The organism is Brachybacterium sp. 107 (assembly GCF_052379725.1).
Lineage (GTDB): Bacteria > Actinomycetota > Actinomycetes > Actinomycetales > Dermabacteraceae > Brachybacterium.
Window position 1 is genome coordinate 115343 of record NZ_JBQSYW010000001.1, and the last position, 57301, is coordinate 172643.

Here is a 57301-nt window from a genome sequence, read left to right on the forward strand (position 1 = left end):
GCGCTTCGTGACTCTGTGCTCCGGCCCCGTGCTCCGGCTCCGGCTCCGGCTCAGGGAAGCGAGATGTCGGGCTTGTTGAGCTCTTCGATGTTGACGTCCTTGAACGTCACCACGCGCACGGACCGCACGAAGCGGTTGGAGCGATAGATGTCCCAGACCCACACGTCGGCCAGGCGGAGCTCGTAGAAGACCTCGCCGCCGCCCGAGCGGACCTGCAGATCGACCTGGTTGGCGAGATAGAAGCGTCGCTCCGTCTCGACCACGTAGGTGAACAGGCTGACCACGTCGCGGTACTCGCGGAACAGCTGGAGTTCGAGGTCGGACTCGTAATTCTCGAGGTCCTGCGCGCTCACCGACGCTCCTCCTTCTGCTGGTCCTGCTGGGGGTGCCACTGGTCGCTCCACAGTACGCCAGCGGGGCTGGGAACCGGAGCCGGTGCCGGGATCGCAGGCGACTCCACGGCCGGCACAGCGGCTGCGGCCGGGCGGGATCCCAACCGCCACGTGCGCCGGTGATGCTCATGGGTTCCGACCCGGTCGATCGCCTCGCGATGCACCGCCGCCCCGTAGCCCTTGTTCGACGCCCACCCGTACTCGGGGGCCGATGCGTCCAGCTCCACCATGACGGCGTCGCGGGCCACCTTCGCGACGATGCTCGCCGCCGAGACGCTCGCACAGTCCCTGTCGGCCGAGACTCGCAGCTCGACCAGCGGGGCCGGCCCGTCGGCGGTGGCCAGATGCGCCGAGAGGACATCGACGTTGCCGTCCAGGAGGATGGCGTCGGCCTCGAGCTGGAGGGCGTCGAGAGCTCGCAGAGCAGCCCTGGTGAGGGCTTCCATGATGCCGACCTCGTCGATCTCCGCTGCGCTCGCCCATCCCACCGCCGTGGCGTGGGCCGCTTCCTGGATGGGAGCGACGAGGGCTTCACGGCGTGCGGCGGAGAGCTTCTTGGAGTCCCGCACTCCGGCGGGCAGCTCGCGGATGCGGCCGTCGACGACCTCGATCGCGCAGGCACCGATCGCGACCGGACCGGCGAGAGCTCCTCTGCCCACTTCGTCCAGGCCGACGATCACACGACGCCCGGGGCCGCAGCGTGCCGCGAGGGCGTGCTCGACGTCGAGCGTGGGTACTGCGCCGGTCACGGCTGGGCGGGGACGTCGGAGAAGGCGTCGCGACCGTCGCCGAGGCCGTCCCAGCGACCGACGGGCCAGAAGATGACCTCGGCCTTGCCGGTGATGTCCGCCTCGGGCACGAAGGCGCTCTCGCCCTGGGACTGGTGCCAGGCGGAGTCCGCGGAGGCGTACCGGTTGTCGCCCATCACCCACACGTTGTCCTGGGGCACGGTCACATCGAAGGCGACCTGGCAGGCCGCGGTGTTCTGGTTGATGTAGGGCTCGTCGATCTCGACCCCGTTGACCTGGAGCGCCCCACCCTCCTCCGTGCACACGACATGGTCGCCGGGCATGCCGATCAGTCGCTTGACCAGGTGGTCCTGGGACGGGTCCGGGGCCAGGCCCACCATGCTGAGCACCTTCATGAGCTGCACCCGGGGAGTGGGATCCACGGTCGCGTCACCCTCGATCCAGTTGTCGGGGTCCTCGAAGACGATCACGTCCCCCCGGTGCAGATCGAACACTCCCGGGGTGAGCTTGGAGACCAGGATCTTGTCGTTCTCCACGAGAGTCGGGTTCATGGACGCCGACGGGATGTAGAACGGCTGGATGAGGAAGGTCTTGACCAGCACGGCGATCACGAGGGCGACGGCCATGGTGACGATGGTGTCCAGCCACAGCGGCATCCGCGCGCGGCGGTGGCTGCGTCCCTGTCCGGGCTGCTTGTCCGAGGGGTCCTCGCCGGGCGCGGCGTCCTCGGGCTCGGACACTGCACTGGGGGAATCTTCGGACGCGTTCATCGCCGTGATCCTATCCGGAGAACCTGGTTGTCACAGCGCACCGGCACGAGGCAGTGGCCACACGAGTCGGTCGACCTCCCCCACCACCCGGTCCACCGGGATCATCCCTCCGCCCGGCGCGCCGAGCAGATGTCGCGAATCCGTGGAGTCCGAGCGGTTGTCGCCGAGCACGAACATGCGCCCTTCCGGGACGACGAGGTCGAAGTCGATCTCGCTGGGTGCCACGCCGTCGGCCAGATAGGGCTCCGCGAGCGGGGCGCCGTTGACAGCGAGGCTGCCGTCGGTGCCGCAGCAGGAGACGTGGTCGCCGCCGACGGCGATGACCCGCTTGACCCAGTACCGGTCGCCGTCCTCCGCCGAGGGCGCGAAGTATCCGGTGCCGTCGAAGACCACGATGTCGCCACGGTCGGCCCGCCCTCGCTCGGAGCGGTCGGCCAGGAGCACGTCCCCCGGGAGCAGCGTGGGCTCCATGGAGGCCGAGGGGACCCGGAACGGCTGGACGACGAAGTACCGGACCACGCCGGCCGCGAGGAGCACCAGCACGACGCAGACGGCGGCGGCCACCACAGGGTGGGGCCGCCGCCGTCCGCGCACTCGAACTCGGGTCATCCCCGGATCAGGAGTGGTCGCGCTTCTCCTTGATGCGGGCCTTCTTGCCCGTGAGGTTGCGCAGGTAGTACAGCTTCGCGCGGCGCACGTCGCCGCGGGTGACGACCTCGATCTTGTCGACGGTCGGGGCGTGCACGGGGAACACGCGCTCCACGCCGACACCGAAGGAGATCTTGCGGACGCGGAAGGTCTCGCCCACGCCGTGGCCCTGGCGGCCGATGACGTAACCCTGGAAGATCTGGATACGGGAGCGGTTGCCCTCGATGACCTTCACGTGGACCTTGACGTTGTCTCCGGCGCGGAACGTGGGGACGTCCTCGCGCAGGTATGCCTTGTCGAGCTCGTCGAGCTTCTGCATGATGTTTCTCCAGCCTCCGCCTCAGGTCGGACAGCTTCGTTCGCGGGGTCCTCCGGCAGAACCGGGATGCCCTTCATGAACTGTCGATCCGGCGAGGAGCGGACTCCTCGTGCCGGTGTGCTGGGCCTCTGGCGGCGACTCCCATCGCCACGGAACTGCCCGACCGCTGATCGCATCCCTCCCCTGAGGCAGAGGAACGCGCGGTGCGCACAAGGGGACATTCTGCCAGGGCAGGATGGGCACGGCAAGCCCTGGGCTCAGCAACTGCGCCGGTCAGCGGGCGAACGGGATGTCGGATCCGTCACGCCATCCCGTTCAGGACGGCGATCCGGCCTCGTAGGACTCCCCGAGCAGGTCGGGTCGCCGCTGCCGGGTGCGCTGCACGGACTGCTCACGGCGCCACGCGGCGATCTTCCCGTGGTCCCCCGAGAGCAGGATCTGCGGTGCCTCGCGCAGCACTCCCGCCGGGTCTCTCCAGCTCGCAGGGCGTGTGTAGAGCGGGTACTCCAGCAGCCCGTCGGAATGCGATTCCTCGACCAGGGACTCGGCGTTGCCGACCACTCCCGGGACCAGCCGCACGACGGCCTCGGTAATGGCCAGGACGGCCACCTCTCCGCCGTTGAGCACGTAGTCGCCGAGGGAGGCGAGGGCAACTTCGTAGCCGGTATCGGCGAGGTGCTCGTAGACCCGCTCGTCGATGCCCTCGTAGCGCCCGCAGGCGAAGATGATCCACTCGCACTGGGACCACTCCTGGGCGGTCGCCTGCGCGAACGGTGCACCTGCCGGGTTGGGGAACACGATCAGGGGTTCGACGTCGGCCCCGAGGGTCTCCTGGCCGGCAGCGCGCACGGCGGCGAAGGCCTCCGCCCAGGGTTCGGGCTTCATCACCATCCCGGCACCGCCGCCGAGCGGGGTGTCGTCCACGGTGCGATGGCGATCATGGGTCCAGGTGCGCAGGTCATGGACCTGCAGATCGACGATCCCGTCACGTCGGGCTTTGCCGATCAGGGACAGCTCGAGCGGGGCGAGATAGTCGGGGAAGAGGGTGAGGACGTCGATGCGCATCCCCGCGTCAGCCCTTGGTGCGCTTCGACGACGCAGGGCTCTTCGCCGGAGCGGAGGTCTCGGGCTCGGGGCCCTGCTCGTCCTCCGGCAGCTCGTCGAAGAGACCTCCGGGCGGGTTCGCGGTGACGACCCCGGCCGCGACGTCGACCTCGGGCACCAGCTGCTCGACCAGCGGCAGCTGCACGCGGCGCTTGTCGAGGGTGCGCACGACCAGGAGATCCTGCGCCGGGTAATGATCCACCCCGAGGACGGTGCCCAGCTCATGACCGTCGACGTGCCGCACGGTGAGGCCCTTCAGCTGAGAGGGGTACCAGGCGTCGGGGTCCTCGTCGGCCTCCTCCTCGGAGTCGACCGCGGCGCTGAGCTCCACGCCCCGCAGCGATTCCGCATCGGTGCGGTCCGCGACCTCGTCGAACGTCGCGTACCAGCGGTCCTGCTGCCGTCGGGTGCCGAGCAGGGTGAGGGTGCGGGTGCCTGCCGCGGTGTCCACCTCGAAGGCGACGCCGGGCGCGAATCGTTCCTGGGGCTGGTCCGTGCGGAGGACCAGGGCGACCTCTCCGCGCAGGCCGTGGGCCTTGCCGATGGTGGCGACGATGACGTCCAGGGTGCTCATACCAATCCTTCGTCTTCTGTGGCGGGATCGCCGTGATCATTCTCCCCGGAGTCGGGCGAGGAGTACCCGACGGCGTCGCACGCCGAGCTGAGCTCTTCCAGGGGCTTCTGCAGGCCGTCGGAGGAGGTGTCGCCGTCCAGGGCGTCCTGGAACGGGGCTCGGACCTCGGTCAGGGCGTCGCGCACGTCGTCGTCGTCGACCGCGGCGATCTCGGCGGCGAGCAGCTCATCGGTGGCCTGCACGTCCTCCATCCGATCCGCCGGGACGGTCTGCGGGCTGCGGCCGACGAGCTTGAACATGTTCGAGGTCAGCACGTTCGCATTGGCGAACCGGGTCAGGGTGCCCGGGGTGTCGAACACGTCGGCGCAGACCAGCGTCGCCGGCTTCGTGCCGTCGTCTCCGGATTCGAGCGTCCAGGCCGCGGCGGCGGAGGTGTCGGCGCAGACGCCGGCAAAACCGTGCCAGACCTCCCCGAAGGAGTCGACATCGGCCGCCTCGCCCTTCTCGGGCTGGGTGCGGAACCAGTCGCTCAGCGCGGCGACGGCATCCTGCGCGTCCACGGGGGCCTGCTCGAAGGCCGCGTCGATGTCGTCGCCGGTGGTGGCATAGAAGAAGGGGTCCGACGGCCCCGCCTGCGGGGCGGTGGCCGCCCGGTCCAGGACGACGCGCGACAGCGGCGACCGGTAGTCGGGATCGCCCCAGAACTCTGCACAGGCGTCCGCCAGCGCGGGGTCGGCCGACGGCTGCTCCGCGACCGGGGGCTCCTCGGCCGGAGTGCTGGGCTCCGTGGTCGGACGCTCCGCGGTGCACCCCGCGAGCAGCAGGGTCGCCGCGACCAGGGCGAGGCTGCTGCGCGCCCGCACGCCCGGCGTCGCCCGCACGCCCGGCGTCGCCGTCGTGCCGGGCAACGCCCTGGAATGCCAGGAGCGGCACTGCGGGGACGTCTCCGTCCTACCAGCAGTGCCGCTCCGAGAGGTCGTTCGGGGCACCTCAGCGCCGGTCGACGTCGACGATGTCGACGCGCACATCATCATCCGAGAGGGCCGCGGTGACCGTGCGCAGGGCACGGGCGGTGCGGCCCGATCGGCCGATGACGCGACCGAGGTCGGCAGCGCCGACCCGGACCTCGAGCAGAGGACCGCGACGCGTGGACTTCTCCGTCACGTTCACGGCCTCAGGATCGTCGACGATGCCGCGGACGAGATGATCGAGGGCTTCCGCGCGGGTGCTCATCTCAGGCCTCGTCGGTCGATGCGGCCTCGGCGTCCGCAGGCTTCTCGCCCTCGGCAGGTGCCTCCTCGGAACCTGCCTCGACCTCGGCGGTCTCGGCAGACTCGGCGGCCTTGGCGTCCTTGGCCTTCTTCGCGCCGTCGCGGGACTCCGCAGCAGCCTTGTCGGCCTCGGCGATGAGCTCCTCGGCGGTCTTCTTGACCTCAGCGGTCTTCAGGGCGCCCTCGGCGGCGGTGCCGCCCTTGACGTTCTGCCAGTCACCGGTGATCTTGAGCAGAGCAGCGACCTGCTCGGTCGGCTGCGCACCGACGCTGAGCCAGTACTGCGCACGCTCGGACTGGACCTCGATGACCGAGGGGTGCTCGGTCGGGTGGTACTTGCCGATCTCCTCGATCACGGCGCCATCGCGCTTCTTGCGCGAATCGGCGACGACGATGCGGTAGTACGGTGCACGGATCTTGCCCATGCGCTTCAGTCGGATCTTGACAGCCACGTGGGTGGACTCTCCTTCAGGGATGTTCGGGTGAGTCCCGCCGCAGCCTGTGGGGTCATGCGGGCGCTGACGGTCCTCGGGGTGTCGTGCTCGGGCGGGTAGAGGGCCGACCCGAGCGCATACAGGGTCGATTATGCCAGGGATCCCCACCTTCGCACCACCCGGGCCCATGTGCACCGGGGCACATGCGGCCGCAGCGGGTCCCTGCGCACTCAGCGCCCGGCGACGATCTCGCCGGCGAGCACGACATGGCTGCGCTCCCGGAGTGCGCGGTGATCCGCCCGGGGGTCCGACGGGACGACGAGGAGGTCCGCCGGGGCACCGTCCTCGAGCCCGGCGACCCCGAGGAACGTCCGGGGAGCCCAGGCCGCCGCCTGCAGGATCTCGGTTCCGTCGAGACCTGCCCGTGAGAGCTCATCCAGCTCGTCGTGGATGATCCCGTGGCCGAGCACTCCCCCGGCATCGGTGCCCACCAGGAGTGGGATGCCCGCGTCATGAGCATCATGAGTGCGCTCGTAGCGCCCGGCGCGCAGACGCCGCATGTGGGCGGCATAGGCGGGGAACTTGGCTTCGCCCTGGGAGGCGTAGGCCTCGAACTCGTCGACGTTGACCAGTGTGCTGACCACCGGGACCCCTGCCGCGGCGGCGCGCTCGATCGTCTCGTTGGTCAGCCCGGTGGCGTGCTCGAGGCAGTCGAACCCGGCGTCGAGCGCGAGCGGGAGGGTTGCCTCGTCGAAGGTGTGCGTCGTGATCCGGGCACCGGCCGCATGGGCGGCGTCGGCCGCGGCGGCGAGATCCTCACCGCTCCAGCAGGGCGTCAGATCGCCGACCTCCCGGTCGATCCAGTCCCCCACCAGCTTCACCCACCCGTCCCCGCGCTCCGCCTCCTGGAGGATCGCGGCCGGGAGATCCTCCGGCTCCAGCTCGTGGGCGTATCCGCGCAGGTAGCGACGGGTGCGGGCGAGGTGGCGCCCGCAGCGGATCAGCCGCGGCAGATCAGCCTGCTGCTGCAGCGGGGAGTTGTCGATGATCGAGCCGGCGTCACGGATCAGGAGCACGCCGGTGTCGCGATCCGTGAGCGCCTGTTCCCGTGCGGCGGCGAGGCTGGTGCCGGCACCGTCATCCCCGATCCCGAGGTGGCAGTGCAGGTCGGCGAGACCGGGGACGACGAACCCGTCGAGCTCCCGGATCTCGGCGCCCGCGGGAAGCTCGGGCTTCTGGTGGTGGATCCTGCCTCCGACGACCCATGCCCCGCTGATCTCCTGCTCCGGGCCGACGAGGATCGGGCCGGTCAGGTGCAGGACGGTCGAGGACTCCGTGGCGATGGTGCTCATGCTCCGAGCCTACCGAGACTGTGCATCGGCGGCGGGACCGGGGCGTGCCCGGTCCCGCCCGCGGTCACTTGCCGCCGAGGAGCTTCTGCATCTCCGGGGGGAGCTGGCTGGGGTCGAAGGAGCTGAGGTCCGGTGCGGACTGCTCGGGGGCGCCGCCGAAGGCGGATCCGCCCGACCCCGCGCCCGCGCTCTCTCCGGCTGCGGCCTTCCTCGCCGCCTCGGCCTGCTCACGGGCGGCCTTGGCGGGGTTCTTCGAGGACTTCGACTTCTTGCCCTGCTTCGGCGACACCTGCTTGCCACGAGACTTCTTGCCCATGCCCATGCCGGGACCGCCCGGCATGGCCGGCGTGCCGCCACCGGCCATCCCGCGGCCCATGGACTTCATCATCGTCTGGGCCTGTTTGAACCGCTCGAGCAGCTGGTTGATCTGCTGCACGGTGGTGCCGGAGCCGCGGGCGATGCGGTTGCGGCGCGACCCGTTGATGACCTTGGGGTTGTTGCGCTCCTCCGGGGTCATCGAGCGGATGATCGCCTCGATGCGGCCGATCTCGCTCTCGTCGAAGTTCTCGAGCGCCTCCCGGTGCTGACCCATGCCGGGCAGCATCCCGAGCATCTTCTTGATGTTGCCCATGTTCTTGAGCTGCTGCATCTGGGACAGGAAGTCGTCGAGGGTGAAGTCCTCGCCGGAGGCGAGCTTCTTCGCCGCCTTCTCGGCCTCGTCCTGGTCGAACGACTTCTCGGCCTGCTCGATGAGGCTGAGCACGTCACCCATGTCGAGGATGCGGTTGGCCATGCGGTCCGGGTGGAACCGCTCGAAGTCGTCGAGGCTCTCGCCGGTGGAGGCGAACAGGATCGGACGTTCGGTCACGCCGGTGATCGACAGGGCGGCACCGCCGCGGGCATCGCCGTCGAGCTTGGAGAGCACGACGCCGGTGAAGCCGACGCCGTCACGGAAGGACTCGGCGACGCGCGCCGCATCCTGGCCGATCATCGCGTCGACGACGAAGAGGGTCTCGTGAGGGTTGACGGCGTCGCGGATGTCCCGCGCCTGCTGCATCATCTCCTCGTCGATGCCGAGACGGCCGGCGGTGTCGACGATGACCACGTCGTGCTGCTGGAACTGCGCGGTGGAGACACCGTTCATCGCGACCAGCACCGGGTCGCCGACGCCGTTGCCCGGCTCGGGCGCGAACACGGGCACGCCGGCTCGCTCGCCGACGATCTGCAGCTGGTTCACGGCGTTGGGGCGCTGGAGGTCGGAGGCGACGAGCAGCGGGGTGTGCCCCTCGGACTTCATCCACTTCGCGAGCTTGCCGGCCAGCGTCGTCTTGCCGGCGCCCTGGAGGCCGGCCAGCATGATCACGGTGGGCGGATTCTTCGCCCAGTGCAGCTCGCCGGTGGCGCCGCCGAGGACCTCGACGAGCTCGTCGTTGACGATCTTGACGACCTGCTGGGCGGGGTTGAGGGCCTTGGAGACCTCTTCGCCCAGGGCGCGCTCGCGCACGCGGCCGGTGAAGGTGCGCACCACCGAGACGGCGACGTCGGCGTCGAGCAGGGCTCGACGGATCTCGCGGATCGTCTTGTCGACGTCCGCTTCGGTCAGGCGGCCATGGCCGCGCAGACCCTTGAGCGACGCTGTGATGCGATCGGAGAGGTTGTTGAACACGAAGCGCTTCCCCTTGGTCGAATGGACCGCCTCAGTGTAGTGGCCACCTCCGGCTCGAGCACGCCCAGGCATCACCTCCGAGGCGAAGGGCACGCACAGCGCCCGGGCCAGCTCATCGGGCCAGCTCATCGGGCCAGCTCATCGGGCCGGCTCAGCGGGTCAGGTCGCGGCGGCGTCCATGAGGGCGGTGACGACCCGTCCGACGGTCGGCGGATCCAGGGAGCGTCCGTGCTGATCGGTCAGGTACAGCACATCGACGGCGCGTTGCCCGAGGGTCATGACATGAGCGCTGCGCACCTGCAGGCGGTGCACCGTGATCACCTGGGCGACGTCGGCCAGGAGGCTGGGACGGTTGCGGGCGTTGACCTGCACGACGGTGGCCTCGCCGGAGGCACCGGGAAGGAGGGTCACGACAGGGGCGTCCTCGGTGGTGCGCGGCGGCGGGGAGGGCGGCAGCTCGAGCACGCGCGCATCGGCCCGGTCGCGGCTCGCGAGCTCCCGGTCCACGGCGCTGCGCAGCACCGAGGGATGCGGGAGGTCCGACGGCGGCGCGGCGACCCACCAGGTGTTCACGGCCGTCCCGTCCTGGGTGGTGACGACAGCGCTGTGCACGTCCAGGCGCAGCCGCACGAGCACGCGGGCCATCGCCGCGAACACTCCGGCCCCGTCGGGCGCCCCGACGCAGATCTGGGAGATCGGCTCGTCCTCGGTGTGCGCCGGATAGAGCACCTGGGCGCTGCCGCTGCGCTGGACGGCCGCCATCACCGCCTCCTGCACGGAGCGCTGCGGGGCCAGCACCGCCCGGGGCGCGGGAGCGGTGCCGCTGAGCGCGTCTCGGGCGATGTCGGTGAGGTGGTCGACGAGGTCCGCGCGCCAGGTGGACCAGGCGGCGGGGCCGGCGGCGATGGCGTCGGCCTCCGTGAGCGCGCGCAGGAGCTCGAGCGTGCCGGCGTCGTGATCGACGGCGACCAGCAGGTCCCGCAGGGTGGCGGGGTCCGCCAGGTCCCGTCCGGTGGCGAGACCGATCAGGGTGAGGTGCTCGCGCACGAGCAGGGCGATCGTGCGGCGGTCCGCGGCATCGAAGCCGAGGTGCCGGGCGGCCGCCTCCGCGAGCGGGGCGCCCTCGGTCGCGTGGTTCCGCTGGCCGGGGACCTTCCCGAGGTCGTGGAGCAGGGCGGCGACCAGGAGCAGGTCCGGCCTGCCCACGCGCGGCAGGAACCGCTGGGCCTCGATGACCGTCTCGATCAGGTGGCGGTCCACGGTGAAGCGATGCACGGCGGCGCGCTGGGGCCGGTTGCGCACGGCCGCCCAGCCCGGGATCCAGCGGGCGAAGATGCCCTTCACGTCGAGCGCCTCGTAGGCCTCCGCGAGGTGCTCCCCCGCGAGGGCGTCGACGAGCACGTCGCGCTGGGCGGGCAGCAGCGGCGCGGCGTCCGCCTGCGCCATGCGGGCCAGCGTGGCATCGGCCAGGGGGAGGCCGGAGACCGCCGCGTGGCGGACCGCCGCCATGTCGCGCAGCAGATCCCGGGAGCCGGGGTCGGTGGAGACCTCGTCGGAGTGCACGAGCACGCCGTGCGGGAGGCGCGTCAGGGCGGGCCGACGGTCGGTGCCCGCACCGCGGGACGCCGCTCCCCCACGGCTGCTCGCGGCCTCGGCGGCGCGGACGGTGCGGTGCAGCTCCCAGGTCACCGCGCGGGCGGCGTCGGCGAGCACCGCGTGGTGGTCGTCGGCCGTGGCATGGCCGGTCAGGGCGGCGACCGCGTCCTGGTCGCCGCGGCCCAGGCGCGTGCCGGAGGTGCCGGTGACGGCCTGCAACGCATCGCGGGCGTCGCCCAGGGTGCGCGCGGCGGCGTCGACGACCTCGTGGTCGTGGTCGGCCAGCCAGCTCTCGGCGATGGCGCGGATGACGGTCACGTCCCGCAGGCCGCCGCGGTCGGATTTGAGGTTCGGTTCGGTCGAGTGCGCGAGCGAGCCGTAGCGGTGGGCGCGGTCCGTCGCCAGCTCCACGAGCTCCCCGACCCGGCGGCGCGCCCCGCGCCGCCACTGGGCCCGGACCCGACGCGAGGTCTCCTCGACGATCTGCGGATCACCCGCGATCACCCGCAGGTCCAGCAGGGAGATCGCGGCACGGAGGTCCTCCTGGGCGATCTGCCCGCACTCATCGGGGCTGCGCACCGCATGGTCGAGCGAGGATCCCGAGTCCCAGATCGGGTACCACAGGGCGCTCGCGAGGCGCTCGGCGCCGGCGTCGTCCAGGACCCCGGGCTCCAGGAGGAGCACCAGGTCCAGATCGCTGCCCGGGCCGAGATCCCGCCGGCCGAGGGAGCCGATCGCGGCCAGCGCCGCGCCCGACGCGGGGCCGCCGGCCTCCGCCCACAGCTCGGCCAGCCAGCCGTCCACGAGGGCTGCCTGCTCGAGCCGGCGACGGGGACCGGCGGTGGGGTCCGCGAAGCCCTCGTGCAGCACCTGGGTGATGCGGCGCGAGGGCAGCGCCTCAGACGGCATCCGCATCCCGCTCCCCCGTGCGGACCCGCACGACGGTGCCGACGTCCGTGGTCCAGATCTTGCCGTCCCCGATGCGGCCGCTGCGGGAGGCCGCCAGGACGAGGTCGATGATCGCGCTCTCGTCGGCGTCCTCCGCGAGCACCTCGACCTTGATCTTGGGGATCGTGTCGATCGTGTACTCGGCGCCGCGGTAGACCTCGGTGTGCCCGCCCTGGCGGCCGTAGCCGGCGACCTCGGTGATCGTCAGCCCGCTGACCCCGTACTCGCGCAGGGAGTCGGTGACCGTCTGGAGGGCGTGCGGCTGGATGATCGCGGTGATGAGCTTCATCGGGGCTCTCCTGTGGTGACGGCTCGCGGGGTGACGGGGGCGGGGTCGGCCGGGGTCGCGGCGGACGGTGCGGGATTGCGCGGCCCCGGATCGGCCGCACCGTCCAGGACGGTGAAGGACTCGTCGGGAGCGACGTGGGCGGCGCGGGCCGGGCCGCCCAGGCGGTCCCGTCGTGCGACGAGAGCACCTGCCAGATCGTATCCGGCCTCCGCGTGGTGGGTGAGGTCGATGCCGGCGCGCTCGTCGGCCTCGGGGATCCGCCATCCGATCGTGTGCTTCAGCGCCAGCGCGATCACTGTGGTGAGGACGCCGGAGAAGACCATCGCGGCGACGGCGACGAGCACCTGGACGACCAGCAGGCTCGCGCCGCCGCCGAGCAGCAGGCCGCCGTCGGCCGCGAGGAAACCGATGCCGATGGTGCCCACGAGGCCACCGACCAGGTGCACGCCGACGACATCCAGCGAGTCGTCGATGCCGAAGCGGTGCTTCAGGCCGACGGCGAGGGCGCACGCCGCACCGGCGACGAGACCGAGCAGGATCGAGGTGAGCGGGCTGAGCGCCGCGGCCGCCGGGGTGATGGCGACGAGCCCCGCGACCACACCGGAGGCGGCACCGAGGGAGGTGACGTGGCGGTCACGGATCCGTTCGACCAGCGCCCAGCCGAGCATCGCGCCCGCGGTGGCGACCGTGGTGTTCACCCAGGCCAGGCCCGCGGTGGCGTCGGCCGTCCCGGCGGATCCGGCGTTGAACCCGAACCAGCCGAACCACAGAAGCGCCGCGCCGAGCATCACCAGCGGCAGGTTGTGGGGCTTCATCGGGTCCGACCCGAATCCCTTGCGGGAACCGACGACGATCGCCAGGACCAGGCCCGCGACGCCGGCGTTGATGTGCACGACGGTGCCGCCGGCGAAGTCGACCGGTTCGGCGATCGAGGCGAAGATGCCGTCGGCGCCGAGCAGTCCCCCGCCCCACACCATGTGGGCGAGCGGCGCGTAGACGAGGACCACCCAGATCGCGGCGAACACCATCCAGGTCCCGAGCTTGACGCGGTCGGCGATCGCGCCGGAGATCAGCGCCGTGGAGATGATCGCGAAGGTCATCTGGAAGCCGGCGGCGACCAGGAAGGGCACACCGCTGCCGGCGAGGATCGACTGCTGGTCCGTGCCCGCCAGGCCGATGTGCTCCAGGGGATCCCCGAACAGCCCGCCGACGTCGGTGCCGAAGGCGAGGGAGTACCCGATGAGCGTCCAGGCGATCGCGACGACAGCCATGGCGCTGAAGGACATCAGCATCATGTTCAGGACGGTGCGGGCACGCACCATCCCGCCGTAGAACAGCGACAGGCCCGGGGTCATCAGCAGCACGAGCGCAGCGCTGACGAGGATCCAGGCGGTCGCCCCGGTGTCGAGGGTGAAGGGCTCCATGACATCTCCGAACTGGAGTGGGGCCGGCCCGGGGTCGCTCACACGACCCTGGGTCCGCGCGGCCCGGCGGGTCGCGCTCACATCGTGCGGCGCTCGGGGCAAGACGCCTATGACAGAAGGCCGCCGTGATCATTCTGTGACCCGCGGTCCCGCCCGGTGGACACCTCGGGTTCCTGTCGGGCGGGGCCGCGCGACACCGACCACGACGAGCCGGGGCCCCAGATCACCCGATCAGGGGCCCCGGCTCGCAGGCGGGTCGGACGAGGAGTCGGCGCGCTCAGTCCTCGAGGAGCGCGTCGACGAAGCCGTAGGGATCGAACGGGGTGAGGTCGTCCATGCCCTCACCGAGCCCCACCATCTTCACCGGGACGCCGAGCGCACGCTGCACGTTGACGACGATGCCGCCCTTGGCGGTGCCGTCGAGCTTGGTCAGCACGATGCCGGTGATGTTCACGGCCTCGGAGAAGACCTTCGCCTGCTGCATGCCGTTCTGGCCCGTGGTGGCGTCGATGACCAGCAGGACCTCCGCGACGCTGTCCCCGTGCAGGCCCTTCTCGGCGACCCGGCGCACCTTGCCGAGCTCGTCCATCAGGCCCTTCTTGTTCTGCAGGCGCCCGGCGGTGTCGATGATGACCACGTCGACCTCCTGCTCGATGCCCTCCTTCACGGCGTCGAAGGCGACCGCTGCGGGATCGGCGCCGTCACGGTCGGCGCGCACCGTGTCGACGCCCACGCGGGAGCCCCAGGTCTGGAGCTGATCGGCGGCGGCGGCGCGGAAGGTGTCCGCCGCGCCGAGCACGACGGTGCGGTCGGCGGCGACCAGGACGCGGGCGAGCTTGCCGACCGTCGTCGTCTTCCCGGTGCCGTTGACCCCGACCATGAGGAGCACGGAGGGGACCTCGGTGCCATCGGGCGCGTCCCGACGGCTGGCGGCGAGCCGTCGGTCGAGGTCGGGATCGATGAGGCCGACGAGCTCCTCGCGCAGGACCTCGCGCACGCCCGCCGCATCATCGGTGCCGAGGACTTGGATGCGGCGACGCAGGTTCTCGAGCATCTCATCGGTGGCGTCGGGGCCGAGGTCGGCCAGGAGCAGGGTCTCCTCGATCTCGTCCCAGGTGTCCTCGTCCACCGCGCCGCCGCGGGTGAGCAGGCCGAGGATGCCCCGCCCGATCGCACCGGAGCGGGAGAGCCGATCGCGCAGACGGACCATGCGGTCCGCCGGGGGCTCGGGAGTGTCCAGCTCCGGTCGGCCGGCAGCAGTCTCCGGGGCGGAGACAGAGGCCGGGGTGGCGACAGGGGCCTCGGTCGCGGGGGCCTCGGTCACGGGGGCCTCGGTCACGGGGGCCTCGGTCGCAGGGGCAGCGGACACCGGGGCATCAGTCACCGGGACGTCGGTCGCTCCGACCTCTGCAGCACTCGCGGCCGGCTCGGGAGCATCGGCAGCAGTCTCGGGAGCACCTGCGGCGGTCTCCGGAGCTGCCGAGGTGCCGACGGCCGGATCGGCCGCGTGCTCGTCGACGCTCTGCGCGCCCTCGGGCGCGACGGTGCCTGCCGCGGCGGACGTCCCCGTCACCGGCTCCGAAGCCTGCGCGGAGTGCTCCGAGGCCTGCGCGGAGCCACGGCCCGCGGCATCGTCCACGGACGGGTCCGTCGCGGGGGCGGGCTCCCCTGCGGACGGCTTCCGCGTCGGCGCGGAGAGGGTGTCCGCCCAGCTGGGCGGGGCGGGGCGATCCTTGACAGCGGTCGAGGACCGCGTCGCCGTCCCGGCCGAGGTCTCCGCCGATGACCCGGTCGTGGTCCCGGTCGCGCCCTGGGATCCGGTCGGCGTCGTGTCGTCGTGGGAGGACTTCTTCTTGCCGCGACCGCGGACGATGGCCCAGGCCACCGCTCCGACGACGAGGACGCTGCCACCGCCACCAGCGAACAGGGCAAGGATGTCATTGGGATCCACGGGTCACCTCCGGGGTCGGGGAAGCCGGCGATGCGGCGAGGCCAACGGCCAGTGTAGGCCGCAGGCGGATCCCCCCGGCACTGCAGGACCCGGTGGGGACACCCGGTGGAGGAGCAGAGTCCTCAGCGACGTGTGCGGGAGGTGTGCCGCGGGTTCTCCACGGGCCGCCCGTCGTCGTCGTGATCGCGCTCACGCAGATGGGGTGCGGCGACGACGAACAGGATCGCGAGGGCCACCACGACGGCAGCAGCCAGGAAGACGAGGGTGACCACGGGCAGTTGCATGCTCTCAGTGTGCACGCCGCAGCCCGGATCCGCTGGGATCCGGGATGCGGCGCGCCTCACGTCTGCGGCTGCGGGCCGCGATCAGCCGAGCTCGGGGAACCAGATGCCGATCTCGCGGGCCGCGGACTCCTCGGAATCGGAGCCGTGCACGAGGTTCTGGATCACCGGGAGGTCCCATTCGCGGGCGAGGTCTCCGCGGATCGTGCCGGGAGCGGCCTCGGTCGGGTTCGTGGCACCGGCCAGGGACCGGAAGCCGGCGATCACGCTGTCGCCCTCGGCGACGATCGCGACGAGCGGGCCGGCGCCCATGTACTCGACGAGGCCGGGGTAGAAGGGCTTGCCCTCGTGCTCGGCGTAGTGAGCGGACAGCTCTTCGGCGGTGGCGGTGCGCTGGGCCAGAGCCACGATCTCGTAGCCCTTCACCTCGAGGCGACGGATGATCTCCCCGCGCAGGCCGCGCTGGACGGCGTCGGGCTTGAGCAGGACAAGGGTGCGCTGTGCAGTCATGTCACCAGGGTACCCACGGCGACGGCGCTCCGCGTTCAGTCCTGCGCGGACTCCTGCTGGGCCCATACCTTCTGGTCGACGGCGTCCTTCTCCCGATCCAGCTGCTTGCCCTTGAGCACGCCGTAGACGAAGAGCGCGGCGAAGCCGATGCCCACCACCCACATCGCGGTGACCTGGAGGCCCAGCAGGATCGTGGGGATCTGCAGGGCGATGCCGAGCCAGTAGGGCCAGGCACCGCGCTTGAGCAAGCCGGAGCAGGCCACGAGCGCGAGGGCGGTCACGATGCCCCAGATCCAGGTGGTCGCCCGGTCACCGGGCACCAGCTGATGCGCTGCGAGCACCGCGAAGAACACGACGAAGGCCTCGACGACCAGCGTCGTCGCGGAGAACATGCGCTGCGCACCATGCGGGCGCGGCGAAGGGGTCAGGTCCAGAGCCATGATCAATCCTCCTGCGGGACGCCCAGGAGGTCCCGCACCTCGGCCACGAGCGTGACCGAGCCCGCGACGACGACACCGCCGAACTGGTCGCCGTCGGTCTCCGAGAGGTCGACGGCTGCCTGGATCGCATCGGGCAGGCTCCCCTGCTCGAGCACACGCTCCTCGTCGTCGAACACGTCCCGCGCGATCTCTGCGAGCACGTCGGTGGGGATCGCGCGCGGGGACGAGGACTGGGTGATCACGACGTAGTCCAGGAGCGGTTCGAGCACGGCGAGGATCTCCTCGGCGTCCTTCTCCTGGAGGATCCCGACGAGCCCGATGGTGCGGGTGAGCCGGAAGTTCTCCCGGACCGTCTCGACGAGGGTCTGGGCACCGGCGGGGTTGTGCGCGGCATCCAGCACGATGGTGGGCGACTGGCGGACGACCTCCGCCCGACCGGGCGAGGTGACCGTGGACAGCGCGGCACCGAGCATCTCCCCGTCCAGCACCGTGGTGCCGTCCCCGAGCAGGGCCTCGGCCGCCGCGACGGCCAGCAGCGCATTGCGGGCCTGGTGCTCGCCGAGCAGCGAGAGGAAGACCTCCTCGTAGCGGCCGGCGATCCCCTGCAGGGAGAGCATCTGGCCGCCGACGCCCGGCGTGTGGGCGAGCACGCCGATCTGCTGATCCTCGATCGCGGCCTCGGCGCCGAGCTCACCGATCCGCTCGCGCAGCACATCGGCGGCGTCCTCGTACGGCTGGTTGGCGATGATCGCCGTGGCCGTGGCCGTGAGGATGCCCGCCTTCTCCCCCGCGATCTCGGCGATCGTGTCTCCGAGGTACTCCTGGTGGTCCATCGAGATGGGCGTGATCACGGTGACATCGGGGTCGACGACGCCGGTGGCGTCCCAGGTCCCGCCCAGGCCGGTCTCGACCACGGCGACGTCGACGGGTGCCGACGCGAACGCCTGGAAGGCCATCGCCGTGAGGTATTCGAAGTAGGTCAGCCGCACACCCCCGGCGGCCTCCTGCTCGGCGTCGACGATCGCGGCGAAGGGCTCGACGTCCTGGTAGGCCTGGAGGAAGCCCTCCTCGTCGATGGGAGAGCCGTCGATGCCGATCCGCTCGACCGGCGAATGCAGGTGCGGGCTCGTGGTGCGGCCCGTGCGCAGCCCGGCCTCGCGCAGGATCCGCTCGAGGATCCGCGCGGTGGTGGTCTTGCCGTTGGTGCCGGCGATACGGATCGAGCGATAGGCCCGCTGAGGGTTGCCCATCAGGTCCATCACCCGGGTGATCCGTGACAGGTCCGGTTCGATCCGGTTCTCCGGCGCGCGGTCGAGCAGGGCGGCATAGACCTCTCGCAGCTCGGGCGACATGGCCGGACGAGACGTGCCCGGACGGGGAGAACTCGGCACAGGGGCTCCTGGGTTCGACGGGGTGGAAGGGGGCGCAGATCAGTGTACGAGCACCCCCTGGATGACCGTTCCTCCCGAGAGGCCTGTTGTCCACACCGGACGGGAACCTCACTGGGAGGGGATCGGGACGTTCCTAGGATCGGCATATCGATGTGGGAGGGGTCACCAGGACGCCTCGTGGCCGAGGAGCGGAACCATGGGTGCCTTGAGGATCGGCGTGGCCACGGGCCTCACCCCGCTGCGATGCGCCACCGCCGGCAACTCTCCCGGGCGTGCGCGGTGACCCTCTCCTGCGGCGCGGACACCGCGGCGCTGCGGGCGCAAGCGGTCCGCCTGCGTCGGGCATCGACCGTCCTCGACGCCCTGCGCCTCCGCCTCGATGCTGTCGTGGAGGAGGTCCCCTGGACCGGACCGGACGCCGACGCCTTCCGGAGCGGATGGGCCGGGCCGACAGCGTCCGGGCTGAGGGCTCTGCGCGCGGAGCTCCTCGCCCTCGGCGATCGCGGCCTGGAGGAGGCCCGGGAGCAGGACATCGCCTCGGAGCGCGACAGGGCCGGGACCGGGGCATCGGCCGGGGCGGGAACGCTCCCCGGGGAGAGCCGGACAAGCTCGATCCCGGAGGCGGTTCCTGCTCCCTCCGGCAACGGGTACCTCCACGACGACGCCCCTGCGATACCGAACCTGCTCGAGGACCCGGCGGAGGCCCTGCTCTCGTCCGCGGCACGGATCGCGTCGGACGGCATCGGCTGGGGCGCCGAGACAGGACTCGACGCTCTGGAGTCACGCCTCGATCTCGCAGGGATCCGGAGCGACGGCATCGGTCAGTTCCAGCGCGATGCCGACCATCTCGGAAGCATTCTCGAGGACTGGGCCACCGGCGAGCGCACCCCGACGTACGCGGAGCTGGGCGCCGCAGGACTGGTGGTGTCGGGCTCGGCCGGCGTCGGGGTGTACGAGGCCGCCACCGGGGAGGACACCCCCTTCCTCGATGACCGGCCGGGCGGCATCGTCGACAGGGTCGAGTCCCGGGAGAGCAGCTCTCGCGGGCCACAGGACCTGCAGGATCTGATCGCCCAGAACGATTCGCTTCGACTCCGACGCGGAGAGCAGGAGGCCCGCGACGCCGGGCAGATCGGGATTCTGGAGATCCGCGATGCCTCCGGTGCGGATCCCACCTACATCGTGCAGATCCCACCCACCGAAGGGGCACCCATCGCCTCGGTTCCCGACGCCTACGGGGGCCAGGGGAACTCCCGGGACTGGGGGTCGAACCTCCGGCTCATCGCGGGCCAGCATCCGGCGGCGATGGACGATGTGCGGGCCGCGATGGAAGCGGCGGGCATCCCGCCGGGCTCCAAGGTCCTGCTCGTCGGGCACAGCCAGGGCGGGATCGTCGCCACCCATCTCGCGGCGGATCCCCGCTTCAACAGCGGCTCGGGGCGCCCGGGGACCTACGACGTGACCCACACCTTCTCAGTCGGCTCCCCGGTGCAGACGGTCGTCCCGGCCCAGTCGTCCACGCAGTCGGTGAATGTCCACCACGAGTCGGGGATCGGCGTCACCGGGTTCCGCGGAGACCTGATCGCCGCGACCGATCTGGAAGGCGCCCAGCCCGGGGGGACCCGGCTCGGCGCCCCGGGGCTCCAAGAGGTGTCGCTCGACCCCTATCCGGTGACGGGCGTCGATCCGGTCCCGGTGCTCGCAGCGAACCACGACTCCATGGGGCCGGGCCACGATCCCGGGGGCGGCTACTCCGGGTCCCTCGCGCGTGGCACGGCCGGCGACCCCGTGCTGTCCGCGCTGCAGGAGGACCTCACCGGCCTGTACCTGGGAGAGGGCACCTCCGTGTCCCGCTCGCTCGTGGTCACGGTCGGCCGAGGAGCACCGTGACGCCTGGCAGCGCTCACCAGCGGGAGCGCTGCCAGGCCGTCACGGCGCCCGTCAGACCGTCGCGGCGCCTGTCAAGCCGTCACGGTGCCCGTCAGGCCTTCACGACGGAGACCCTCACGGTGCCTCCGGAGACCTTCTCGCTCGCCTCGTGCGCCCCGGCTGCCGGAGCTGCGGGCACGTCGAGCTCGACGGCCAGCACCTCCCCGGCGACCAGCTCGCGGTGCGCGGTGACCGCGGCGACGACCTGCTCGTCGCCGTCCACGGTCAGACGGATCCGATCGGAGACCTCGAGCCCGGCCTCGCGGCGGGCCGACTGGATCGCCCGGACGACGTCGCGGGCGGTGCCCTCGGCCTCGAGCTCCGGGCTCACCCGGGTGTCGAGTGCGAGGAAGTCGCCGCCGCGCAGCACGCCCACGGAGCGCCCCTCCATCGCGGAGGACTCCCCCGCGACCAGATCCAGCGAGTACTCGCCCTCGACGAGCTCGATGCCGCCGGAGGTGACCACGCCGTTCTCGTCGGCCGACCAGTCGCCGCTCTTGGAGCCCTTGATGACCGTCTGCACCTGCTTGCCCAGGCGGGGTCCGGCGGCCCGGGCGTTGACGCTGAGCCGCTGCTCGACGCCCATGCCCTGGGCCTCGTCGCTCGCCACGTCCAACAGGCGCACGGCCTTGACGTTGAGCTCGTCGGCGATGATCGCGGCGAAGGCCTCCAGGGCGCTCGGGTCGTGGTGGACCACGGTGAGCTCGGCGAGCGGCAGCCGGGCCCGCAGCTGCTCCTTCTTGCGCAGGGAGTTGCCCACGCTCGCGACCTGGCGCACGGCGTCCATCCGGGCCACGAACGCGTCGTCGCGGGGGAAGAGGTCCGCGTCGGGCCAGTCCGTGAGGTGCACGGAACGGCCTCCGGTGAGCTGCTTCCAGATCTCCTCGGCGACCATGGGCAGCAGCGGGGCGACCACCTGGCACAGCGTCTCCAGGCAGGTGGACAGCACGTCGATCGCCTGCTCGTCGCCCTCCCAGAAGCGGTCGCGGGAGCGGCGCACATACCAGTTGGTGAGCATGTCCAGGTAGTCCTGGATCAGCTCGGCGGCATCGGCGATCGCGAGCGCGGTCAGCGAGTCCTTCACCTCGCGCACCAGATCACCGGTGCGGGCCAGCAGGTACTGGTCCATGACGTCGGTGGACTGGTAGCGGGTGCGTCCGCGGTAGCCCGTCGGCTTCCCGTCGGCGTCCTTCTCCCCGGCGGCGTTCGCGTACAGGCCCAGGAAGTACCAGACGTTCCACAGCGGCAGCACCACGTGGCGCGTGGCATCGCGGATCTTCGGTTCGTCGACCACCAGGTTGCCGCCGCGCAGGATCGGCGAGCTCATGAGGAACCAGCGCATCGCGTCGGCCCCGTACTTGTCGAACATCTCGCGCACGTCGGGGTAGTTGCGCAGAGACTTCGACATCTTCTGCCCGTCCTCGCCGAGCACGATGCCGTGGCAGATCACTGAGGTGAACGCGGGCCGGTCGAACAGCGCGGTCGAGAGCACGTGCATGACGTAGAACCAGCCGCGGGTCTGCCCGATGTACTCCACGATGAAGTCCGCCGGATTGTGGCTCTCGAACCAGTCGGTGTTCTCGAAGGGGTAGTGCACCTGGGCGTACGGCATCGAGCCCGAGTCGAACCAGACGTCGAAGACCTCCTCGACGCGGCGCATCGTGGAGCGCCCGGTCGGGTCGTCGGGGTTGGGCCGGGTGAGCTCGTCGATGTACGGACGGTGGAGGTTCACCTCGCCGTGCTCGTCGCGCGGGAGGGTGCCGAAGGCCTCCTCGAGCTCGGCGAGGGAGCCGTACACGTCCACGCGCGGGTGGTTCGGATCGTCGCTCTTCCACACCGGGATCGGGGATCCCCAGTAGCGGTTGCGGGAGATCGCCCAGTCGCGGGCGCCCTCGAGCCAGCGACCGAACTGGCCGTCCTTCACGTTGCCGGGCACCCAGTCGATCTGCTCGTTCAGCTCGAGCATGCGCTCGCGCTGGTCGGCGACCTTCACGTACCAGGAGCTCACAGCCTTGTAGATCAGAGGGTTCCGGCAGCGCCAGCAGTGCGGGTAGGAGTGCACGTAGCTGGCCTCGCGCAGGAGGCGCCCGGCGCGCTGGAGGTTGCGGATGATCGGGCGGTTCGCCTCGAACACCTGCACGCCGGCGATCTCGTCGAGCGCGGTCCCGGCGAAGTAGTCCAGGAACTGCGCGCCCTCATCGACGGAGACGATGACGGGGATGCCGTACTCGGCGTTGACCTGCTGGTCGATCTCGCCGTAGGCGGTGGCCTGGTGGACCACGCCGGTGCCGTCGTCGGTCGAGACGTAGTCGGCGACGGTGACGATCCAGGCGTTCTGGGTGCCCCACTTCTCCCGGTCCTCGGAGTAGATGGTCCACAACGGCTCGTAGGCGACGTGCTCGAGCTCGGAGCCGACGAACACGCGCTCCTCGCAGGCTGCGAGCGCATCCTCGGCGCTCTCGTAGCCGAGCTCCTTGGCGTAGGAGCCCAGCAGCGCGGTCGCCATCAGGTAGCGGCCCTCGCCGGCGGCGGTGCCGTCGGCGGCGCCGAGCGGACCGGCGGGGACCACGGAGTACTCGAGCTCCGGCCCCACGGCGAGGGAGAAGTTGGTGGGCAGGGTCCACGGCGTGGTGGTCCAGGCCAGCGCGCCGACGCCCTCGAGGCCGAGCTGCCGGGCCTTGTCCCCGGTGAAGGGGAAGGTGACGGTGACGGTCTGGTCCTGGCGCTCCTGGTAGACGTCGTCGTCCATGCGCAGCTCGTGGGCGGAGAGCGGCGTCTGGTCCTTCCAGCAGTAGGGCAGCACGTAGTAGCCCTCGTAGGCGCGGTCCTTGTCATAGAGCGTCTTGAACGCCCAGAGCACCGATTCCATGAAGGTGACGTCGAGGGTCTTGTAGTCGTTCTCGAAGTCGACCCAGCGGGCCTGGCGGGTGACGTAGTCCTCCCACTCCTTGGTGTACTTCAGCACCGAGTTCCGTGCGGAGTTGTTGAACGCCTGGAGCCCCATCTCCTCGATCTCGGACTTCTCGGTCATGCCGAGCTCCCGCATCGCCTCGAGCTCGGCGGGCAGGCCGTGGGTGTCCCAGCCGAAACGGCGGTCCACCTTGTTGCCGCACATGGTGCGGAAGCGCGGGATGACGTCCTTGACGAAACCGGTCAGCAGGTGCCCGTAGTGGGGCAGGCCGTTGGCGAAGGGCGGACCGTCGTAGAAGACGAACTCCTCGGCGCCCTCGCGCTGGGCGATCGAGGCTCGGAAGGTGTCGTCCTGCCGCCAGAACTCCTGGATGGCGTTCTCGAGCGAGGGCAGGTTCGGCGAGGGGACGAGCGGGTCTCCGCTGACCGGGTAGACCATGGGGCGGACCTCCGAAGAAGGACAAGGGGCGGCGGCTGGGACATCACGATGCCCGAGGACGCTTCCGACCCGGAGGCCGAGGGCGCGGTACCACCTCGGTTGACGCCTGATCCCTGCCGGCGGACCGGCACGGGGCGTCCCCTTGTTCCTCAGCGATGACGGGCTGGTCCCGGCGGGTTCTACTGGGCCCTCCCCGCGAACGGGCGATGGGTTGTTCTTCCCGCGGCTCTCCGGTGATGGCCGGGTCGATGCCGTTGCCGGTCAGTGTACGCGGCGCTCCCCCGGAGGTCACCCGTGCCCGGCGCGAAGAGACACGGCGAACACCGCGGGCGTGGGCGACGGGGCTGGCAGGGCGGGGCTGGCAGGGCGATGCGATGCGATGCGATGTGATGCGATGCGATGCGGAGTCACGATGCCAGGGAATCTGCCCCGTGTGCACAGCACCGGTCCAGGTTGAGGACGTCTGATTGCTCCAGCGGCAGATCGCCGACAGGGTCCCCCGAGGAGGAACCGACATGGATGACGAACCACGGCGAGATCATCTGCCGTCGACGGTGCCCACCGCGTCGGATGCCCCTGCAGGTCGCACCGAGGTGACCGTCCACTTCCCGCAGTCCGACTCCATGGTCCCGGCAGAGGCCTCGGCCCATCCTCCGCACGGCCTGCGCGACCGGGCGACCGCGGGAGCCGCGTCGCTGGGCGCCGCCGCCCTGCTGGTGCTGAGCTTCGGGCCGACCGCTCTCGCGCTGACCCCGTCGGGCGCTCCCTCGGTGCCGCCGCAGGGCAGGAACTGGATCGCGCCGCTGGACGTCGAGGCCACCACCACCGCAACCGCCACGACCGCGACCACCGCACCGGAGCACCGGGACGGACAGGCGTCCTGAGGCAGGTCCCTTGACACCAGGTGAGGCAGGCCTCACCCCCGGTTCGGTGCGCGGCCGTGGGAAACTTGATGTTCCACGGTTCCGTCCGTTCAGGACGGTCGACGAAGAAGGAGCGAGGATGTCGCTGTTCGGAGAGCCCTTCACCGCCAAGTGCCTCAAGTCCGGGATCACGGTCGAGGTCGACGAGGGCCAGTCCCTCCTGCAAGCCCTGCTCGATGCCGACATCCCCATGGACTACTCCTGCGAGGGTGGCGTCTGCGGAACCTGCGTGGTGCCGCTGGTCTCCGGGCAGGTCGAGCACATGGACGAGTTCCTCATGGATGACGAGCACGACGATCAGATGATCACGTGCGTCTCCCGCGGTGAGGGCGAGATCGAGATCGACGTCTGAGTCGATCAGATCGGCGGCGACGTCATGGACGACGCGGTGTCATGGACACGACGTCATGGACGGGACGTCATGGACGGGACGTCAAAGACGACGGGTCGTCATAGTCGGGGCCCGGCCACAGCCCAGGCGAGGCTCACCAGGCAGATCAGGGCGACCGACAGCGGCAGGGCGAGGGTGGGGCCGGCGATGAGCAGGCCGAGCACGCCGACAGCGGCGATCGACAGCAGCAGCACGAACAGCGCCGGACGGCCCGCGCTAGGCTTGCGCCACGTGCCGTGGCGCGAAGAGTTCTCCGTGTACGTCGTCTCCGTGTACGTCGTCATGGTGACGTCCTGTCCGCTGGGTGCTCCGGGCCTGATCCGCTGAGGCGGGATATCCGTCTCGGTGGTCCTGGTGCCGAGTGGTCCTGGTGCCGATCAATACCCCCATCCTGCTCGGCGGCACCGGTCGCGCACATCCCTCGGGAGGCGGACACCCGTCTCCGTCTTTGGTCGTAGACCGACGATCCTGGACGCGCCACCGGCACCCGACCGCCGTGACCCCGACCGCAGCGCCCCGATCTCAGCTCACCGGAGGCGCCGGCGTCCCGGACGCCTCGAGCGGATCGCCCGCGGAACCCTCCTGCTGCTGAGCGCCATCGCGCGCGGAGTCCTGGGCGACGAGGTCCGCGAACACTCCGCCACGTCCCAGGAGCTCCTCGTAGGTGCCTCGTTCGACGATCCGCCCCGCCGCCATCACGATGATCTGATCCGCCGCGCGGACCGTGGAGAGACGGTGCGCGATCGAGACGGTGGTGCGCCCGCGGGCCACGGCGTCCAGCGCGCCGGACATCGCGCGTTCGGTGACGACGTCGAGGGCGGAGGTGGCCTCGTCCAGCAGCAGCACGGGCGGGTCCCGGAGGATCGTCCGGGCGAGCGCCAGGCGCTGCTTCTCGCCGCCGGAGAACCGATATCCGCGCTCCCCCACCACGGTCGCGTAGCCGTCGCTCAGGCCGACGATGTGGTCGTGGATCTGGGCGATGCGGCAGGCCCGCACGAGGTCCTCGTCGCTCGCGTCGGGCCGGGCGAAGCGCAGGTTCTCGGCGATCGTGGCGTGCAGGAGATAGGTCTCCTGGGTGACCACGCCGAGGCTGTCCGCGAGCGAGCCCATCGTGATGTCCCGCAGGTCGTGCCCGTCCAGGGTGATCCGGCCCGTGGTCGGCTCGTAGAGGCGGGCCATGAGGTATCCGGTGCTGGTCTTCCCCGAACCGGTGGTCCCCACGAGTGCCGTGTGGCGGCCGGCCGGGATCACGAGGTCCAGGCCGTGCAGCGCCGGGGCGTCGGCCCCCGGATAGGTGAACGTGACGCCTTCGAAGCGGATCTCGCCGCGCACCTCGGTGGGATCCAGCGCGAGGGCGTCGGGCGCGTCGGCGATGGTGATCGGGGCGTCGAGGTACTCGAAGACTCGGGTGAACAGGGCCAGGGAGCTGTTGACCTGGGTGGCTACCCGCAGCAGGCCGTTGATCTGCGGGAACAGCCCGGACTGCAGGGCGATGAAGGCGACCAGGGTGCCGATGGTGACGCCGGTGCCGGAGAACAGCAGGTGCCCGCCCAGCAGGTACGTCAGCGCCGGGAACAGCGCCATCAGCGTGGTGAACACGGCCATGTGCCAGCGGCCGGCCATCTCCGAGCGCACCTCGAGGTCGGCCAGGCCCCGGGAGTCGACGGTGAAGGCGTCGGTCAGCGCCTGCGAGCGACCCATCGTCAGCCCCAGCAGGATCCCGGAGACCGACAGCGACTCCTGGATCCCGGCGGAGAGGTCCGCGGCCTTCTCCTGGCGGATGCGGACGATCTCCCGTCGGCGTCGGCCCACCCGGCGGTTCATCCACACCGCGAGCGGCAGGGCGATGAGGGAGAACAGAGTGAGCCGCCAGTCCAGGGCGAACATCGCCACCAGCGCCATGACCACGGCCGCCGCGGACGAGACGATCTGGGTCATCACGCTGGTCACCATGGCCTGCATCGACCCGATGTCGGAGAAGATGCGTGACTGGATCTCGCCGGTGCGGGTCCGGGTGAAGAACCCCAGCCCCATGCGCTGGAGGTGCGCGTACACCGAGACCCGCAGGTCGTGCATGACGGCCTGCCCCACTCGTGTGGACAGCATCGACTGGGTGACGCCGAGGGCGCTGGAGACGATGGTGACGGCGATCAGGCCGCCGACGCACCTGGCCAGGACGTCGGCCCGCTGGTCCGGGAGGGCGACATCGACGATCTCCCGGATCAGGAACGGCGAGACCACCCCGGTCGCGGCGCCGATCGCGATGAGCACCAGCACCGCGATGAGCGTCCCGCGGTAGGGGCGGAACAGGGCGAGCACACGGCGCAGGTCGGGCCGCTGTCCCGGTGCCAGCCTGCGCTCCTCCCCGCGGGCTCGGCCGCCACCCATGCCGCCGCCGGGGCCGCCCATGCCACCGCCCATACCGCCGTGGGCCATCAGACTCCCTGGTGCCGGGCGACGCGGTGGGCTGCGGCCTGGGCGAGCGGACGCACGGTGATCAGGTCGAGGTTCACGTGGTGCGGGGCACCCAGGGCGTAGGAGATGACGTCGGCGCAGTCCTGCGCGGTCAGCGGATTCTCGACGCCGTCGTAGACCTTGTCGGCCGCGTCCTGGTCGCCGAGCCGCACCAGGGAGAACTCCTCGGTGCGGACCATGCCCGGGGCGACCTCGATGACGCGGATCGGTTCGCCGTTGAGCTCGAGGCGCAGGGCGGCGGCGAGCATGTGCTCCCCGGCCTTCGCCGCGTTGTAGCCGGACCCGCCGGGATAGGCCTCCTGCGCCGCGACCGAGGTGACGAACAGCAGATCGCCGCGCCCGCTCGTCCGGACGGACGGGAGCAGCGCACGGGTGACCCGCACCGCACCGAGCACGTTGATGTCGTACATGCGCTGCCATTTCTCGAGGTCCGCCTCGGCGGCGGATTCGACGCCCAGCGCCCCGCCGGCCACGTGGACCACCGCGTTCAGGCTCCCACCGAACAGCTCGTCGACGCGCTCCACGAGAGCAGCGACGGAGTCGTCGGAGGTCACGTCCACGGCGAGCACCTCGCAGCCGGTCTCGGCCGCGAGCTCGTCCAGGCGTTCCTGGCGGCGGGCCACGGCGAGGACACGCCATCCCTCGGCCACGAGCCGCGCCGCGGTCGCACGGCCGATCCCGGAGGATGCTCCGGTGACGACGGCGGTGAGGTCGTCGGCCCCGGACGAGGGGACGGAGGCCGAGGTCGAGCTCGCGGTCGAGGTGCCGGACGGGGACGGGGCGGGAGAAGCGGTCATGAGCTCAGGATACGCAGGCCTCCCACCCCGTCGCGGGCCTCGTCGCGGGGCGCGGGCACGGGGCGGCTACCACCCGATCTCGAGGCAGCCGTGGTGGTCCGTCGGCTCCGTCTGCACCGTGGCGTGGGCGATGCCGTGCCGGGACTCGAGCAGCTCCTGGGCGGCATCGAGCACGGGGTGGGGATCGAAGCCCGGCGCGACCACGAGGTGCACGGTCGCGACCTCCATCCCGGAGGTGAGGGTCCACAGGTGCAGGTCGTGGACGTCGGCGACCCCGTCGATCGCCTCGAGCTCGCTCTGCACCGCGCCGGGGTCGATACCCGCGGGAGCCGCCTGACCGAGGACGCCGAGCACCTCCTTCGCCAGCAGCACGGCCCGCACGGCGATGAAGGCGCCCACGGCGAGCGCGACCGCGGTGTCGATCCAGCTCGCTCCGGTAAACCGGATGAGGATCGCCGCGACGATCACGCCGACGGACCCGACGGTGTCCGCGAGCACCTCGAGATAGGCACCCTTGACGTTGAGGCTCTCGGCGGCGCCGCCCTGGAGCATACGCAGCACGATCAGGTTCACGAGGAGACCGAGCACGCCGACGACGAGCATGGGTCCGGTGTCGATCTCGACCTCACGGCCGATGCGCCCGATCCCACCGATCACCACGAAGACCGCGACGCCGAGCATGATCAGCACGGCGAGCAGCGAGGCGAAGACCTCCAGGCGGTAGTTGCCGAAGGTGCGTCGGCCGCTGCGATCGGGTCGGGCCGCGAGGATCGTGGCACTGAGCGCCGCGGCGAGGGTCACGACGTCGGCGGCCATGTGGCCGGCGTCCGAGATCAGGGCGAGGGATCCCGACAGCAGTCCCGCGATCAGCTCGACGACGAAGAAGACGCCGATGAGCACCACCGCGACCGCGAGCCGCCACCGGTGGGCCGCGCCGGCGTGCCCGGTGGCCGCACCGGGCCCATGACTGTGCGTCATGACGATGCTCCGTCCTGCTGCTCCCCCGGCTCGCGTTCGGGATGGTGCATGTCGCTGTGCGCGGCGTGGGAGATCGCGAGCTCCAGCAGCAGGCGCACATGCGGATCATCGAGTCGGTAGAACGCCCTCCTGCCCTCTCGGCGCACGGCGACGATGCGATGCGCCCGCAGCAGCTTGAGCGCGTGGGAGACCGAGGACTCGGAGTGCTCGGTGACCTGCGCCAGATCGCTCACGCACAGCTCCTCCTCGAGCAGCGCGATGAGCAGTCCCAGCCGCGAGGGATCACCGAGCAGGGAGAAGACATCGGCGAGGTCGGCCATCGCCGCCTCCCCCGGGATCCTGCCGCGCACCTCCTCGAGATGCTCGGCAAGACGGGCGGCCGCGCTGATCGCCGTGGACCCATCGACCAGGACACCTGAAGAACTGTTCATATGTTCAGTGTTGCACAGATCGTCCGGCTCGCCGCTACTCCGGGCCACCGGGCCACCGGACCACCGGACCACCGACATACTGATCCGATGAAGATCGATCTGGTGCTGGGATCCGGTGCGGCGAGAGGGATCGCCCATGTGGGGGTGCTCCGTGAGCTCGAGGCGCGTGGACACGAGGTGGTACGGCTCCACGGGACATCGATGGGTGCCCTCGTGGGAGCCGCCTACGCGTGCGGGACCCTCGACCTGTTCGAGGAGATCGCCCGCTCGACGGGGCTGCGCAGGGCCCTGTGGCATCTCGACGCGGCGCTCGACGGCAGCGGGATCGTCGCGGGCCGACGTGTGCGTCGGCTCCTGCGCGTGCTGTACGGGGACCGCCGCATCGAGGATCTCCCGATCCCCTTCTCCGCGACCACCGTCGACCTCACGGGATGGGAGGAGGTGGTGCTGACCGACGGCCCCCTCGCCGCCGCCGTGCACGCGTCGATCGCGATCCCCGGGCTGTTCGCGCCCGTTCGTTCCCGGCACCGGGTGCTGGTCGACGGCAGTCTGACCACGCCGCTGCCGATCCCGACCCAACGGGACCCCGCCGCGGATCTCCTGCTCAGCGTGAGCGCCCTGGGAGCTCCGGAGGAGGCGGTGCGGCTCGGACGACACCCTCCTCGCTTCATGCCCGGGATCCTTACCACGACCTTCGACATCCTGCTGCACAGCGTCGAACGGGCGGCGATCGCCAACAGGCCCGAGGGCGTCCACATCGACCTGCCCGCGAACATCACGAACAACATGGTCTTCCATCGCAGCGGAGACGTGATCGACGCAGGGCGCCGCGTCGCCGTCGCAGCCCTGGACCGCGAGGGGCTCTGAGAGGCAGGGGGCTCTGAGAGGCGAGGGCTCTGAGACGCGAGAACCTCAGACCCCCTGGACCTGCGGGTGGCCGGAGACCTGGAGGTCGCCGGAGACCCTCCCCTTGGACAGCTTCGTCATGACGGCGGCGATCGCGCCGTCACCCGTGACATTGGTGGCCGTGCCGAAGGAGTCGATCGCGATGTACGCCGCGATCATGAGCCCGACGGCGGCTTCACTGAACCCGAGGAGCGAGGCGAGGACCCCCGCCGCAGCCATGATGGCGCCGCCCGGAACGCCCGGAGCCGCGATCATCACCACGCCGAGCATGAACACGAAACCCACCAGGGCGCCCACGTGCAGAGGCATGCCGGTGACGATCATGATCGCCACGGCGAAGGTGGTGATCTTCAGCGTCGACCCGGCGAGGTGGATCGTGGCGCACAGCGGGACCACGAAGTCGGCGATCGCATCGGGGATCCCGTTGCGCTTGGCGCACTCGATGGTCACCGGGATGGTCGCAGCCGACGAACTGGTGCCCAGTGCCGTCATGTACGCCGGGAGCATGGTCCACAGCATCTTCAGCGGATTGCGACCCATCGCCCAGCCGGCCACGCCGTACTGCGCCAGGAGCACGACCACGGTCATGGCGAACACCAGCAGGATCACGGTGAGGAAGGTGCCGATCACGGTCCAGATCTGGCCGTTCATGGTCAGGCCCAGGAACATGCCGAAGATGTAGAGCGGCAGCAGCGGGATGATGATCGCCTCGATGATGCGCACGATGATGGTGCGCAGCTGCTCGAAGGACTCCTGGAGCGCTCCGCGCTTCACCAGGGTCAGGCCGATGCCCAGGCAGAACGAGAGGATCAGCGCGGTCATCACGTCGAACACGGGTGGGATCTCGATCTCGAAGTACGCCGCGATCGCGGAGTCCTCGGGATTGTCGAGCGAGTCGATGCTCGCGCCGCCCAGCATGCGCGGCAGCAGGAGCAGGGACAGCGCCAGGGCGAACAGCCCGCACAGGACCGTGGAGAGATACGCGATCCCGGCGGTCGCCGCCAGCATCTTCCCGGCGCCATGGCCGAGCTCGCCGATGGCGGGCGTCACCAGCCCCACGATGATCAGGGGGATCAGGAAGCCGAGGAATCCCGAGAAGAGTCCGTTGAAGGTGGTGAAGACCCGGGCGACCGCCTCGGGCATCACCAGCCCCAGCACGATGCCCAGCACGATGGCGAGCAGAATGCGCGGCAGCAGGCCGAAACGACGGCGGCGTGCGGTGCGACCGGGAGGAGCATCCGACGACGCGAGGGTGGCAGCGGTGGTGACCGCGGAGTCGGCGGGAGGAGCGGGGGTGGGCTGCTCACCGTCCGAGGAGGGGACGACGTTATCCATGGAACTTCCGGTTCATGTCTGGGGTGGGGACCGGGACAGCGTAGACGTGCGCGGGCTCGGCCAGCGACGGCATCCCGCACAGGCCGTTCCGGCGCCGGAGCGGAGCGGGGTCGGCGCGGGGCTAGCGCGAGGCCGGGGTGGGGGCGGCGCAGGGCCGACGCGAAGCCGGGACGCCGAGGAGCCCGCCACCTCTCCTCCCCACTCAAAGATATCCACAAATGTCCACAAACATCCCGAACACCCTTGCCGAACTCGAACGCACATTTTAAGATGGATGACACACGGGAACGCGCGTTCGATGCATTGCAGCATCCCACCAGATCTGTCGATCTGGTATTCAGGCGCGTTTCGTTGCATTCGACGAGGAAGGAGATGTGGTGGCTCTCGACACCCCAGAAGAACCCCTCCCCCTCGCCACGGAAGCACGAGAGCCCGGCCACGGGCACGAACGGCCGGGCACCTCGAGCACGTGCCGCCCGTCGCGGATGTCGAGCCCCTCGCGGCGAGCGCCTCGCAGGCAGGTTCAAGCACGCGTCCCGCTGACTCATGACTCGCTGGCCGCACGGGGGAAACTCCAGGCAGGCTCGCCCGATGCGGCAGCGGCTGGTCGCCTGCTGGAGATGCAGCGCGCCACCTCCCGGGCCCGAGCCACCCTGCTCTCCCAGGCCGCGGTGTTCTGGGTCGATCGCGACGATCCCGACCAGGCCGACGACCGAGCCGAAGCGGATCTCGCCGTCGCGATCGCTCTGCGCACCACGACGTCCAGGGCGACTCGCCTGCTGCACGATGCCCATCTCGCTGTCGATCACCTTCCGGAAACATTCTCCCTCCTCGCCCGCGGGGACATGCCCTCGGAATGGTTCGACAAAGTCCTTCGAGGCGCGCGAGATCTCACGCCGATCCAATGTGCCGAGTTCGACGAGATCGTGGCCTCGTGGGATATCGCCTCCATTCCCGCCGATCGCTTCGTCGACGAATTACGACTGCTGCGATCGTGGTACGACGCGGAAGGTGCCCGGACCCGCGCCGAGAACCTGCGCGACGTCGTCCTGGAGAGATCCCCCTGCGACGACGGCACCGCCACACTGCGCATCACCGGTCCGGTGCCGGAGATCCACGCGCTCGCCCAGCGTCTCGACACGGCTGCCCGGGCCATCCAGTCGCAGCAGCGTCACACCGTGGAGCGCGACCCTGCGCAGGATCCTGAGGGCGGCGTACCGATCCCGTTCGATCTCGACGGGGCGGTCGCGCGCGACGGATCCGCGATGAGCCTGGCGGAGCTGCGCTACGCGATCATCACCCGCACCGCTCTCGGCACCGACGGCGTGGAGGTCCCGCGTCCCGCGCACCGGATCAACGTGGTCGTCCCGGTCCTGACCCTGATGGGCCTGTCCGATGCTCCTGCCACCTACGACGGAGTCGTCCCCCTCCCCGCCGACATGGCACGCACCCTCGCGGCCGCCGAGCCCACCTGGCATCGCGTGCTGACCGATCCGACCAGCGGCGAGTTCCTGCCTCTCCCGGCCGATCGATACCGACCCACCGCGGAGATGGTCGAACATCTCCGTCTACGGGATCCTGTCTGCGCGGTCCCGAGCTGCACGAGATCTACCAGCAGCGACGCCGAGAACGACCACATCGAGGAATTCGATCACGTGCATCCCGAGCGGGGCGGGCCCACCAGCATCGCGAACCTCCACCGGCTGCACTGGGGACACCACGACGACAAGACCCGACGACGGATCGACCCGGAGAGCACGTCCGACGGCTCCACGACCTGGTCGATCGGCGCGACGCCGCGAGTCCGGATCAGCGTCTCCCCACGACGGGACCTGATCACGCCCATCGTGGCGAGAGCACTCGTCGACTCGTGGGACCGCTACCAGTGGACCCTCGAACTGGATGCCCTCGAGCGCACGGGATTCGCCGACCGGTTCCTGCGCGAGGGTGGGCCCGAGGATCCGTTCCTGGATGACGAAGCCCCTCCGCCACCGGGGCTCGAGGAGTACGGAGACCCGCCCTTCTGAGGGCCCCGTTCGAGCACGTCCCCGAGGACGGATGGCCGCCCCCTCTCCGCCCTCTTGTGCGTCGTCTTCTGCGTCGTCTGCCGACCGATGCTCTGCCGTCCCGCTGCGAGCTGAATTCCCTCGGCTCCACGTCTTGTGACCTGGGCCATCTGACACTAGGCTCGCGCGAGTGCCTACGTACTGGTCGATCGCCTCGGCATCCTTCCGCCAGTACTCGACCTATCGGATGGCGACTGCCGCCGGGGTCTTCACCAACACGATCTTCGGCCTCATCCGCGCCTCGATCCTTTTCGCCGCGATCACCACGGCGGGCGGCGAGCTCAGCGGCTACACGATCGCGCAGGCCGCGACGTACGTGTGGCTCGGTCAGGCACTGCTGGCCCCGATCGAGGCCTTCGGCACCCGCGAGGTGTCCCAGCGTGTCCACCAGGGCGATGTCGCCATCGATCTGCTGCGCCCCACCTCGTTCCTCGGTCTCTACTACGCGCAGAAGCTCGGCCGCTCGGCCTTCCTGCTGCTGGGCCGAGGCATCCCGCCGCTGGTGATCGGAGCGCTCGTCACGGGCCTCGCCCTTCCGGAGGACCCGCTGTCCTACCTCCTGGGCGCCGTCTCCTTGCTGGCGGCCATCACCCTGGCCTTCCTCGCCGACATGATCGTGAACCTCTCGGCCTTCTGGTTGATCGAGACGCGCGGGTTGACCGTCGTGTACACCGCGGTGATGAACCTGCTCTCGGGGTTCCTCATCCCGATCCTCTGGTTCCCGGACTGGCTGCTGGGTATCGCCCGGGCCACGCCGTTCCCCTCGATGATCCAGACCCCGATCGACACCCTGTCCGGCCGGATCACGCCCCTCGAGGCGCTCCCCCTCCTCGGGGTGCAGGCAGGATGGGTGCTGGTGCTCGCCGTGGCCGCGCACCTGATGCTCCGTCTCGGTGTGCGCAGCATGGAGGTGCAGGGTGGCTGAGAACTCCCGTCCGCGCCCGTCGGGCTCGTCGGGCTCGTCGGGCTCGTCGACCTCATCCGACCGTCCCGTCTCCACCGCCCGCATGGTCTGGACGCTGTACGCCTCGCGGATCCGTTCGCAGGCCTCGTTCCGCACCAGCTTTGTCTCCGACGCCCTGGGCCAGGTGCTCATCGTGGGCACCGAGTTCCTCGAGCTGTGGGTGATCCTCTCGCAGGTCAGCACACTGGGCGGGATGACCCTGCCGCAGGTCGCCGTGGTCTACGGTCTCGGGGCGCTCGCCTTCGGGATCGGGGACATGCTCTTCGGCGAGATCGACGGGCTCTCCACATACATCAAGTCCGGCAAGCTCGAGACCCTCCTGATCCGCCCCGTCCCCCTGCTGCTGCAGATCTCCAGCCTGGACCTGTCGCTGCGACGCATCGGCCGCATCGTGGTGGGGCTGGCGATGTATGTGACGGCGCTCGGGATCGCCGGGTTCCAGCCCGCCCCGCTGCTCCTGGTCCTGGCGGTGCTCGCACCGCTCGCCGGCGCGGTCCTGTTCGGAGCGCTGTTCACGATGGCCGGCGCCCTCCAGTTCTGGCTCGTGGACGGCCGGGAGTTCGCCAACGCCTTCACCTACGGCGGCAACTACGTCGCCACCACCCCCGGCGCAGTGTTCGCCCTGCCCCTGCGCGCCTTCTTCACCTTCGTCATCCCGGCGACGCTGATCGCCTACGCCCCCACCCTCGTGCTGCTGGACCTGCCCGGTCCGCCCCTGATCCCCTCGTGGGCCGGCTGGCTGGGACTCCCTGCCGCCGCCCTCGTCTGGATCGTGGCCGGGCTGCTCTGGCGCTCCGGGGTCCGCAGATACACAGGAGCCGGCGGATGAACACGCCCGAGCAGAACCTTCCCGCACAGGCCGTCCCTGAGACCGCCGCTGTGCCCGCCCTCGAGCTCACCGGGCTGCGACGCGACTACGTGGTGCGGGCCCCCGTGCCGGGTTCGCGCCGACGCCGCCGTCAGGTGGTGCGCGCGGTCGACGACATCAGCCTCAGCATCCGTCCCGGTGAAGCCGTCGGCTTCGTCGGCGCGAATGGGGCAGGGAAGTCCACCACGATCAAGATGATGACCGGGATCCTCACCCCGACGGGCGGATCGCTGCGGGTGCTCGGCCGGGAACCGGTCGCCGAGCGCAAGCACCTGGCCCGGGAGATCGGCGTCGTCTTCGGGCAGCGCTCCCAGCTGTGGTGGGACCTTCCGCTGCGCGACAGCTACCGGATCCTCGGCTCGATGCACCGCCTCACCGACCGGCAGCGGGAGGCCCGGCTGGAGCGTCTCGTGGAGGGCCTGGACCTCGCCCCCTTCTTGGACCGGCCCGTGCGTCAGCTGTCGCTGGGGCAGCGCATGCGCGGCGAGGTGGCCGCGGCGCTCCTCCACTCCCCGCAGCTGGTGGTGCTCGATGAGCCGACGATCGGCCTGGACATGGTCTCCAAGGAGGGATTGCGGCGCTTCCTGCGCGAGGACCGCGCCGAGCGCGGCACCACGCTGTTCCTCACCACGCACGACATGAACGACGTGGAGCGCCTGTGCGACCGGATCGTGGTCGTGAACTCCGGCACCGTCGCCTACGACGGACCGCTGGACTCCTTCCGTGCGCATCTCGGTGCGCCGCGCGAGCTGATCGTCGACCTCGCCGAGCCGACCCCTGCTCTCTCCCTGCCCGGCTCCGCCGAGGCCGCCGCGGTCGAGGCCGACGGCATTCGTCATCGGATCCGGTTCTCGGGTGCGGAGCTCACCGTCCCTGCCCTGCTCTCCGCCATCAGCGCCCAGGCCGAGGTGCGCGACCTGTCCCTGACCGAGCCCGCCATCGAGGACCTGGTGCGGGAGATCTACGGGCGCGGCGGGCTCACCTGAGCGTCCCGCCGTCGGATGCGAGAGGATGAGGGCATGGATGAGCGCAGCGACAGCACGGTGAAGCAGGGGCAGTACAAGGTCCGCGGGGGCAAGCTGGTCTCGGTCGACGTGACGGAGCAGGACGACCGGATCGCGACCGCCCATGTCTTCGGGGATTTCTTCCTCGAACCGGACGACGCCCTCGAGGACCTCAACGGCGCCCTGATCGGGATGCCGACGGACTCGAGCGCGAAGGAGCTGGCCGCATCCATCACGGCGCGCCTCGAGGCGCGACCGGATCCCGTGCAGATGATCGGCTTCGACGCCGACGCCGTCGCGATCGCGGCGCGCCGGGCTCTCGGCCACGCCACCAGCTGGGAGGACCTCACCTTCGACGTCATAGGACCGGTGGTCCTCCCTCCGGTCATGCATGTGGCCCTGGACGAAGTGCTGCCGAACGAGGTGATCGCCGGGCGCCGCAACCCCCACTTCCGGATCTGGGACTGGGACTCCCCGCTCGTGGTGATCGGCTCCTACCAGTCGCTGCGCAACGAGATCGATGCCGAGGGCGCGGCGAAGCACGACATCGGGGTGGTGCGGCGCATCACCGGCGGCGGCGCGATGTTCATGGAGCAGGGCAACTGCATCACCTACTCGCTCGTGGTGCCGACGTCGCTCGTGGAGGGCCTCAGCTTCGAGCAGGCATATGCCTATCTCGATGACTGGGTGATGGGCGCCCTCGCCGAGATCGGGGTCAAGGCGCGCTATGTGCCGCTGAACGACATCGCCTCCGAGCAGGGCAAGATCGGCGGTGCCGCCCAGCGCCGCTTCGCCGGGGGCGTGCTGCTGCACCATGTGACCATGAGCTACGACATCGACGCGGACAAGATGAGCGAGGTGCTGCGCGTGGGCAAGGAGAAGCTCTCGGACAAGGGCACCCGCAGCGCGAACAAGCGCGTGGACCCGATGCGCTCGCAGACGGGCCTGGCCCGCGAACAGATCATCGACGGGTTCCTGGACTTCTTCCGTGCCCGGTACGACACCGTCGACTCGGAGTACACGGACGACGAGCTCGCGAAGGCCCGCGCTCTGGTCGCCACGAAGTTCGGGACCGAGGAGTGGACCGCGCGCGTGCCGTGAGAGGCGGAGGAGCCCTGGTGCTCAGACCGCGGTGAGGCCGAGCTCCTCGTGGTCGCCGCGGTAGACCCCGGTCCGCAGCTCGACGGTATAGGCGTCGGTCTCGGCCCGGGGCATGCCCGACGCACGGGCCGCTGCGATCTCGGCCTCGACGTCATAGGGCACCCGCACGAACTGCACCCCGAACGGGACGGCCGCACCGCTGGTGACCTCGCCTCCGCCGCTCGCTCCGCTGCCGGAGTCACCCTCGAGGATCACGTAGGACGGCGTCGGATCATCGAGCTGGTTGCCGACGCTCCCGGCGTTCACGAGCAGCCCGTCGGTCCCTGACCGCAGGTAGGGCTCGTGGATGTCTCCGTAGACGACGACGTCGGCCCGAGGAACGTCCCCGGTGAACGGCGTGGGCTCGAACATCATCGCGAACTCCGCGTCGCTGTGATCCCGGTGCACCCGGGTGAACTCGTCGATCGGTGAGGCATGCAGCAGGCGCACCCGTCGGCCGGAGAGCTCCAGGTCGACGCTGCCGGGGACGGCGATCAGCCACTGCCGGTCCTGCGCGGTCAGCTCCGTGCGCCACCAGGAGTGCGCCTCGCCGCGGATCTCGCCGTCGCCGGCGATGAACACCTCCCAGTTGCCCCGCACCGTCGCCTCGCAGCGCTCCCGGGTCAGGGCCGTGCAGGCCGAGCCGCGAGGGCCCTTGCCCACCACGTCGCCGAGGTTGATGACGCGGGAGATGCCGCGGGCGGCGATGTCGGCCAGCACCGCCTCGTAGGCGGTGAGGTTGCCGTGCACGTCGGAGACCAGGGCGATGCGGTCGAGAGCCATGCCCCCACCGTACGACCGGCCTGCGAGGAGGGGCGACGGGGCCCCGCCCGCACGCGAGGGCGCTCACACTGCCGACGCCTGCGTTGCACTGGTGCGCAGACCTGGAACAATGGCCCCATGACCGATACTGCACCGCGCCCCGACACCGGCACCTCCATCCCCGATCGCCCCTCCCTCGAGGGTCTCGAGGACAAGTGGGACGGCGTATGGAGCGAGCAGCAGCTCTACGCGTTCGACCCCGACATCACCCGTGACCAGGTCTTCAGCGTCGACACCCCGCCGCCGACGGCCTCGGGCTCGCTGCACGTGGGCCACGTGTTCGGCTACTCGCAGGCGGACATGATCGTGCGCTACCAGCGCATGCGCGGCAAGAACGTGTTCTACCCGCTGGGCTGGGACGACAACGGCCTGCCCACCGAGCGCCGGGTGCAGAACTACTTCGGCGTGCGCTGCGACCCCTCGCTGCCCTATGACGCCGACTTCACGCCCCCGCAGGAGGGCGGCGACAACAAGTCGTCCAAGGCCGCGAACCAGCTGCCGGTCTCGCGCCGCAACTTCATCGAGCTGTGCGAGCGCCTCACCGAGATCGACGAGAAGTCCTTCGAGGAGGTCTTCCGCACCCTCGGCCTCTCGGTGGACTGGAACTACAGCTACCAGACCATCAACGCCCACTCGCGGGCCACCTCGCAGCGCGCCTTCCTCGAGAACCTCGAGGCCGGCCAGGCGTACCAGTCCGAGGCCCCCACCATGTGGGACGTCACCTACCGCACCGCGGTGGCGCAGGCCGAGCAGGAGGACCGCGACCGCGACGGCGCCTACCACCGGCTCGGTTTCACGAAGACCGACGGATCCGGCGAGAAGGTCGTCATCGCGACCACCCGCCCCGAGCTGCTCCCGGCCTGCGTGGCCCTCGTGGCCCACCCCGACGACGAGCGCTACCAGGAGCTGTTCGGCAGCACCGTCACCTCTCCCCTGTTCGGGGTCGAGGTGCCCGTGCTGGCGCACCCCCTCGCGCAGCCCGACAAGGGCGCCGGCATCGCGATGATCTGCACCTTCGGTGATGCGAACGACGTCACCTGGTGGCGCGAGCTCGAGCTGCCCACCCGCTCCGTGATCGGGCGCGACGGCCGCTTCCTGCCGGAGGCGCCGTGGATCTCCACGGCCGAGGGCCAGGCCCACTACTCCGAGCTGGCCGGTCTGACCGTGTTCAGCGCGCAGAAGCGCGTGGTGGAGATGGCGACCGAGTCCGGGGACCTCACCGGCGAGATCGAGAAGATCTCCCACCCGGTGAAGTTCTACGAGAACGGCGACAAGCCGCTGGAGTTCGTGACCTCCCGCCAGTGGTACCTCACCAACGGCGGCCGGGATCAGTCCGAGGGCGGCCTGCGCGACGACCTGATCGCCCGCGGCAAAGAGCTGACCTGGCATCCCGCGTACATGGAATCTCGCTACCGCAACTGGGTCGAGGGCCTCGCCGGTGACTGGCTGATCTCCCGCCAGCGCTTCTTCGGCGTGCCCTTCCCGATCTGGTACGCGGTCGGCGCCGACGGCGAGACCGATTACGACACCGTGCTCACCCCGCCGGTGGAGTCCCTGCCGATCGATCCCACGATCGATGTGCCCGCAGGCTACGAGGAGTCCCAGCGCAGTGTGCCGGGAGGATTCGTCGCCGACCCCGACATCCTCGACACCTGGGGCACCTCCTCGCTGACCCCGCAGCTCGCGGGCGGCTGGAACTCCGACCCGGAGCTGTTCTCGAAGGTCTACCCGATGGACCTGCGCCCCCAGGGCCACGACATCATCCGCACCTGGCTGTTCTCCACGATCGTGCGCTCTCACCTGCAGCAGGACTCGCTGCCGTGGACCCACGCCTCGATCAACGGCTGGATCCTCGATCCGGACCGCAAGAAGATGTCGAAGTCCAAGGGCAACGTGGTCACCCCCATCGGCCTGCTCGAGCAGCACGGCTCCGACGGGGTCCGCTACTGGGCCGGCCGTGCCCGCCAGGGCGTGGACACCGCGTTCGACGAGGGCCAGATGAAGATCGGCCGACGCCTCGCGATCAAGATCCTCAACGCCAGCAAGTTCGCCCTCGGCTTCGGGGACGCACCGGCCGATCCTGCCGGCCGCCTGGCCGCGGATCCTGCCGTGGTCACCGATCCTCTGGACCGTGCTCTGCTCGCCCAGCTCGGGAAGGTCGTCGAGCAGGCGACCGTGGCCTTCGACGACATGGACTACGCCCGCGCCCTCGAGGTGACCGAGCCCTTCTTCTGGGCGTTCTGCGACGACTACATCGAGCTGGTCAAGGAGCGCGCCCACGGCAACTCGGTCTCCGGCGAGGCCGGAGCGGCCTCTGCCCGGGCCGCGCTCGCGATCGCGCTGGAGGTGCAGCTGCGGCTGTTCGCACCGGTGGTCGTGTTCTCGACCGAGGAGGTCTGGTCGTGGTGGCGCGGCGGCAGCGTGCACACCCAGGCCTGGCCGGTCGCCGAGCCGCTGTTCGCCGCCGCCGCCGGGCAGGACGCCTCGCTGCTGGACTCCGTGGCCCAGGCCGCGATCTCGGTGCGCCGCATCAAGTCCGACGCGAAGGTCTCGCAGAAGACCCCGGTCCTCCGCGTGCGCCTCGTCGCGCCTCAGACCACCCTGGCGCACCTCGAGGCCGCCTCGGCGGATCTCACCGCGCTCGGTCGGATCGAGTCCCTCGAGCTGGTCGCCGGTGGCACCGACGATATCGTCACCGAGGACATCGAGCTGGGCGAGCCGCCCGTGAAGGCGCCCCGGAACAAGGGCTGAGGCCTCAGCGCACGATCTCCCGATGCCCGGCATCGAGACGGCGGGTCCAGCCGCGGGCGTCGAGGTGCTCGAGCAGCGGGATGACGATGCGTCGTGTGGTCTCGAGCGCCCGGCGGGCCTGGCTCGCGGTGAACGGCTGGGGCAGCCGGGCGAGCTCGCGCATGGCGAGCGCCGGGGCGCTCGGCAGCAGGATCACGTCGTCCGGCAGTCGGAGCAGCCGTCCCTGCCGGGCGGCGGCGGCCAGCTCCCGCGGACCGAGCCCGAGGTCCGTGAGGTCATCGGCCTCCGGGGCCCGGAACGGCATGGTGCGCAGCCGTTCCTCGAGCTGGACCACCGCACGCTCGGCGTCGCCCAGCCCTGCGGCCGCCGCAGCATCACGCACCCGGCCGCCGACCTGCTCGAGCGCGGCCGCGGCCACCACGGCGTCCAGCAGTGCGGGATCGGGCAGGGAGAGCGCGTCGACGGCTGCTTTCCGCGGGAGGCCCGCCGTCAGGGCGTCCGCCCGCCGGTCGGCCTCGACGAGCTCCCGCAGCTGCGTGATCCAGCTGCTCTCGGCGGCGGTGTCGACGAGCCAGTCCCCACGTCGCCGCACCGTCGGCGGAAGCTGCGGGGGCAGCGCGATCCCGAACCGTGCCAGCAGACCCTCACGGACGGCCCGGCGACGTGCGACCTCGACGGCGACGTCCCCGGCCGGCGGCATCGCGGCGAGTGCTGCTCCTCGGCGTGACCCGTCGCCGCGGCGTTCCAGCAGCGGCGGGTCGACGTCGAGCACTTGCACCCCGCCCTGGATCGAGCTGGCGCCGCTCCCTCGCAGCACCAGGCGGTCGCCGACGCCCAGGGGCAGCGGCCGGCTGAGGGTGAGGCGAGCGTGGTCGGGGCCGAACGGCCTGATCCGTGCCGTGACCGCGGCGGTCCCGATATGGGCCTGGAGCTCGGAGGGTGCGTCGGTGAGCTCGGCGCCGGTCAGGCGGCGCACGTCGACCGTGGTGGTGGTCTCCCAGGCGTCGGGTGTGAGCAGGGCGTCGCCGCGTCCGATCTCGTCGGCGCCCAGGCCGCGGACGTTCACGGCGACGCGTGTGACCGGCCCGGTGGTCGGCACCTGACCGCCGTGGCTCTGCAGGCCGCGCACCACCGCCTGGCCACCGCGCTCCTGGCCGCACAGCTCCAGAGAGTCCTCGCAGGTGATCGTCCCGGCGCCGAGCGTTCCGGTCACGACGGTCCCGGCACCGGTGACGCTGAAGGAGCGATCGATCCAGAGCCGCACCCGTTCGCGCGGGGAGGGTTCGCGGGCCGTCGTGGCGAGGTGATCGAGAGCCTCGCGCAGTGCGGGCATCCCCTCCCCGGTGACGGCGGAGACGCTGAGCGCGGGCGCGTCGGCGAGACCGGTACCGCCCAGCTCGCGGCGTGCCTCGGCGATGACCGTGCCGACCCGGTCAGGAGCGAGGTCGCTCCGGGTGACGACGAGGAGCCCCTGGTCGATGCCCAGCGCCGCGAGCGCATCGCGGTGGTCGCTGGACTGCGCGCTCCATCCCGAGTCCGCGGCGACCACGAAGCACACCAGCGGCGCCGGTCCGAGGCCCGCGAGCATGTTGCCGAGGAACCGTTCATGCCCGGGGACGTCGACGAAGGACACCTCCTGGCCCGAGGGCAGGGTGGTCCACGCGAAGCCGAGGTCGATGGTCAGACCACGGCGATGCTCCTCGGCCAGCCGGTCCGGCTCGATCCCGGTGAGGGCGCGCACCAGGGTGGACTTGCCGTGGTCGACATGCCCGGCGGTCGCGACGACCTGCCTCATCGGCGAAGGCCCCGGGCGGCGTGGACGGCGGCGGCGAGGTGTTCGTCCTCGCTCGCGGGGATGCACCGCAGATCCAGCAGGCAGTCGCCGTCGCGCACGGTGGTGACGATCGCCGGGTCCCCCTGGCGCAGCGGAGCGGCGAGGTCGCTCTCGAGCGCGACAGCCCACCCGGGCAGCGGGACCTCGGCGCCTCCCCCGCCCCCGACGCGGCCGTCGTGAGCGACGGTGCGGCCTCCCACGCGCTCGGCCAGACGATCGGTGCGCTCGCGCAGCTCCTCCGGATCCTGCCGCAGCGCCTCGAGCACGGGCGGGACAGGGCCGGTGAGGGTCGCCTCGAGCGCGGCCAGGGCCAGCTTGTCGGCGCGCACGGCGCGCGCCAGCGGGTGACGCGCCAGGCGGGCGATGACGTCGGCCCGGCCCAGCAGGATCCCAGCCTGCGGGCCGCCGAGCAGCTTGTCGCCGCTGGCGATGACCACATCGGCACCGTCCCGCAGTGCGGCGGCGACGTCGGGCTCCTGGGGCAGCAGCGGTTCCGGGCCGAGCAGCCCGCTGCCGAGATCCACGACGAGAGGCACTCCCGCCGCGCGGCACGGGCCGGTCAGCTCGGCGACCTCGACCTCGCTGGTGAATCCGATGACGCGGTAGTTGCTGGTGTGGATGCGCAGCACGCAGCCGGTGGCCGCACCGAGCGCGGAGGTGTAGTCGGCCAGGTGGGTGCGGTTGGTGGTGCCGACCTCATGGAGGCGGGCACCGGTGGAGGCGATGAGGTCCGGGAGGCGGAAGCCGGCCCCGATCTCGATGAGCTCGCCGCGGCTGATGACCACCTCGCCGGTGCCGGCCAGCGCGGTGGTGGCGAGCAGGAGGGCCGCGGCGCCGTTGTTGACCACGAGGGCGTCCTCCGCCTCGGGGCAGGCCGCGAGCAGGGCCGCACGGGCTCCGGCTCCGCGCCGCGCTCGGGCTCCCGTGGCCAGGTCGAACTCGACGTCGGTGTATCCGGACGCGGCCTGCACGGCGTCGCGCGCCGCCTCGGACAGCGGCGCCCGACCGAGGTTGGTGTGCACGATGATCCCGGTGGCGTTGAGCACCGGTCGCAGCGAGGCGGCGGGCCGGTCTCCGATCGCGGAGAGCACCTCCTCGAGCACGTCCTCGGGAGGGATCTCCCCGCGTCGCGCACGGTCCTGCGCAGCCCGGACGATGTCCCCCACCACGCGCTCGCTCAGGCTCGCGCTCGCGCCCTGGACCTTCGCGTGGGCGAGCAGCAGATCGGTGCGCGGGATGCGGCGGCGCGGGTCGGCCGAGGGGACAGGTCGCGCCGGGGGGTCAAGTCGCACCGCGGAGTCAGGTCGCGCCGCGGGGTCAGGTCGCTCCGGGGGCTGGGACACAGGAACCTCCTCGGGCGGTGCCGACGACGGTGCAGGGCCCGCCCGGTACGGGCGGCACGGTGCAGGAACGGCAGAGTGGCGGAGGCGGACGGGAATCGAACCCGCCAGACCGAGATGCTCGGTCTCACTGGTTTTGAAGACCAGGGCGCCCACCAGGACACGGACGCCTCCACGAGCCAAACTATCACCGTCCCGCCCGGTTCCCCGGCCTCACCAGGTGTCCGAGACCTCCCGGCACCCGGCCGCCACGGGTGCGCCGTGGGTAGGCTCCGGGTATGAGCGAGTCACCGATCGTCCCTGTCCAGGCCGCCCCGTCGATCCGGCTGACGACCATGGCCCACGGCGGGGGCTGCGCCTCGAAGATCCCGCCGGGCGAGCTCGAGGAGGTCGTCTCCGCCCTGTCGGGTCAGGAGTACGACTCCGTGATCGTGGGGCTCGAGGACGGGGACGACGCCGCCGCGGTGCGGATCGCCGATGGCACCGCCGTGCTCTCCACCGCCGACTTCTTCACCCCCGTGGTCGACGACCCCTTCGACTGGGGCCGCATCGCCGCCGCGAACGCCCTGTCGGACATCTACGCCATGGGCGGCGCTCCCGTGGTGGCGATCAACCTGGTGGGATGGCCGCGCGGGGTGCTGCCCTACGAGCTGCTGCGCGAGGTCCTCGCCGGGGGCCTCGCCATCGCGAAGGAGGCGGGAGTTCCCGTCATCGGCGGTCATTCGGTGGACGATCCGGAGCCGAAGTACGGCATGGCCGTCACCGGCACCGCCCATCCGGACCGCCTGCTGCGCAACGACGCCGCGACGGCCGGGCTGCCGATCACGCTCACGAAGCCGCTCGGCGTGGGACTGCTGAACAACCGGATGAAGTCCACCGGCGAGGCCTCCGCCGCCGCGATCGCGACCATGACCACCCTGAACCGGGACGCCGCGCAGGCCGCCCTGGCCGCCGGGGCCCGGGCCGCGACCGATGTGACCGGCTTCGGCCTGCTGGGCCACCTGTTCAAGATGGGCCGCGCCTCCGGCGTCGGCGCGATCATCGATCATTCGGCCGTGCCGCTGATCGACGGGGCGGCCGACGCGCTGCGCGACGGCTTCGTCTCCGGCGGCACCCGCCGCAACCTCGACTGGGTGCGGGAGGATGTGCGCGCCGGTGCAGGCATCACCGAGGACGACCTACTGCTGCTGGCTGATGCCCAGACCTCGGGCGGGCTGCTGGTGATCGGCGAGGTCCCCGGCTACCCGATCATCGGGGAGACCGTCGCGGGATCCGGCATCGACGTGCGCTGACGTCGACGCCGCAGTGCAGAGACGCAGAAGAGCAGAGGCGCAGAGGCGCAGAGGCGCAGAGGCGCAGGATCGCGAGGTCAGCCGACGGTCGTGATCGAATCGTCGGTGATGCCGGCGTCCCGCCTCGCGGCGAGCCGCGCCTTCTGCGGCTCGATCACGCGTCGCGGGTCCTTCACGGACTCCAAGCCGGCCTCGAGCACCCCGAAGCGGGTCAGCGCCGAGGCGGCCAGCAGCGCCGCACCGCTCGCCGCGGCGACAGCGCGGTGGCGCCCGCCCAGCACTGTCCCGAGGGCCCCGGCGACGGCGAGCCGTTCCGCCCAGCGCAGCATCGTCCCGGGGCGGCCGGTCTCCAGGGGCTCCGCTTCCAGGGGATGCATCGATGCCTTCATCGCGCGGAGGGAGACGACGTCGCCGGCGACCCCGGCCACGGCGAGCAGGCGCGCCGGCCGGGTCTCGGACACCGGCGCGGTGAGCATCGCAGCCCCGCCCGTGGCGAGCGTGGCCGAGCTGACGAACAGAGCGGAGAGGTGCTTGCGGCCGGCGGCCCAGGTGGGCACCGCGGTGTCCCCGAGCAGCGCACCGGTGTACGAGGCCAGGAGCGGGCCGAGGGCGGCCTGCGCGAGGGCGGCCGGGGTCTCGGTGCCGTGCACGAGGGGGCGCAGCGGTCCCAGGGGGATCCGCTCCCCCGTCATCCGGTCGACCTCGATCGCCCCGAGGACGCCGGAGACCACGCCGAAGCTCCCCAGGATCCAGCTGCCCACGCTCATCGGCGAGCTGATCTTCAGCGTGCGCATCATGTTCAGGAACCGCTCGGGGCGGCCGAGGTCCTCGATCAGCGCGACGGTGCCCACGCCGAGGGCGCCCAGCGCCGTCAGCCGCGCGGTGCGGCGCAGCACCGGGCGCTGGGTGAGCTGGGCACCCGTGGCCAGGATCCCGGAGCCGCCGGCGAGCCCGCCGAGGAAGAGGTACACCGCGATCGGTGCCCGCCACGGCGGCGCCTTCACGACGGGACGCCCGTAGTACGAGTCGTACGGGTCGACCTCGACATCCTCGACGACGGCCTGCTCGCGGCCGCCGTCGGTGCTGCCGAGCTGGTCGATCGAGCGGCGGCGCCTGCCGGTGCGGCCGGGGCCGGGCCGGCGTCGACGCCGCGGACCCTCGGGAGGGCGGTCGGCATCCAGCGGGGTGATGCTCATCGACGGCCTCCCAGGAAGGCGAGGGCCGTGGCGGCGAGCATGCCGGCGGCGGCGATCCCCACCCGGGCATACATCTGGGGCAGCTCCTTGGTCGGCACCTGCGGGTCCGGCGGGAGTCCATAGACCTCGGGCTCGTCCAGCAGCAGGAACACCGAGCCGGTGCCGCCCACGCCGTCCTTCGGGTTGGCACCGTACAGGCGGGCCTCGGTCATGCCCTGCTCGTGGAGGGCCCGCACCCTGTCCTCGGCGCTGTCCACGAGCTCGTCGTGCTCCCCGAAGCGGATGGACTGGGTGGGGCAGGTCGCGGAGCAGGCGGGCTCCTCCCCCACGACGAGCCGGTCGTAGCAGAGGGTGCACTTGTTGGCGGTCCCGGCGTGGGGCACGTCCCCGTCACGCTCGACCTTCGCGGAGACGGTGCCGTCGTCGCGTCGTTCGATGACCCCGAAGGGGCAGGCCGCCACACAGGTGCCGCAGCCGTTGCAGACGTCGCTCTGGACCACGACGGAGCCGAACTCGGAGCGGAAGATGGCACCGGTGGGGCAGACGTCCAGGCAGCCCGCGTTCGTGCAGTGCTTGCAGACGTCCGAGGACATCAGCCAGCGGAACTCCTGGGTGTTCGGAGGGGTGCGGTCGGTCCCGCTGAGGTCCCCGTCGGGCGCCTGACCGCGGGGCGGCCGCGGGCCGACCGTGGGCATGCCGAGGCCGACGAGCTTGCGCCCGGACTCCCGGGCGGCCTCGATGCGCTCGGTGCCCTGCTCGACGAAGGCGACGTGCCTCCACGTGTTCGCCCCCAGCGCACCGGTGTTGTCATAGCTGGAGCCGAGGATCTCGAGATCGCCGTCGACCGGGTTCCGGTTCCACTCCTTGCACGCGACCTCGCACGCCTTGCAGCCGATGCAGATCGAGGTGTCGGTGAAGAATCCGACCCGTTGCTGGTCCCCGCCCCACCCGGAGGCGGCAGCGGGTCCGGCAGGTCCGGCGAGCAGGCTCATCGGTTCCTCATCTCCTTCATCGACGATTCCCCCGTGGGCACCGCGGTGGCCTCTTCGGGACCACGCATGGAGTGCGGCGAGTACTCGTGGCCGGGCCCTGGTCCGGGGGCTCCGAGCGCCCCGTCGACCTGTGCCTCGTCCTCGGGGATCAGCCCGGCCCGTCGACGATACTCGTCCACGAGCGTCAGCAGCTCCGGGCCGCGCGGACGGCGACCGGGGATGATCGCGCAGTCGTTGTTCTTGCTGTTCTGGATCTGCGTATTGGCGTCGAGCATCATGCCGATCAGGTCGTTCGCCCCGTCGCCCTCGACGATCGCGGCGCTGCCGCGGCCGAAGTGGAACGGCATCCCGATCTGGTGGACCGTGCGGTCCCCGATCTTCAACGGCGTCATCCGCTCGGTGACCAGCACCTTCGCCTCGATGGCGGATCGTGCCGAGATGACCGTCGCCCACCCGTACGGCTCGAGACCGACCTCCTCGGCGAGCTGCGGGGAGACCTCCACATACATCTCCGGCTGGAGCTCGGAGAGGTAGGGCAGGAAGCGGCTCATGCCTCCTGCCGTGTGGTGCTCGGTGATGCGATAGGTGGTGAACACGTACGGGTAGGTCTCGCCCTTGGCCGAGTGCGCCCCCGGGGACTGCATGTTGTTGCGGTCCTGGAAGGTGACCCGGGTGGGGTTGTTCTGCACCGCGTACAGCGGGTTGGGCACAGTGGACTCGGGTGCCTCGTAGTGCGTGGGCAGCGGCCCGTCGACGAGACCGCTGGGGGCGAACAGCCAGCCGCGCCCGTCGGACTGCATGATGAACGCGTCGGTGCCGGACAGCGCGCCGGCCCCACCCTTCGCAGGGTCTCCGGGGTCGTCGGGGCGCTTGGTGGCCGGGAAATCCGGGACGTCATGGCCGGTCCAGCGCCCTGCCTCCTCGTCCCACCACACGAGCTTCTTGCGCTCGCTCCAGGGCTTGCCCTCCGCATCGGCCGAGGCCCGGTTGTACAGGATGCGCCGGTTGGCGGGCCAGGCCCAGCCCCACTCGGCGGCCGTCTCGTCCTGCTGCTGGCCGGGGGTGCGCCGACGGGCCTGGTTCACGCCGTCCGCATACACGCCGGAGTAGATCCAGCAGCCGCCGCTGGTCGAGCCGTCCGCCGCCATCTCCGCGAAGCCCGAGAGCGGCTGGCCGGCCTTCTCCCCGGTGAGATGACGGCCGTTGATCTCGGCGAGCACGGACTCGGCGTCCGGCTCCCCGTGCTCGTCGACGGGGTAGTCCCAGGTGAGGTCGAGGATCGGTCGGTCGCGCGGATCGGTCGAGTCCTTGAGCTTCTCCCGCACCCGGTTGCCCAGCTCGACTGCGAACTGCAGGTCGCTCTGGCAATCGCCCGGCGGTTCCACGGCCTTGTCCCGCCACTGGACCATGCGCTGGGTCTGGGTGAAGGAACCGGCCTTCTCCGTATGGTTCGCCGCGGGCAGGTAGAACATCTCGGTGGCGATGTCCTCGGTGCGCAGCTCCCCGGTCTCGATCTCCGGGCCGTCCTTCCACCAGGTGGCGGACTCGATCATGTAGAAGTCCCGCACGACCATCCACTTCAGGTGCGACATCGCCAGTCGCTGCATGCGTCCGTTGGCCGAGCCCACGGCGGGGTTCTGGCCGAACAGGAAGTAGCCGTCGACGCCGTCCTCGAGCATGCGCATCACGGTCTGGTAGGTGCCGTGGGCACCGGTGAGGCGAGGGAGGTAGTCGAAGGCGAAGTCGTTCTCCGCCGTCGCCGCGTCTCCCCACCAGGCCTTGAGCAGGTTCACGGCATAGACGTCGGCGTTCGCCCAGAAGCCCTTCTGCTCCTTCTTGCCGATCTGGCGGGCGTACTGCGCGAAGTCATCCTGGCCGGCCTTCGGCATCGGCAGGTAGCCGGGGAGGATGTGATAGAGCGTGGGGATGTCCGTGGAGCCCTGGATCGTGGCGTGCCCGCGCAGCGCCATGATGCCGCTGCCCGGTCGCCCGACGTTGCCCAGCAGCAGCTGGAGCACGCCCGCGGTGCGGATCATCTGCGCGCCGCCGACGTGCTGGGTCCAGCCCAGGGCGTAGGCGAAGCAGGTGGTGCGATCTCTGCCCGAGTTCTCGGTGATCGAGCGGGCGAGGTACTCGAAGTCCTCCTCGGAGATGCCGCAGGTGTCGCGCACCATCTCCGGGGTGTACCGCGCGTAGTGCCGCTTGAGGATCTGGAACACCGTGCGGGGATGGCGCAGCGTCTCGTCACGCTCCGGCAGCCCTTGGGCGAGGCGCTCGGGATCGCCGGCATAGGTCCACGTGCTGTTGTCGTACGTGCCCGTCTCCGGGTCGTACCCGGAGAAGAGCCCCTCGAGGTCCTCAGGATCCCCGTACTCCTCGCTCACGAGCGTCGAGGCGTTGGTGAAGAGCTTGAGGTACTCGTCGAACCACAGCTCGTTCTCGAGCACATGGCGGATCACGCCGCCGAGCAGCACGACATCCGTCCCCGCCCGGAGCGGGATGTGCCGATCCACGTTCGCCGAGGTCCGCGTGAACCTCGGGTCCACATGGATCACCCGCGCGCCGCGCTTCCTGGCCTCCATCACCCACTGGAATCCGACCGGATGCGCCTCGGCCATGTTCGAGCCCTCGATGACGATGCAGTCAGCATTCGCCATGTCCTGGAGGGATTGGGTGGCACCGCCACGTCCGAACGAGGCTCCCAGACTGGGAACCGTGGCGGAGTGTCATATGCGGGCCTGGTTCTCCATCTGGATCGCGCCGGCGGCGGTGAAGAACTTCTTGAGGAGGTAGTTCTCCTCGTTGTCGATGGTGGCCCCGCCGAGGCTCGCGATGCCCATGGCCCGACGCAGCGGGCGCCCGTGCTCATCGGTGTCCTGCCAGTGCGCGCGCCGGGCGTCGATGAAGCGGTCGGCGATCATGTCCAGCGCGGTGTCGAGCTCGAGCTCCTCCCAGTCCGTGGCGTGCGGCCGACGGTAGAGGACGGACGTCTGCCTAAGAGGGGAGTTCACGAGCTGCTCGCTGGCCGCGCCCTTGGGGCACAGACGACCACGGGAGACCGGGGAATCCGGGTCGCCCTCGATCTGGGTGACCTTGCCATCCTGATGGAAGACGCGCTGGGCGCAGCCGACGGCGCAGTACGGGCAGACGCTGTGGGCGATCCCGTCGGCCTCCGCAGTGCGCGGCGAGATGCTGCGGGTCGTCGGCGACATCACCGCGGTGCCGCGTCCGGTCGGATCCGCACCGCGCAGCTGCCGGAGGACCGGCCAATCGAGGAACAGTGGGCGAGCCATGGACGCACCCTACCAGCGTTCAGCTCGCGGCGAACACTCCGCAGGGCTCGGCAGATCGTGTCGGCACCAGGCTCTCACCTGCACAGACAGGCCATGAGCTCACGCCTCGGTGGTGCCCTCGTCGCGGATCCGCTCGTGATGACGGATCACCTCGGTGACGATGAAGCGCAGGAAGGCTTCCGCGAAGACCGGGTCCAGGCCCGCATCGTGGGCGAGGGACCGCAGCCGGTCGATCTGCGCACGCTCTCGCGACGGATCGGCGGGCGGCAGGCCGTGGGTCGCCTTCAGCACCCCCACGCGCTGGGTATGGGAGAAGCGTTCCGCGAGCAGGTGCACGAGGGCGGCATCGATGTTGTCGATGCTGCGCCGCTCCTCGACGAGGAGCTCCCGAGCACGAGCGACCTCGTCGTGGGCAGCATCGGTCGAGGGGTTCTGGGCCATCAGGCGGACCTGTCCTGTCGTTCCTGCGGTGCCGCGTGATCGCTGTCCTTGCCGGTGACCATGAGCGGGGCACGGCCCTGCGTGATCACGCCCTCGGTGATGACCACCTTGGCGACGTCGGCGCGCGAGGGCACCTCGAACATGACCTCCTGGAGGGAGTCCTCGAGGATCGCGCGCAGGCCACGGGCACCGGTTCCGCGCTCGATCGCACGGTCGGCGACGGCCTCCAGGGCGCTGCGCTCGAAGTCCAGCTCCACACCGTCCAGGGCGAACATCTTCTGGAACTGCTTGACCAGCGCGTTGCGCGGTTCGGTGAGGATCTGGATCAGCGCCTCACGATCGAGGTTCGACACGCTCGTGATCACGGGGAGGCGCCCGATGAACTCGGGGATCAGACCGAACTTGAGGAGGTCCTCGGGGACCAGCTTCGCGTAGATCGCCTCCTGCTCGAGGGGCGTGTGCAGCTCAGCGCCGAACCCGATGCCGCGCCGGCCGATCCGCGACCCGATGATGTCCTCGATCCCGGCGAAGGCGCCGGCCACGATGAACAGCACGTTCGTGGTGTCGATCTGGATGAACTCCTGGTGCGGGTGCTTCCGCCCGCCCTGCGGCGGAACCGCGGCCACGGTCCCCTCGAGGATCTTCAGCAGCGCCTGCTGGACACCCTCGCCGGAGACGTCACGGGTGATGGACGCGTTCTCCGACTTGCGACCGATCTTGTCGATCTCATCGATGTAGATGATCCCGCGCTCGGCCTTCTGGACGTCGTAGTCCGCGGCCTGGAGGAGCTTGAGCAGGATGTTCTCGACATCCTCGCCGACATAACCGGCCTCGGTGAGCGCCGTGGCGTCCGCCATCGCGAAGGGCACGTCGAGCATCCGGGCCAGGGTCTGTGCCAGATAGGTCTTGCCACAGCCGGTGGGGCCCACGAGCATCACGTTGGACTTGGCGACCTCGATCTCGTCGCGCTCCCCCACAGCGTCCTCGGCCAGGGCGGCCGCAGCGCTCTTGGCACTGGACGGAGTCGTCTCGGCATCCTGCGCCCGCACCCGCTTGTAGTGGTTGTAGACCGCGACCGAGAGAGCCCGCTTGGCCGGGTCCTGGCCCACGACGTAATCCTGGAGGAAGGTGAAGATCTCCTGCGGGGTGGGCAGGGGCGCCTGCTCCTCGGAGCTGGGCTGCGCGGCCTGGATCTCCTCCGCGATGATCTCGTTGCACAGTTCGATGCACTCTTCACAGATGTACACCCCCGGGCCGGAGATCAGTCTCTCGACCTGCTTCTGCGACTTCCCGCAGAACGAGCATTTGAACACGTCGGCCCCGTCGCCCGTGCGTGCCATGTCCGTGTCCTTCCGTCGGCCACCATCTGTGCATTCATCAGTGCATTCGTGCGGTTCCGCAGGGTGCGGCCCGCGATCTGCAGACCCGTCCACGGTACCCCGAGGACCCGACGCGGCGCGGGAGGCGAGCCGTGCGTGCCGCCGCCGAGCGGCTGCGGTGACGGTGATCGGCCCCTGGATCACGCGAGCGTGCGGATCACGTGCGGATTACGGGATCACGCGGGCGTGCGGATCACGCGGGCTCCTGGATCACATGGACCACTGGATCTCGCGGGCACGCCCGGGGGCCGACGGACGAACAGCGGGCTCCGTGGCCGGGCGGCAGTTCTGCCGTCCGGCCACGGCGGGGATCACGAGGTGATCGCGGCGCGGGGAACCTTCCGGGTCTCCAGGACCTGGTCGACGAGCCCGTACTCGAGGGCATCCTTCGCGGTGAGGATCTTGTCGCGCTCGATGTCCCTGCTGACCTGCTCCTTGGAGCGGCCGGAGTGGTCCGCGAGGGTCTGCTCGAGCCAGTCGCGCATGCGCATGATCTCGTTGGCCTGGATCTCGAGGTCGGAGGCCTGGCCGCCGCCGCCCTCGCCGCCCATGGCCGGCTGGTGGATCAGGATGCGGGCGTTCGGGAGCGCGAGACGCTTGCCCGGGGCACCCGCCGCGAGCAGCACGGCGGCGGCGGAGGCCGCCTGGCCGAGGCACACCGTGGTGACCTCGGGCTTGATGTACTGCATCGTGTCGTAGATGGCGGTCAGCGCGGTGAACGAGCCGCCGGGGCTGTTGATGTACAGCGTGATGTCACGGTCCGGATCCTGGGACTCCAGGACCAGCAGCTGGGCCATGACGTCATCGGCCGAGGCGTCATCGACCTGGACGCCGAGGAAGATGATGCGGTCCTCGAACAGCTTCGTGTACGGGTCCTGGCGCTTCATGCCGTAGGCGGTGCGCTCCTCGTACTGCGGGAGCACGTAGCGGGAGGTCGGCATGCCGCCGGCCTGGGCGACCGGCAGGGCGCCGATGGTGCGGGGATCGAAAGTCACGGGTTCTCCTTGTTCTCAGGGCGTGCGGGGGCGACGGGGCGGAGGTCAGTCGTCGGTGCCGCCGCCACCGGTGACGTCACCCGCTCCGGTGACGATCTTGTCGATGAAGCCGTACTCGAGGGCCTCGGTCGCGGTGAACCAGCGGTCGCGGTCGGAGTCCTCGGTGATCTGCTCGAGGCTCTTGCCGGTCTGCTCGGCGATCAGGCCGGCGAGCGTGCGCTTCATCGACAGGATGAGGTCGGCCTGGATCTTGATGTCGGTCGCCGTGCCGCCGAGCCCACCGAGGGGCTGGTGCATGAGCACGCGGGTGTGGGCGGTGGCGTAGCGCTTGCCCTTCGCGCCCGAGGAGAGCAGGAACTGCCCCATCGAGGCGGCCATCCCCATGCCGATCGTCACGACGTCCGGCTGCACGTACTGCATGGTGTCGTAGATGGCCATGCCCGCCGTGATCGAGCCACCGGGGCTGTTGATGTAGAGGTAGATGTCCTTGTCCGGGTCCTCGGCGGCCAGGAGCAGGATCTTGGCGCAGATCGCATTGGCGTTCTCATCGCGCACCTCGGAACCGAGCCACACGATGCGGTCGCGCAGGAGCCGCTGGTAGACGTTGTCGTCGAGGCCCATCGGGCTGTCGCCGGCCGCGTCGCGGGGCGCGGAGTTCTGAGTGCTCTGGGAGCTCACGGAGGTCACAGGGTCTCCTTCATAGCGGGAATCGTCGATGTGTCGACTCTAGGCGCTGGGTGGGACGGCACGGGTCGCTGTTCGCCGCAGGCGCACTGGGCGGCCGCGGCTCCCCAGCACCGGAGAAGCGCTGTGCACGACCCGTCGCGCGTCGACGGATGTGCCGCGGACCTCCCCGGATCGTCAAGTCGCGGCGAGTTCTGGTCACGTTGACCCGAGATCAGGCAAAAACCACGCCAAGTCCCCTGCCGAGCTGTCCCAAGACCCCTTACGGGAGCTGCGGCGCACCCCTACGTTGGTCTCAACGCAGGACAGAGATCGCCCCGCTTGCGGGGGACACATCAGCCAGCAGCACCCCCGGCACCCCCGCCGGCCCGGAAGGAACGATCAGCAGAACATGGCCCAGCACAACACGCACCGCACCGCAGGACGCGCACAGACCCCCGCCTTCACCGCAGCTCGCGGCCTCGGTGGCGCCGCAGTCCTCGGCACCGTCGTCGTCGGCACCGCTTTCGCCGGTTCCGCTGCCCAGGCTGCTCCCGCCGCCCCGGCCGCGCCCGCCGCCCCTGCCGTGCAGACCGCTCCGGCAGCCCCGGTCACCACCGCGCCGTCGACCGCGCTGGACACCAGCGCGAAGCTGCGCTGGGGCTCCCGCGGCAACGCCGTGGAGAAGCTCCAGTCGGCCCTGAACGACAACGGTGCGGGCATCGCCGTGGACGGCTCCTTCGGCCCCCGCACCCACTCCGCGGTCAAGAACTACCAGTCCTCCAAGGGCCTGCAGGTCGACGGCGTCGTCGGCCCGAAGACCTTCGCTGCACTCGGCGGCTCGGCGGCCCCCTCGGGCGGCGGCACCTCCGCTCCGGCGAAGTCCTCCTCGAGCTCGAACAACAACACGATCGTGAACGCCGCGCGCTCGGCCGTCGGCAGCCCGTACAGCTGGGGCGGCTCGTCGCTCAGCGGCATGGACTGCTCCGGACTCGTGAACTACGCCTACAAGGCAGCCGGGATCAACCTCCCCCGCACGAGCGGCCAGATCGCCAACGGCGGCCGCTGGGTCTCCCAGTCCCAGGCCCAGCCCGGCGACATCGTGGCCTACTCCGGCCACGTCGCGATCTACGCCGGAAACGGCCAGATCATCGACGCCTCCGGCTCGAAGCAGCGCGTCGTCGAGCGCGCACTCTGGGGCAACCCGATCGGCTTCGTGACCTACCGCTGATCCACACAGCTCTTCACAGAGGGCCCGGTCTCCACACACGGAGACCGGGCCCTCGTGCATTCGCCCTCCGGGTGCCCGGTGCTCGGGCGCCCGGTGTTCGGGCGCCCGGTGTTCGGTTGCCCGCGTACCGGGGTACTCGGGTGCCGGGGTACCCGGGTGCCGGGGTACCTGAGCACCCCTCGCGATGCCGTCGGACCACCCGCGTTCCCCTCCGCGGCGGTGAGTCGGGATGGCCTCTCCGCCCCCGGCCACCCCACACCCACCGCACTGCACCGCACCGCACCGCACCGCAACGACTGGCGCCAGGTGTGCAGGGAGCCCGTAGAGAGGCGAGGCTGCACACCACACGCCACTGGATACGACGACGGGCCGCCACCCCGGGAGGGGGTGACGGCCCGTCGATGGTTCCTCGAGTGCCTCGGCCGGATCAGCCGGATCGGCTAGACCAGCCGGATCAGCCGGATCAGCCGAAGCGGAGGATCACTTCGAGGAGTCGGCGGCGTCGGTGTCCGCAGCCTTCTTCGGTGCGGCCTTCTTGGCCGGTGCCTTCTTCGCGGGGGCCTTCTTGGCCGGAGCCTTCTTGGCAGCGGCCTTCTCGGTCGTGTCCTCAGCGGCGGCCTCGGTGTCCGCCGCCTCGGTGTCCGCAGCCTTCTTGGCCGGAGCCTTCTTCGCCGGGGCCTTCTTGGCAGCAGCCTTCTTGGCCGACGCCTTCTTCGCGGGAGCCTTCTCGGCTGCCGCGGCGTCGTCGGCGCTGTCCGCGTCGGCCTTCTCCACGTCGTCAGCATCGGCCTCGGCGGCCTGGGCGGTGAGGCCCAGATCCAGCACGTCGCCGGAGGCGTTCTTCACGGTGACGTCCGCCAGGACGACCTCGAGGGCCTTGGAGCGCTGCACCTCGCCGAAGATCTGCTCGAGCTGACCCGACTGGGCGAGCATCTGCAGCAGCTGGTTCTGCTCGATGCCGTACTGCGCCGAGAGCTGGGTCATGTAGGCCATGAGGTCGTCCTGCTCGACGCTGACCTCACGGGTGCCGTTGATCTCGTCCAGCAGGAACTGGGCGCGGACGGCCTTGGCGGTGTCCTCGCGGATCTCCTCGCCATGCGGGTCGCCCGGCTCCTTGCCCTCGTTCTCGAGGTGCGCGTTGATCTCGTCCTCGACGAGCGCGTCGGGAACGGGGATCTCGAGCTCCTCCAGCAGCTTCTCGAGCAGAGCGTTGCGGGCCAGGGCCACGCGGTTGCCCTCGGCGTCGGCGTCGGCCTGCTTGCGCAGGTCGTCCTTCAGCTCGTCGATGGTGTCGAACTCGGAGGCCAGCTCGGCGAACTCGTCGTCGGCCTCGGGCAGCTCGCGGACCTTGACCGACTGCGGGACGACCTTGATCTGCGCCTCTTCGCCGGCGTGATCGCCGCCGGC

50 protein-coding genes and 1 tRNA gene (1 of these 51 only partly in view) are annotated in these 57301 nt (G+C 70.7%); 12 read left to right on the forward strand and 39 right to left on the reverse strand.

All coding sequences use genetic code 11. The features are described from left to right. Positions 1–50 precede the first annotated feature (50 nt). The 20 genes from ACT3UL_RS00505 to ACT3UL_RS00600 all read right to left on the reverse strand — a co-directional run bounded on the left by ACT3UL_RS00505 (position 51) and on the right by ACT3UL_RS00600 (position 18070). On the reverse strand, positions 51–353 hold the full coding sequence (locus ACT3UL_RS00505) for a DUF2469 domain-containing protein (RefSeq protein WP_076810501.1): 303 nt from the start codon (positions 351–353) through the stop codon (positions 51–53). Then, entirely contained in the window at positions 350–1141 is a 792-nt protein-coding gene (locus tag ACT3UL_RS00510) for a ribonuclease HII (RefSeq protein ID WP_444576062.1), read from the reverse strand. Before ACT3UL_RS00510 ends, ACT3UL_RS00505 begins: the two co-directional genes overlap by 4 nt. Then, entirely contained in the window at positions 1138–1911 is a 774-nt protein-coding gene (lepB, locus tag ACT3UL_RS00515) for a signal peptidase I (protein WP_444576064.1), read from the reverse strand. Before lepB (ACT3UL_RS00515) ends, ACT3UL_RS00510 begins: the two co-directional genes overlap by 4 nt. A gap of 30 nt (positions 1912–1941) precedes the next feature. Continuing rightward, complete coding sequence (lepB, locus tag ACT3UL_RS00520; RefSeq protein WP_444576066.1) at positions 1942–2520, reverse strand: signal peptidase I; 579 nt, start codon at positions 2518–2520, stop codon at positions 1942–1944. Positions 2521–2527: 7 nt separating this feature from the next. Next, on the reverse strand, positions 2528–2878 hold the full coding sequence (rplS, locus tag ACT3UL_RS00525; RefSeq protein ID WP_444576068.1) for a 50S ribosomal protein L19: 351 nt from the start codon (positions 2876–2878) through the stop codon (positions 2528–2530). Positions 2879–3193: 315 nt separating this feature from the next. Then, positions 3194–3943, reverse strand: coding sequence for a tRNA (guanosine(37)-N1)-methyltransferase TrmD (trmD, locus tag ACT3UL_RS00530; RefSeq protein ID WP_444576070.1), 750 nt, complete (start codon positions 3941–3943; stop codon positions 3194–3196). Between the two features lie 7 nt (positions 3944–3950). Beyond that, on the reverse strand, positions 3951–4556 hold the full coding sequence (gene rimM / locus ACT3UL_RS00535) for a ribosome maturation factor RimM (protein ID WP_444576072.1): 606 nt from the start codon (positions 4554–4556) through the stop codon (positions 3951–3953). Beyond that, positions 4553–5464: a hypothetical protein gene (locus ACT3UL_RS00540; protein ID WP_444576074.1), complete on the reverse strand. Its 912-nt coding sequence runs from the start codon at positions 5462–5464 to the stop codon at positions 4553–4555. The genes rimM and ACT3UL_RS00540 overlap by 4 nt, the downstream gene beginning before the upstream one ends. Positions 5465–5546: 82 nt before the next feature. Next, positions 5547–5789: a KH domain-containing protein gene (locus tag ACT3UL_RS00545; protein WP_193116336.1), complete on the reverse strand. Its 243-nt coding sequence runs from the start codon at positions 5787–5789 to the stop codon at positions 5547–5549. A 1-nt stretch (position 5790) separates the two neighbouring features. After that, positions 5791–6279: a 30S ribosomal protein S16 gene (gene rpsP, locus ACT3UL_RS00550; RefSeq protein ID WP_444576075.1), complete on the reverse strand. Its 489-nt coding sequence runs from the start codon at positions 6277–6279 to the stop codon at positions 5791–5793. 212 nt (positions 6280–6491) lie between these two features. Further along, on the reverse strand, positions 6492–7613 hold the full coding sequence (locus ACT3UL_RS00555) for an amidohydrolase family protein (protein WP_444576077.1): 1122 nt from the start codon (positions 7611–7613) through the stop codon (positions 6492–6494). Positions 7614–7677: 64 nt separating this feature from the next. Continuing rightward, positions 7678–9279: a signal recognition particle protein gene (ffh, locus tag ACT3UL_RS00560; RefSeq protein WP_444576546.1), complete on the reverse strand. Its 1602-nt coding sequence runs from the start codon at positions 9277–9279 to the stop codon at positions 7678–7680. A 159-nt stretch (positions 9280–9438) separates the two neighbouring features. Then, the gene (locus ACT3UL_RS00565; protein WP_444576078.1) at positions 9439–11790 is read right to left on the reverse strand and encodes an HD domain-containing protein; all 2352 of its coding nucleotides are present in this window, start codon (positions 11788–11790) and stop codon (positions 9439–9441) included. After that, entirely contained in the window at positions 11774–12112 is a 339-nt protein-coding gene (locus ACT3UL_RS00570; RefSeq protein ID WP_444576080.1) for a P-II family nitrogen regulator, read from the reverse strand. The genes ACT3UL_RS00565 and ACT3UL_RS00570 overlap by 17 nt, the downstream gene beginning before the upstream one ends. Beyond that, the gene (locus ACT3UL_RS00575) at positions 12109–13536 is read right to left on the reverse strand and encodes an ammonium transporter (RefSeq protein WP_444576081.1); all 1428 of its coding nucleotides are present in this window, start codon (positions 13534–13536) and stop codon (positions 12109–12111) included. Before ACT3UL_RS00575 ends, ACT3UL_RS00570 begins: the two co-directional genes overlap by 4 nt. 277 nt (positions 13537–13813) lie before the next feature. Then, a complete protein-coding gene (ftsY, locus tag ACT3UL_RS00580) occupies positions 13814–15175 on the reverse strand; it encodes a signal recognition particle-docking protein FtsY (RefSeq protein WP_444576547.1) in 1362 nt (453 codons plus the stop codon). 434 nt (positions 15176–15609) lie between these two features. Then, the gene (locus tag ACT3UL_RS00585; protein WP_444576083.1) at positions 15610–15771 is read right to left on the reverse strand and encodes a hypothetical protein; all 162 of its coding nucleotides are present in this window, start codon (positions 15769–15771) and stop codon (positions 15610–15612) included. Between the two features lie 81 nt (positions 15772–15852). Continuing rightward, positions 15853–16278, reverse strand: coding sequence for a nucleoside-diphosphate kinase (gene ndk, locus ACT3UL_RS00590; RefSeq protein ID WP_444576084.1), 426 nt, complete (start codon positions 16276–16278; stop codon positions 15853–15855). 35 nt (positions 16279–16313) lie between these two features. Further along, a complete protein-coding gene (locus ACT3UL_RS00595) occupies positions 16314–16718 on the reverse strand; it encodes a DUF4233 domain-containing protein (protein WP_444576086.1) in 405 nt (134 codons plus the stop codon). Between the two features lie 2 nt (positions 16719–16720). Continuing rightward, entirely contained in the window at positions 16721–18070 is a 1350-nt protein-coding gene (locus ACT3UL_RS00600; RefSeq protein ID WP_444576087.1) for a bifunctional folylpolyglutamate synthase/dihydrofolate synthase, read from the reverse strand. Positions 18071–18388: 318 nt separating this feature from the next. Between ACT3UL_RS00600 and ACT3UL_RS00605 the strand changes: the two genes are divergently transcribed. Continuing rightward, positions 18389–19999, forward strand: a complete 1611-nt coding sequence (locus ACT3UL_RS00605) for a WXG100 family type VII secretion target (protein WP_444576089.1) — start codon at positions 18389–18391, stop codon at positions 19997–19999. 91 nt (positions 20000–20090) lie between these two features. Here the strand turns inward: ACT3UL_RS00605 and ileS are convergent, their stop codons facing one another. Beyond that, positions 20091–23387: an isoleucine--tRNA ligase gene (gene ileS, locus ACT3UL_RS00610; protein WP_444576091.1), complete on the reverse strand. Its 3297-nt coding sequence runs from the start codon at positions 23385–23387 to the stop codon at positions 20091–20093. 515 nt (positions 23388–23902) lie between these two features. On the opposite strand from ileS, the gene ACT3UL_RS00615 reads away from it, so the two are divergent. Further along, on the forward strand, positions 23903–24271 hold the full coding sequence (locus tag ACT3UL_RS00615) for a hypothetical protein (protein ID WP_444576092.1): 369 nt from the start codon (positions 23903–23905) through the stop codon (positions 24269–24271). A gap of 118 nt (positions 24272–24389) precedes the next feature. Further along, on the forward strand, positions 24390–24662 hold the full coding sequence (locus tag ACT3UL_RS00620; RefSeq protein ID WP_444576094.1) for a 2Fe-2S iron-sulfur cluster-binding protein: 273 nt from the start codon (positions 24390–24392) through the stop codon (positions 24660–24662). A gap of 98 nt (positions 24663–24760) precedes the next feature. Here ACT3UL_RS00620 and ACT3UL_RS00625 read toward each other — a convergent pair whose 3' ends face one another. From ACT3UL_RS00625 to ACT3UL_RS00645, 5 genes are all read right to left on the reverse strand, one after another. Continuing rightward, on the reverse strand, positions 24761–24985 hold the full coding sequence (locus ACT3UL_RS00625) for a hypothetical protein (RefSeq protein WP_444576095.1): 225 nt from the start codon (positions 24983–24985) through the stop codon (positions 24761–24763). A gap of 238 nt (positions 24986–25223) precedes the next feature. Further along, entirely contained in the window at positions 25224–27137 is a 1914-nt protein-coding gene (locus ACT3UL_RS00630) for an ABC transporter ATP-binding protein (protein ID WP_444576097.1), read from the reverse strand. After that, positions 27137–27973, reverse strand: coding sequence for an SDR family oxidoreductase (locus ACT3UL_RS00635; RefSeq protein ID WP_444576099.1), 837 nt, complete (start codon positions 27971–27973; stop codon positions 27137–27139). Before ACT3UL_RS00635 ends, ACT3UL_RS00630 begins: the two co-directional genes overlap by 1 nt. A 66-nt stretch (positions 27974–28039) precedes the next feature. After that, positions 28040–28951, reverse strand: a complete 912-nt coding sequence (locus tag ACT3UL_RS00640; RefSeq protein ID WP_444576101.1) for a cation diffusion facilitator family transporter — start codon at positions 28949–28951, stop codon at positions 28040–28042. Continuing rightward, on the reverse strand, positions 28948–29382 hold the full coding sequence (locus ACT3UL_RS00645; RefSeq protein ID WP_444576102.1) for an ArsR/SmtB family transcription factor: 435 nt from the start codon (positions 29380–29382) through the stop codon (positions 28948–28950). The genes ACT3UL_RS00640 and ACT3UL_RS00645 overlap by 4 nt, the downstream gene beginning before the upstream one ends. A gap of 87 nt (positions 29383–29469) precedes the next feature. Between ACT3UL_RS00645 and ACT3UL_RS00650 the strand changes: the two genes are divergently transcribed. Then, the gene (locus ACT3UL_RS00650) at positions 29470–30249 is read left to right on the forward strand and encodes a patatin-like phospholipase family protein (RefSeq protein ID WP_444576103.1); all 780 of its coding nucleotides are present in this window, start codon (positions 29470–29472) and stop codon (positions 30247–30249) included. Between the two features lie 45 nt (positions 30250–30294). Here ACT3UL_RS00650 and ACT3UL_RS00655 read toward each other — a convergent pair whose 3' ends face one another. After that, on the reverse strand, positions 30295–31623 hold the full coding sequence (locus ACT3UL_RS00655) for a dicarboxylate/amino acid:cation symporter (RefSeq protein ID WP_444576105.1): 1329 nt from the start codon (positions 31621–31623) through the stop codon (positions 30295–30297). Between the two features lie 620 nt (positions 31624–32243). Between ACT3UL_RS00655 and ACT3UL_RS00660 the strand changes: the two genes are divergently transcribed. From ACT3UL_RS00660 to ACT3UL_RS00680, 5 genes are all read left to right on the forward strand, one after another. Then, complete coding sequence (locus ACT3UL_RS00660) at positions 32244–33650, forward strand: DUF222 domain-containing protein (protein WP_444576107.1); 1407 nt, start codon at positions 32244–32246, stop codon at positions 33648–33650. Positions 33651–33819: 169 nt separating this feature from the next. Continuing rightward, positions 33820–34614: an ABC transporter permease gene (locus tag ACT3UL_RS00665; protein WP_444576108.1), complete on the forward strand. Its 795-nt coding sequence runs from the start codon at positions 33820–33822 to the stop codon at positions 34612–34614. Further along, positions 34607–35482: an ABC transporter permease gene (locus tag ACT3UL_RS00670; protein ID WP_444576110.1), complete on the forward strand. Its 876-nt coding sequence runs from the start codon at positions 34607–34609 to the stop codon at positions 35480–35482. The genes ACT3UL_RS00665 and ACT3UL_RS00670 overlap by 8 nt, the downstream gene beginning before the upstream one ends. Continuing rightward, positions 35479–36507: an ABC transporter ATP-binding protein gene (locus ACT3UL_RS00675; protein WP_444576112.1), complete on the forward strand. Its 1029-nt coding sequence runs from the start codon at positions 35479–35481 to the stop codon at positions 36505–36507. The genes ACT3UL_RS00670 and ACT3UL_RS00675 overlap by 4 nt, the downstream gene beginning before the upstream one ends. Positions 36508–36540: 33 nt before the next feature. Further along, complete coding sequence (locus ACT3UL_RS00680; RefSeq protein WP_444576114.1) at positions 36541–37626, forward strand: lipoate--protein ligase family protein; 1086 nt, start codon at positions 36541–36543, stop codon at positions 37624–37626. 21 nt (positions 37627–37647) lie between these two features. Here the strand turns inward: ACT3UL_RS00680 and ACT3UL_RS00685 are convergent, their stop codons facing one another. Next, positions 37648–38448, reverse strand: coding sequence for a metallophosphoesterase family protein (locus ACT3UL_RS00685; protein WP_444576115.1), 801 nt, complete (start codon positions 38446–38448; stop codon positions 37648–37650). 117 nt (positions 38449–38565) lie between these two features. Between ACT3UL_RS00685 and valS the strand changes: the two genes are divergently transcribed. Continuing rightward, positions 38566–41238 carry a valine--tRNA ligase gene (gene valS / locus ACT3UL_RS00690; protein WP_444576116.1) on the forward strand — a complete coding sequence of 891 codons (2673 nt, stop codon included), beginning with the start codon at positions 38566–38568 and terminating at the stop codon, positions 41236–41238. A 4-nt stretch (positions 41239–41242) separates the two neighbouring features. On the opposite strand, the gene selB is transcribed toward valS, so the two are convergent. The 3 genes from selB to ACT3UL_RS00705 all read right to left on the reverse strand — a co-directional run bounded on the left by selB (position 41243) and on the right by ACT3UL_RS00705 (position 44586). Next, positions 41243–43033 carry a selenocysteine-specific translation elongation factor gene (selB, locus tag ACT3UL_RS00695; RefSeq protein ID WP_444576118.1) on the reverse strand — a complete coding sequence of 597 codons (1791 nt, stop codon included), beginning with the start codon at positions 43031–43033 and terminating at the stop codon, positions 41243–41245. After that, positions 43030–44364, reverse strand: a complete 1335-nt coding sequence (selA, locus tag ACT3UL_RS00700; RefSeq protein WP_444576548.1) for an L-seryl-tRNA(Sec) selenium transferase — start codon at positions 44362–44364, stop codon at positions 43030–43032. The genes selB and selA overlap by 4 nt, the downstream gene beginning before the upstream one ends. Before the next feature lie 127 nt (positions 44365–44491). Next, positions 44492–44586: transfer RNA gene (locus tag ACT3UL_RS00705), tRNA-Sec, on the reverse strand. A 104-nt stretch (positions 44587–44690) separates the two neighbouring features. Here ACT3UL_RS00705 and selD point away from each other — a divergent pair. Further along, a complete protein-coding gene (gene selD, locus ACT3UL_RS00710) occupies positions 44691–45704 on the forward strand; it encodes a selenide, water dikinase SelD (RefSeq protein WP_444576120.1) in 1014 nt (337 codons plus the stop codon). A 77-nt stretch (positions 45705–45781) separates the two neighbouring features. Here selD and nrfD read toward each other — a convergent pair whose 3' ends face one another. The 7 genes from nrfD to ACT3UL_RS00745 all read right to left on the reverse strand — a co-directional run bounded on the left by nrfD (position 45782) and on the right by ACT3UL_RS00745 (position 54678). Then, the gene (nrfD, locus tag ACT3UL_RS00715) at positions 45782–46900 is read right to left on the reverse strand and encodes an NrfD/PsrC family molybdoenzyme membrane anchor subunit (RefSeq protein WP_444576122.1); all 1119 of its coding nucleotides are present in this window, start codon (positions 46898–46900) and stop codon (positions 45782–45784) included. Continuing rightward, positions 46897–47892: a 4Fe-4S dicluster domain-containing protein gene (locus ACT3UL_RS00720; RefSeq protein ID WP_444576123.1), complete on the reverse strand. Its 996-nt coding sequence runs from the start codon at positions 47890–47892 to the stop codon at positions 46897–46899. Before ACT3UL_RS00720 ends, nrfD begins: the two co-directional genes overlap by 4 nt. Further along, the gene (fdnG, locus tag ACT3UL_RS00725) at positions 47889–51185 is read right to left on the reverse strand and encodes a formate dehydrogenase-N subunit alpha (protein WP_444576125.1); all 3297 of its coding nucleotides are present in this window, start codon (positions 51183–51185) and stop codon (positions 47889–47891) included. The genes ACT3UL_RS00720 and fdnG overlap by 4 nt, the downstream gene beginning before the upstream one ends. Before the next feature lie 99 nt (positions 51186–51284). After that, positions 51285–51626: a chorismate mutase gene (locus tag ACT3UL_RS00730; RefSeq protein WP_444576127.1), complete on the reverse strand. Its 342-nt coding sequence runs from the start codon at positions 51624–51626 to the stop codon at positions 51285–51287. Continuing rightward, positions 51626–52966, reverse strand: a complete 1341-nt coding sequence (gene clpX / locus ACT3UL_RS00735) for an ATP-dependent Clp protease ATP-binding subunit ClpX (protein WP_444576128.1) — start codon at positions 52964–52966, stop codon at positions 51626–51628. The genes ACT3UL_RS00730 and clpX overlap by 1 nt, the downstream gene beginning before the upstream one ends. A gap of 350 nt (positions 52967–53316) precedes the next feature. Beyond that, positions 53317–53946 (reverse strand): ATP-dependent Clp protease proteolytic subunit, encoded by a 630-nt coding sequence (locus ACT3UL_RS00740; RefSeq protein ID WP_444576549.1) that lies wholly within the window; start codon positions 53944–53946, stop codon positions 53317–53319. A gap of 99 nt (positions 53947–54045) precedes the next feature. Continuing rightward, the gene (locus ACT3UL_RS00745; RefSeq protein ID WP_444576550.1) at positions 54046–54678 is read right to left on the reverse strand and encodes an ATP-dependent Clp protease proteolytic subunit; all 633 of its coding nucleotides are present in this window, start codon (positions 54676–54678) and stop codon (positions 54046–54048) included. A 397-nt stretch (positions 54679–55075) separates the two neighbouring features. On the opposite strand from ACT3UL_RS00745, the gene ACT3UL_RS00750 reads away from it, so the two are divergent. Continuing rightward, complete coding sequence (locus tag ACT3UL_RS00750; protein ID WP_444576129.1) at positions 55076–55894, forward strand: C40 family peptidase; 819 nt, start codon at positions 55076–55078, stop codon at positions 55892–55894. Positions 55895–56374: 480 nt separating this feature from the next. Here ACT3UL_RS00750 and tig read toward each other — a convergent pair whose 3' ends face one another. After that, positions 56375–57301: the 3' portion of a trigger factor gene (tig, locus tag ACT3UL_RS00755; protein ID WP_444576131.1), read on the reverse strand. Its footprint extends 663 nt past the window's final position; 927 of the gene's 1590 nt are visible here — the last part of the coding sequence; its start codon lies beyond the right edge, outside the window; it ends in the stop codon at positions 56375–56377.

Coding starts and splice junctions, on each gene's coding strand:
- lepB (WP_444576064.1), bottom strand. CDS start 1,911: ATGAACGCGTCCGAAGATTCCCCCAGTGCAGTGTCCGAGCCCGAGGAC.
- lepB (WP_444576066.1), bottom strand. CDS start 2,520: ATGACCCGAGTTCGAGTGCGCGGACGGCGGCGGCCCCACCCTGTGGTG.
- rplS (WP_444576068.1), bottom strand. CDS start 2,878: ATGCAGAAGCTCGACGAGCTCGACAAGGCATACCTGCGCGAGGACGTC.
- trmD (WP_444576070.1), bottom strand. CDS start 3,943: ATGCGCATCGACGTCCTCACCCTCTTCCCCGACTATCTCGCCCCGCTC.
- rimM (WP_444576072.1), bottom strand. CDS start 4,556: ATGAGCACCCTGGACGTCATCGTCGCCACCATCGGCAAGGCCCACGGC.
- ACT3UL_RS00545 (WP_193116336.1), bottom strand. CDS start 5,789: ATGAGCACCCGCGCGGAAGCCCTCGATCATCTCGTCCGCGGCATCGTC.
- ACT3UL_RS00555 (WP_444576077.1), bottom strand. CDS start 7,613: ATGAGCACCATCGCCACGGAGTCCTCGACCGTCCTGCACCTGACCGGC.
- ACT3UL_RS00565 (WP_444576078.1), bottom strand. CDS start 11,790: ATGCGGATGCCGTCTGAGGCGCTGCCCTCGCGCCGCATCACCCAGGTG.
- ACT3UL_RS00570 (WP_444576080.1), bottom strand. CDS start 12,112: ATGAAGCTCATCACCGCGATCATCCAGCCGCACGCCCTCCAGACGGTC.
- ACT3UL_RS00575 (WP_444576081.1), bottom strand. CDS start 13,536: ATGGAGCCCTTCACCCTCGACACCGGGGCGACCGCCTGGATCCTCGTC.
- ACT3UL_RS00585 (WP_444576083.1), bottom strand. CDS start 15,771: ATGCAACTGCCCGTGGTCACCCTCGTCTTCCTGGCTGCTGCCGTCGTG.
- ndk (WP_444576084.1), bottom strand. CDS start 16,278: ATGACTGCACAGCGCACCCTTGTCCTGCTCAAGCCCGACGCCGTCCAG.
- ACT3UL_RS00595 (WP_444576086.1), bottom strand. CDS start 16,718: ATGGCTCTGGACCTGACCCCTTCGCCGCGCCCGCATGGTGCGCAGCGC.
- ACT3UL_RS00600 (WP_444576087.1), bottom strand. CDS start 18,070: ATGTCGCCCGAGCTGCGAGAGGTCTATGCCGCCCTGCTCGACCGCGCG.
- ileS (WP_444576091.1), bottom strand. CDS start 23,387: ATGGTCTACCCGGTCAGCGGAGACCCGCTCGTCCCCTCGCCGAACCTG.
- ACT3UL_RS00615 (WP_444576092.1), top strand. CDS start 23,903: ATGGATGACGAACCACGGCGAGATCATCTGCCGTCGACGGTGCCCACC.
- ACT3UL_RS00620 (WP_444576094.1), top strand. CDS start 24,390: ATGTCGCTGTTCGGAGAGCCCTTCACCGCCAAGTGCCTCAAGTCCGGG.
- ACT3UL_RS00625 (WP_444576095.1), bottom strand. CDS start 24,985: ATGACGACGTACACGGAGACGACGTACACGGAGAACTCTTCGCGCCAC.
- ACT3UL_RS00630 (WP_444576097.1), bottom strand. CDS start 27,137: ATGGCCCACGGCGGTATGGGCGGTGGCATGGGCGGCCCCGGCGGCGGC.
- ACT3UL_RS00635 (WP_444576099.1), bottom strand. CDS start 27,973: ATGACCGCTTCTCCCGCCCCGTCCCCGTCCGGCACCTCGACCGCGAGC.
- ACT3UL_RS00640 (WP_444576101.1), bottom strand. CDS start 28,951: ATGACGCACAGTCATGGGCCCGGTGCGGCCACCGGGCACGCCGGCGCG.
- ACT3UL_RS00645 (WP_444576102.1), bottom strand. CDS start 29,382: ATGAACAGTTCTTCAGGTGTCCTGGTCGATGGGTCCACGGCGATCAGC.
- ACT3UL_RS00650 (WP_444576103.1), top strand. CDS start 29,470: ATGAAGATCGATCTGGTGCTGGGATCCGGTGCGGCGAGAGGGATCGCC.
- ACT3UL_RS00655 (WP_444576105.1), bottom strand. CDS start 31,623: ATGGATAACGTCGTCCCCTCCTCGGACGGTGAGCAGCCCACCCCCGCT.
- ACT3UL_RS00660 (WP_444576107.1), top strand. CDS start 32,244: ATGCAGCGCGCCACCTCCCGGGCCCGAGCCACCCTGCTCTCCCAGGCC.
- ACT3UL_RS00675 (WP_444576112.1), top strand. CDS start 35,479: ATGAACACGCCCGAGCAGAACCTTCCCGCACAGGCCGTCCCTGAGACC.
- ACT3UL_RS00680 (WP_444576114.1), top strand. CDS start 36,541: ATGGATGAGCGCAGCGACAGCACGGTGAAGCAGGGGCAGTACAAGGTC.
- ACT3UL_RS00685 (WP_444576115.1), bottom strand. CDS start 38,448: ATGGCTCTCGACCGCATCGCCCTGGTCTCCGACGTGCACGGCAACCTC.
- valS (WP_444576116.1), top strand. CDS start 38,566: ATGACCGATACTGCACCGCGCCCCGACACCGGCACCTCCATCCCCGAT.
- selB (WP_444576118.1), bottom strand. CDS start 43,033: ATGAGGCAGGTCGTCGCGACCGCCGGGCATGTCGACCACGGCAAGTCC.
- selD (WP_444576120.1), top strand. CDS start 44,691: ATGAGCGAGTCACCGATCGTCCCTGTCCAGGCCGCCCCGTCGATCCGG.
- nrfD (WP_444576122.1), bottom strand. CDS start 46,900: ATGAGCATCACCCCGCTGGATGCCGACCGCCCTCCCGAGGGTCCGCGG.
- ACT3UL_RS00720 (WP_444576123.1), bottom strand. CDS start 47,892: ATGAGCCTGCTCGCCGGACCTGCCGGACCCGCTGCCGCCTCCGGGTGG.
- ACT3UL_RS00730 (WP_444576127.1), bottom strand. CDS start 51,626: ATGGCCCAGAACCCCTCGACCGATGCTGCCCACGACGAGGTCGCTCGT.
- clpX (WP_444576128.1), bottom strand. CDS start 52,966: ATGGCACGCACGGGCGACGGGGCCGACGTGTTCAAATGCTCGTTCTGC.
- ACT3UL_RS00740 (WP_444576549.1), bottom strand. CDS start 53,946: ATGCCGACCTCCCGCTACGTGCTCCCGCAGTACGAGGAGCGCACCGCC.
- ACT3UL_RS00750 (WP_444576129.1), top strand. CDS start 55,076: ATGGCCCAGCACAACACGCACCGCACCGCAGGACGCGCACAGACCCCC.